Annotated in this window: 49 protein-coding genes (2 of these 49 cut by a window edge); 26 read left to right on the forward strand and 23 right to left on the reverse strand. The window is 37.8% G+C overall.

Annotated features, from left to right (window positions below; translation table 11 throughout):
• Both crtD and QM524_RS22760 read left to right on the forward strand, forming a co-directional pair.
• A protein-coding gene (crtD, locus tag QM524_RS22755) for a 1-hydroxycarotenoid 3,4-desaturase CrtD (RefSeq protein WP_283346377.1) crosses the window boundary here: on the forward strand, positions 1–36 show its final stretch. Its footprint begins 1,437 nt before the window's first position; only the last 36 of its 1,473 coding nucleotides appear in the window; its start codon lies beyond the left edge, outside the window; it ends in the stop codon at positions 34–36.
• A 95-nt stretch (positions 37–131) separates the two neighbouring features.
• The gene (locus tag QM524_RS22760) at positions 132–605 is read left to right on the forward strand and encodes a DUF4293 domain-containing protein (RefSeq protein WP_283346378.1); all 474 of its coding nucleotides are present in this window, start codon (positions 132–134) and stop codon (positions 603–605) included.
• Between the two features lie 299 nt (positions 606–904).
• On the opposite strand, the gene QM524_RS22765 is transcribed toward QM524_RS22760, so the two are convergent.
• Positions 905–1,873 (reverse strand): KpsF/GutQ family sugar-phosphate isomerase, encoded by a 969-nt coding sequence (locus QM524_RS22765; RefSeq protein WP_166549926.1) that lies wholly within the window; start codon positions 1,871–1,873, stop codon positions 905–907.
• 127 nt (positions 1,874–2,000) lie between these two features.
• Here QM524_RS22765 and QM524_RS22770 point away from each other — a divergent pair, with 127 nt between their 5' ends.
• From QM524_RS22770 to QM524_RS22790, 5 genes are all read left to right on the forward strand, one after another.
• Entirely contained in the window at positions 2,001–4,355 is a 2,355-nt protein-coding gene (locus QM524_RS22770) for a RecQ family ATP-dependent DNA helicase (protein WP_095161238.1), read from the forward strand.
• A gap of 294 nt (positions 4,356–4,649) precedes the next feature.
• Positions 4,650–5,933: a phosphoribosylamine--glycine ligase gene (purD, locus tag QM524_RS22775; RefSeq protein ID WP_095161239.1), complete on the forward strand. Its 1,284-nt coding sequence runs from the start codon at positions 4,650–4,652 to the stop codon at positions 5,931–5,933.
• Positions 5,934–6,123: 190 nt separating this feature from the next.
• The gene (locus QM524_RS22780) at positions 6,124–7,692 is read left to right on the forward strand and encodes a PSP1 domain-containing protein (RefSeq protein WP_283346379.1); all 1,569 of its coding nucleotides are present in this window, start codon (positions 6,124–6,126) and stop codon (positions 7,690–7,692) included.
• A 138-nt stretch (positions 7,693–7,830) separates the two neighbouring features.
• Complete coding sequence (locus QM524_RS22785) at positions 7,831–8,310, forward strand: gliding motility lipoprotein GldH (protein ID WP_229362745.1); 480 nt, start codon at positions 7,831–7,833, stop codon at positions 8,308–8,310.
• Positions 8,311–8,699: 389 nt separating this feature from the next.
• On the forward strand, positions 8,700–9,332 hold the full coding sequence (locus tag QM524_RS22790; protein ID WP_283346380.1) for an LON peptidase substrate-binding domain-containing protein: 633 nt from the start codon (positions 8,700–8,702) through the stop codon (positions 9,330–9,332).
• Positions 9,333–9,557: 225 nt separating this feature from the next.
• Here QM524_RS22790 and msrA read toward each other — a convergent pair whose 3' ends face one another.
• Positions 9,558–10,220 carry a peptide-methionine (S)-S-oxide reductase MsrA gene (msrA, locus tag QM524_RS22795; RefSeq protein WP_166577323.1) on the reverse strand — a complete coding sequence of 221 codons (663 nt, stop codon included), beginning with the start codon at positions 10,218–10,220 and terminating at the stop codon, positions 9,558–9,560.
• A gap of 153 nt (positions 10,221–10,373) precedes the next feature.
• Between msrA and QM524_RS22800 the strand changes: the two genes are divergently transcribed.
• The 9 genes from QM524_RS22800 to QM524_RS22840 all read left to right on the forward strand — a co-directional run bounded on the left by QM524_RS22800 (position 10,374) and on the right by QM524_RS22840 (position 21,151).
• Positions 10,374–11,102 carry a phosphatase PAP2-related protein gene (locus QM524_RS22800; protein ID WP_176464358.1) on the forward strand — a complete coding sequence of 243 codons (729 nt, stop codon included), beginning with the start codon at positions 10,374–10,376 and terminating at the stop codon, positions 11,100–11,102.
• 252 nt (positions 11,103–11,354) lie between these two features.
• A complete protein-coding gene (locus QM524_RS22805) occupies positions 11,355–12,590 on the forward strand; it encodes a nucleoside recognition domain-containing protein (RefSeq protein ID WP_283346381.1) in 1,236 nt (411 codons plus the stop codon).
• Between the two features lie 59 nt (positions 12,591–12,649).
• Entirely contained in the window at positions 12,650–13,915 is a 1,266-nt protein-coding gene (locus tag QM524_RS22810; protein ID WP_388046864.1) for a nucleotide sugar dehydrogenase, read from the forward strand.
• Positions 13,916–14,226: 311 nt separating this feature from the next.
• Complete coding sequence (locus QM524_RS22815; protein WP_283346383.1) at positions 14,227–15,510, forward strand: oligosaccharide flippase family protein; 1,284 nt, start codon at positions 14,227–14,229, stop codon at positions 15,508–15,510.
• A 27-nt stretch (positions 15,511–15,537) separates the two neighbouring features.
• A complete protein-coding gene (locus tag QM524_RS22820) occupies positions 15,538–16,710 on the forward strand; it encodes an O-antigen polymerase (RefSeq protein ID WP_283346384.1) in 1,173 nt (390 codons plus the stop codon).
• Between the two features lie 70 nt (positions 16,711–16,780).
• Positions 16,781–17,695, forward strand: a complete 915-nt coding sequence (locus QM524_RS22825) for a glycosyltransferase family 2 protein (RefSeq protein ID WP_283346385.1) — start codon at positions 16,781–16,783, stop codon at positions 17,693–17,695.
• Between the two features lie 41 nt (positions 17,696–17,736).
• Positions 17,737–18,915 (forward strand): glycosyltransferase, encoded by a 1,179-nt coding sequence (locus tag QM524_RS22830; protein ID WP_283346386.1) that lies wholly within the window; start codon positions 17,737–17,739, stop codon positions 18,913–18,915.
• A 307-nt stretch (positions 18,916–19,222) separates the two neighbouring features.
• Positions 19,223–20,620 (forward strand): coiled-coil domain-containing protein, encoded by a 1,398-nt coding sequence (locus QM524_RS22835; protein WP_166577330.1) that lies wholly within the window; start codon positions 19,223–19,225, stop codon positions 20,618–20,620.
• Positions 20,621–20,656: 36 nt separating this feature from the next.
• Positions 20,657–21,151, forward strand: a complete 495-nt coding sequence (locus QM524_RS22840; protein WP_283346387.1) for a T9SS type A sorting domain-containing protein — start codon at positions 20,657–20,659, stop codon at positions 21,149–21,151.
• A gap of 123 nt (positions 21,152–21,274) precedes the next feature.
• On the opposite strand, the gene QM524_RS22845 is transcribed toward QM524_RS22840, so the two are convergent.
• The 3 genes from QM524_RS22845 to QM524_RS22855 form a co-directional block, all read right to left on the reverse strand.
• Positions 21,275–22,657, reverse strand: coding sequence for an efflux RND transporter periplasmic adaptor subunit (locus QM524_RS22845; RefSeq protein ID WP_283346388.1), 1,383 nt, complete (start codon positions 22,655–22,657; stop codon positions 21,275–21,277).
• 94 nt (positions 22,658–22,751) lie between these two features.
• Positions 22,752–24,215 (reverse strand): TolC family protein, encoded by a 1,464-nt coding sequence (locus tag QM524_RS22850; protein ID WP_283346389.1) that lies wholly within the window; start codon positions 24,213–24,215, stop codon positions 22,752–22,754.
• 160 nt (positions 24,216–24,375) lie between these two features.
• The gene (locus tag QM524_RS22855; protein ID WP_283346390.1) at positions 24,376–24,969 is read right to left on the reverse strand and encodes a M15 family metallopeptidase; all 594 of its coding nucleotides are present in this window, start codon (positions 24,967–24,969) and stop codon (positions 24,376–24,378) included.
• 516 nt (positions 24,970–25,485) lie between these two features.
• On the opposite strand from QM524_RS22855, the gene QM524_RS22860 reads away from it, so the two are divergent.
• Positions 25,486–27,249: an ABC transporter ATP-binding protein gene (locus QM524_RS22860; protein ID WP_283346391.1), complete on the forward strand. Its 1,764-nt coding sequence runs from the start codon at positions 25,486–25,488 to the stop codon at positions 27,247–27,249.
• A 50-nt stretch (positions 27,250–27,299) separates the two neighbouring features.
• Positions 27,300–28,235, forward strand: a complete 936-nt coding sequence (locus tag QM524_RS22865; protein ID WP_283346392.1) for a hypothetical protein — start codon at positions 27,300–27,302, stop codon at positions 28,233–28,235.
• 188 nt (positions 28,236–28,423) lie between these two features.
• Here QM524_RS22865 and QM524_RS22870 read toward each other — a convergent pair whose 3' ends face one another.
• The 9 genes from QM524_RS22870 to QM524_RS22910 all read right to left on the reverse strand — a co-directional run bounded on the left by QM524_RS22870 (position 28,424) and on the right by QM524_RS22910 (position 40,857).
• Positions 28,424–29,095, reverse strand: coding sequence for a DUF3267 domain-containing protein (locus QM524_RS22870; RefSeq protein WP_283346393.1), 672 nt, complete (start codon positions 29,093–29,095; stop codon positions 28,424–28,426).
• A gap of 50 nt (positions 29,096–29,145) precedes the next feature.
• Entirely contained in the window at positions 29,146–30,408 is a 1,263-nt protein-coding gene (gene ilvA, locus QM524_RS22875; protein WP_283346394.1) for a threonine ammonia-lyase IlvA, read from the reverse strand.
• A 528-nt stretch (positions 30,409–30,936) separates the two neighbouring features.
• Positions 30,937–31,980: a ketol-acid reductoisomerase gene (ilvC, locus tag QM524_RS22880; RefSeq protein ID WP_095161260.1), complete on the reverse strand. Its 1,044-nt coding sequence runs from the start codon at positions 31,978–31,980 to the stop codon at positions 30,937–30,939.
• A gap of 115 nt (positions 31,981–32,095) precedes the next feature.
• Positions 32,096–32,629 (reverse strand): acetolactate synthase small subunit, encoded by a 534-nt coding sequence (ilvN, locus tag QM524_RS22885; protein WP_095161261.1) that lies wholly within the window; start codon positions 32,627–32,629, stop codon positions 32,096–32,098.
• 41 nt (positions 32,630–32,670) lie between these two features.
• Positions 32,671–33,693, reverse strand: coding sequence for an acyltransferase family protein (locus QM524_RS22890; protein ID WP_283346395.1), 1,023 nt, complete (start codon positions 33,691–33,693; stop codon positions 32,671–32,673).
• Between the two features lie 102 nt (positions 33,694–33,795).
• Positions 33,796–35,541 carry a biosynthetic-type acetolactate synthase large subunit gene (gene ilvB, locus QM524_RS22895; RefSeq protein ID WP_095161263.1) on the reverse strand — a complete coding sequence of 582 codons (1,746 nt, stop codon included), beginning with the start codon at positions 35,539–35,541 and terminating at the stop codon, positions 33,796–33,798.
• 68 nt (positions 35,542–35,609) lie between these two features.
• A complete protein-coding gene (locus QM524_RS22900) occupies positions 35,610–36,905 on the reverse strand; it encodes a hypothetical protein (RefSeq protein WP_283346396.1) in 1,296 nt (431 codons plus the stop codon).
• Between the two features lie 234 nt (positions 36,906–37,139).
• The gene (gene ilvD / locus QM524_RS22905) at positions 37,140–38,816 is read right to left on the reverse strand and encodes a dihydroxy-acid dehydratase (protein ID WP_283346397.1); all 1,677 of its coding nucleotides are present in this window, start codon (positions 38,814–38,816) and stop codon (positions 37,140–37,142) included.
• A gap of 514 nt (positions 38,817–39,330) precedes the next feature.
• The gene (locus QM524_RS22910; protein ID WP_283346398.1) at positions 39,331–40,857 is read right to left on the reverse strand and encodes a serine hydrolase; all 1,527 of its coding nucleotides are present in this window, start codon (positions 40,855–40,857) and stop codon (positions 39,331–39,333) included.
• A gap of 372 nt (positions 40,858–41,229) precedes the next feature.
• On the opposite strand from QM524_RS22910, the gene QM524_RS22915 reads away from it, so the two are divergent.
• From QM524_RS22915 to QM524_RS22935, 5 genes are all read left to right on the forward strand, one after another.
• Positions 41,230–41,760: a gluconate 2-dehydrogenase subunit 3 family protein gene (locus tag QM524_RS22915; RefSeq protein ID WP_283346399.1), complete on the forward strand. Its 531-nt coding sequence runs from the start codon at positions 41,230–41,232 to the stop codon at positions 41,758–41,760.
• Between the two features lie 193 nt (positions 41,761–41,953).
• On the forward strand, positions 41,954–43,675 hold the full coding sequence (locus QM524_RS22920) for a GMC oxidoreductase (protein WP_283346400.1): 1,722 nt from the start codon (positions 41,954–41,956) through the stop codon (positions 43,673–43,675).
• Positions 43,676–44,088: 413 nt separating this feature from the next.
• The gene (locus tag QM524_RS22925) at positions 44,089–44,697 is read left to right on the forward strand and encodes a gluconate 2-dehydrogenase subunit 3 family protein (protein WP_283346401.1); all 609 of its coding nucleotides are present in this window, start codon (positions 44,089–44,091) and stop codon (positions 44,695–44,697) included.
• 176 nt (positions 44,698–44,873) lie between these two features.
• Positions 44,874–46,589 carry a GMC oxidoreductase gene (locus QM524_RS22930; RefSeq protein WP_283346402.1) on the forward strand — a complete coding sequence of 572 codons (1,716 nt, stop codon included), beginning with the start codon at positions 44,874–44,876 and terminating at the stop codon, positions 46,587–46,589.
• 139 nt (positions 46,590–46,728) lie between these two features.
• Positions 46,729–47,088 carry a cupin domain-containing protein gene (locus QM524_RS22935; protein ID WP_095161271.1) on the forward strand — a complete coding sequence of 120 codons (360 nt, stop codon included), beginning with the start codon at positions 46,729–46,731 and terminating at the stop codon, positions 47,086–47,088.
• 163 nt (positions 47,089–47,251) lie between these two features.
• On the opposite strand, the gene QM524_RS22940 is transcribed toward QM524_RS22935, so the two are convergent.
• From QM524_RS22940 to QM524_RS22955, 4 genes are all read right to left on the reverse strand, one after another.
• Positions 47,252–48,151, reverse strand: a complete 900-nt coding sequence (locus QM524_RS22940; RefSeq protein ID WP_095161272.1) for a hydroxypyruvate isomerase family protein — start codon at positions 48,149–48,151, stop codon at positions 47,252–47,254.
• A gap of 188 nt (positions 48,152–48,339) precedes the next feature.
• A complete protein-coding gene (locus tag QM524_RS22945) occupies positions 48,340–48,702 on the reverse strand; it encodes a TM2 domain-containing protein (protein ID WP_283346403.1) in 363 nt (120 codons plus the stop codon).
• Entirely contained in the window at positions 48,699–49,028 is a 330-nt protein-coding gene (locus QM524_RS22950; protein WP_283346404.1) for a DUF2752 domain-containing protein, read from the reverse strand. The genes QM524_RS22945 and QM524_RS22950 overlap by 4 nt, the downstream gene beginning before the upstream one ends.
• A 96-nt stretch (positions 49,029–49,124) precedes the next feature.
• A complete protein-coding gene (locus QM524_RS22955; RefSeq protein ID WP_283346405.1) occupies positions 49,125–50,207 on the reverse strand; it encodes a mechanosensitive ion channel family protein in 1,083 nt (360 codons plus the stop codon).
• A gap of 253 nt (positions 50,208–50,460) precedes the next feature.
• Here QM524_RS22955 and QM524_RS22960 point away from each other — a divergent pair, with 253 nt between their 5' ends.
• The 3 genes from QM524_RS22960 to lptC all read left to right on the forward strand — a co-directional run bounded on the left by QM524_RS22960 (position 50,461) and on the right by lptC (position 53,122).
• Positions 50,461–51,219: a type III pantothenate kinase gene (locus QM524_RS22960; RefSeq protein ID WP_283346406.1), complete on the forward strand. Its 759-nt coding sequence runs from the start codon at positions 50,461–50,463 to the stop codon at positions 51,217–51,219.
• A complete protein-coding gene (locus QM524_RS22965; protein ID WP_095161277.1) occupies positions 51,170–52,504 on the forward strand; it encodes a hypothetical protein in 1,335 nt (444 codons plus the stop codon). The genes QM524_RS22960 and QM524_RS22965 overlap by 50 nt, the downstream gene beginning before the upstream one ends.
• 66 nt (positions 52,505–52,570) lie before the next feature.
• Positions 52,571–53,122 carry an LPS export ABC transporter periplasmic protein LptC gene (gene lptC, locus QM524_RS22970; RefSeq protein WP_095161278.1) on the forward strand — a complete coding sequence of 184 codons (552 nt, stop codon included), beginning with the start codon at positions 52,571–52,573 and terminating at the stop codon, positions 53,120–53,122.
• A gap of 54 nt (positions 53,123–53,176) precedes the next feature.
• Here lptC and QM524_RS22975 read toward each other — a convergent pair whose 3' ends face one another.
• The 5 genes from QM524_RS22975 to recN form a co-directional block, all read right to left on the reverse strand.
• Positions 53,177–54,562, reverse strand: a complete 1,386-nt coding sequence (locus QM524_RS22975) for a DUF4932 domain-containing protein (protein ID WP_283346407.1) — start codon at positions 54,560–54,562, stop codon at positions 53,177–53,179.
• A 192-nt stretch (positions 54,563–54,754) separates the two neighbouring features.
• Positions 54,755–55,168, reverse strand: a complete 414-nt coding sequence (locus QM524_RS22980; RefSeq protein ID WP_166577344.1) for a c-type cytochrome — start codon at positions 55,166–55,168, stop codon at positions 54,755–54,757.
• A 138-nt stretch (positions 55,169–55,306) separates the two neighbouring features.
• Positions 55,307–55,966 (reverse strand): SCO family protein, encoded by a 660-nt coding sequence (locus QM524_RS22985; RefSeq protein WP_283346408.1) that lies wholly within the window; start codon positions 55,964–55,966, stop codon positions 55,307–55,309.
• Positions 55,966–56,364: a viral A-type inclusion protein gene (locus QM524_RS22990; RefSeq protein ID WP_283346409.1), complete on the reverse strand. Its 399-nt coding sequence runs from the start codon at positions 56,362–56,364 to the stop codon at positions 55,966–55,968. Before QM524_RS22990 ends, QM524_RS22985 begins: the two co-directional genes overlap by 1 nt.
• A 111-nt stretch (positions 56,365–56,475) precedes the next feature.
• A protein-coding gene (gene recN / locus QM524_RS22995; RefSeq protein ID WP_283346410.1) for a DNA repair protein RecN crosses the window boundary here: on the reverse strand, positions 56,476–57,671 show its 3' portion. Its footprint extends 472 nt past the window's final position; only the last 1,196 of its 1,668 coding nucleotides appear in the window; its start codon lies beyond the right edge, outside the window; the stop codon is at positions 56,476–56,478.

Below are 57,671 nucleotides of genomic sequence, written 5' to 3' on the forward strand. Positions count from 1 at the left end.
TTATCTTCAGCCAAAATCATGGCAAAGGAACTTTGAAATACCTACTTGCTTACTTAATTAAAGTTTCGGAACTTTGCCGAATCAAAACGAAACCTATGGGTTTTCGAAAAACAAGATTTAGCTATAACAAAATGATTCAACGTACACAAAGTCTTTTATTGGCATTAGTAGTAATTGCCATGGGAGTTGTAATTAGTAGCCCAATTTGGGAAAAAAGTAGTGCTGCACTCAATCAAAAAGTCGTATTGACAGCCAAAGCTTTGGAGCATGCACAAGGTACTACCACTGTAAGCTCAAGCACGATTTATATTGCAATTTTGGCTGGACTAGCAGCTCTTATTGCAGCATTTTCTATTTCTCAATACAAGAAAAGAGTATTGCAAATGTCTTTAGGAGCCTTAAATTCGGCAGTTTTGGCGGGTGTATTAGGCGCTAGTTTTTTCAATGTTTTCAAGGAAGGTATTCCACTTTTCGAACCAGAAAACCAAGGTAACTATGCTTTAGGTTTTTACGCTGGCGTATTTGCTTTATTGGCAAATATGATTGCCAATCGTCTAATCCGTCGCGACGAAATGCTAGTGCGTTCAGCAGATAGAATGAGATAGATTTGAGTGAGGAGTTTAGAGTGTAGAGTGCTGAGTTTTTAAAATATGTACTCAGGAATCCAATAAATCCTGTCTATTGATTGTCAGTAGAGACGCAATACCGTACGTCTTAAACCGAAAAGCATAGCAGTATCAAAAAGGCGGTCGAAAAACAATTTTCGACCGCCTTTTTGATAAATGATTTGACGATAAGTCTAATTTCAAAGTTTGGGATGACTCAGATCTATTTCGAAGAAGATAACAAAAAAAATCTACATCAACTCTTTGCCTTGTGCCTGTTGCCTGATCCCTATCAAAATCTAAACTAGTCCTTCCTTCAACAAATCATGTAAGTGAACAAAACCGATAGGTTTTTGATTTTCTAGTACTACTAAAGAAGTAATATTTTTCTCTTGCATAACTTGAAGAGCTTCTGTAGCGTAAGCATCAGGTTCTATTGTTTTTGGGTTAGCGGTCATAATATCTTTCGCTTCCAAACCTGTCAAAACCTCGTACTTATTCAACATTCTACGAACGTCACCATCAGTAATAATACCCGCCAAAGTACCGTCTGCATTCACAACGGCAGTTGCCCCCAAACGTTTCGAACTGATTTCGACAATAGCATCTTTGATAGATGTATTGTATTGAACAATCGGCAATTCATGATTTGGGTAAATATCACTTACTTTCAAATACAATTTTTTGCCTAAAGCACCACCAGGATGGTATTTAGCAAAATCGGTACTACTAAAGCCACGGCATTCCAATAGACATACCGCCAATGCATCGCCAAGCGCAAGTGCTACCGTTGTACTAGTTGTTGGTGCCAGATTAAGTAAGTCAGCTTCTCTTTCGGCTAATGCATGCAAAATAAAATCAGCGTTTTTCCCTAAATACGATTGAGGATTTGAAACCATCGCAATGAGTTTCACCCCTGTACGCTTAATTAAGGGCACAAGTACCTTAATTTCAGGCGTATCTCCAGATTTAGAAATACACATTACGGTATCTCCATCTTGAATCATACCAAGGTCGCCATGAATAGCGTCGGCAGCGTGCATAAACAAAGCTGGCGTACCTGTCGAATTAAGTGTTGCAACGATTTTTTGAGCAATGATTGCAGATTTTCCAATACCTGTAATCACAAAGCGACCACGACTGTTAAGTAAGTGATTTACACATGATTCAAAATCTGAATCAATTTTATCAATAATTTTTTGTATCGCTTCGGCTTCTTCCTGCAAAACTTTTTTTGCTGTTGATTGAATATTTTTTACTAATTTCAATTTTAGAAACGGTTTTTAATGACTGGTTTTGTATTAATTTTAGTGCAAAGATAAACTATTATATAAGTACAGTCTCACAACCACCAAATATCAATTTTATTCATAACCTCAAATAAGTTTGAAGACAATGAGTGTTAGTCAAGAGACCACCGACTTGTTGAAGGAAAAACTCAAAGAAACCTTCGGTTACAGCCAGTTTCGTGGCGAGCAGGAAGATATCATTAAGAATACTTTAGCAGGAAAAAATACTTTCGTAATCATGCCAACAGGGGCAGGCAAGTCATTGTGTTATCAATTACCAGCCATAGCCACTGAGGGGACTGCTATTGTTATTTCGCCATTGATTGCATTGATGAAAAACCAAGTGGATCAGATGAACGCTTTTGGTATCAATGCGCAGTTTTTGAACTCGTCGCTCAATAAAGCCGAGATGACGAAAGTAAAAAATGATGTAATCAGTGGTCAAGTGAAATTGTTGTACATTGCTCCTGAGTCTTTGACCAAAGAAGATAACCTTGCTTTCTTGAAACAAGCAAAAATTTCTTTTGTGGCCATCGACGAAGCGCACTGTATCTCCGAATGGGGACACGATTTCCGCCCAGAATATCGCCGAATTCGCAGTATTGTCGAAAGCTTAGATAGTACTTTGCCAATTATTGCGCTCACCGCAACTGCAACACCAAAGGTGCAACAGGATATTCAGAAAAACCTGAATATGGATGATGCTACTTTGTTTAAGTCTTCTTTCAACCGCAAAAATTTGTATTACGAAATCCGTGCTAAGCGTGATGATATTGATAAGCAGATTATCAAATTCATCAAGGTGAATCACGGTAAGGCAGGGATTATCTACTGTCTGAGTCGCAAGAAAGTTGAAGAAGTAGCCGAGGTATTGAATGTAAACGGTATCAAAGCGCTTCCTTATCATGCAGGCTTGGATAGCGATATTCGTATGGCCAACCAAGAGGCTTTCTTGAACGAGGAGGCTGAAGTAATGGTTGCTACGATTGCCTTTGGTATGGGTATCGATAAGCCAGATGTTCGTTTTGTAATCCACTACGATGCGCCAAAATCATTAGAAGGATACTACCAAGAAACAGGTCGTGCAGGTCGCGATGGTTTGGAAGGTATTTGTATCATGTTCTATGCAAAAGAGGACATCAACAAACTGGATAAGTTTAACAAAGACAAAACCATCAATGAGCGCGACAATGCCCGCATGTTATTGAACGAGATGGTATCTTACTCTACGCTAGGAGTTTGCCGTCGTCGTCAGTTGCTTCACTATTTTGGAGAGCATGTTGAAAAAGATTGTGGCTATTGTGACAATTGTAAAAAACCAACACCAAAGTTCAAAGTAGAACAGGAGGTAGTTTTGGCATTACAAGCAGCTATTATGACAGGTGAGCGTTTTGACGCCCAGCACTTGGCAGATGTATTGCTTGGTCACAAAAACCAATACGTTACAAGCTACGAGCATCATAAATTAGATATTTTTGGAAAAGGGAAAAGCTACTTCAAACTTCAAGCCGACGACGATGAGGACGAGGAAGATGAGGAAGACGAAGAAGTAGAATACTCAGATGAGGAAGATGAGGATGGAAATCCGATTCCGAAACCTAAAGCTAAAAAAGCGCCAAAAACAACTAAGAAAAAAGCACAGCAACAAGAACCTGTAGAACAATGGTTGTCGGTTATTCGTCAAATCACTGTTTTAGGATACTTAGAAAAAGATATTGAAAACTACGGTATCTTGAAAGTATCTGAAAAAGGTCATGCTTTCTTGAAGGATTCTTTCCCATTAACGCTTTCGAAAGATCACGACTACGAAAACGAACATATTGAGGAAGAAGACGAAAAAGAATCATTGGCTGGTGGCGGCGGTTCGTACGATGCTGCATTGTTCGAATTGTTGAAAAACCTTAGAAAGAAAATTGCGAAAGACAAAAATTTGCCTCCTTACGTAATTTTCCAAGATCCTTCTCTCGAAGAAATGGCCACAACGTATCCTACTACCAAAGAGGATATGGCTCAAATCAACGGTGTGGGTATGGGTAAAGTAGTGAAATTTGGTCGTCCGTTTATTGACTTAATCAAAAAGTACGTAGAGGATAACGAAATAGAAACTGCTACTGAGGTAGTCGTAAAATCGACAGTTAATAAGTCAAAAATCAAAATTCATATTATCCAGCAGGTAGACCGCAAAGTAGATTTGGACATTATTGCCGAACAAAAAGAATTGGCAATGGAAGACCTCATCGAAGAAATCGAGCATATCTGTTATTCGGGAACAAAACTCAACTTGGATTATTATATCAATCAAGTAGTGGAGCCAGACAAGCAAGACGAAATCTATGACTATTTCTTGCATGCCGAAACCGATAATATTGCAGTAGCATTAGATAAATGTGGAATTGATGATATTACAGAGGAGGAATTACGCTTAATGAGAATTAAATTCTTGAGCGAACTTGCCAACTAGATTATCAAAAAAATAAAACAAAGAGGTATTAAGAAAACCTTGTTCAAGCATTTTAAATAAACAAACTATAGGTTTAAGGAATAAAAAGTCGATAATATTTGTTGGCAATTTATGACTTCAAACACATCTTCAAAATCTTCCAATTAATAAGATTCTGATAGTTTTGTTAAAAATGCTGAGCTAGGATTTCATAAATGCCTCTTTGTGCGTTAATTTTGCTATCCCTTTGTACTCAATTCAATTTCAAACAAATAGTCTTATTTAAAGGCTGTTTATTTTAGATTAACCAATTCAATGAACATACTAATTTTAGGCTCGGGCGGACGTGAACACGCATTTGCTTGGAAAATCGCTCAAAGCCCCCTTTGCGAAAAATTATTCGTAGCTCCAGGTAATGCTGGCACAGCTGCTATTGCTACAAACTTGGCTGTTGGCTTCAATGATTTTGAAAAAATCGCAGAGCAAGTATTAGAAAATCAAATCGAACTAGTAATTGTTGGCCCTGAAGAACCACTTGTAAGAGGTGTTCGTGACTATTTCCAAAGTCGCCCAGATTTACAACATGTTTTGATGGTAGGACCAGACTCGAAAGGGGCAATGCTAGAAGGTTCGAAAGATTTTTCGAAAAACTTTATGGTAAAATATGGTATCCCTACTGCAAAATCACAAACTTTTACGAAAGATACACTAGAGGATGGTTTAGCATATTTGGCTACCCAAAAGCTTCCTATCGTATTAAAAGCTGATGGACTAGCAGCAGGTAAAGGAGTTATTATTGCCCAAACATTAGAAGAAGCTCAAACATCACTTTCTGAAATGCTTGTTGACGCCAAATTTGGCGATGCTAGTAGTAAAGTGGTAATTGAAGAGTTTTTGACGGGTATCGAACTTTCGGTATTTGTCCTTACTGATGGAGAATCATACAAAATTCTTCCTGAAGCAAAAGATTACAAACGTATCGGCGAAGCAGATACAGGTTTGAATACAGGTGGTATGGGAGCTGTTTCGCCAGTGCCTTTTGCTACCGAAAAATTTATGCAATCTGTTGAAGAAAATATCGTTAAACCTACACTAACTGGTTTACAGGCAGAAGGTATCAAGTATAATGGTTTTATCTTCATCGGTTTGATGAATCACGAAGGAGAACCTATCGTGATTGAATACAACGCACGTATGGGCGACCCAGAAACAGAGGTTGTTCTACCACGAATCGAGTCAGATTTATTAACTCTTATGATAGCAACCGCTAAAGGCGAATTGGGGCAAGCAGAGTTTTCTGTAAGCAAACAACACGCCGTAACTACCGTAGTTGTGGCAGGAGGCTATCCGGGTGACTATAACAAAGGTGATGTAATTGTAGGTTACGAAAACGTAGAAGATGCCTCAATTTTCCATGCTGGTACCAAACTTGATGGAAACCTTGTAGTGACAAATGGTGGTAGAGTAATGGCTCTGACTGGAATGTCTAATACATTAGAAAGAGCTATCCAAAAATCACAAAAAGCGGCTAGTACTATCTCATTTGAAGGTAAGTATTATCGTCGCGATATTGGTTTGGACGTGCTCAGGTATAGTTAGTCGCTGAACCTCTTTGATGGAGTTAAGGAAGAACATAAGACAGTCTAAGGCTGAAAAACTTGAATTTCACTTAGTCCAAAAGAGATCAGTGTTTCACTGAGTTTTGAGCCATAGTAAAAAAGATTTCAGGAAATATATTCCAAAGTCAAACCTTACTTATCCTCATTATCTCGTTCACTTTTGAAGATATATGGGATGCAAATCATGTTCCACAGGTAGTTGTGGTACTCGTAATAACAATGGTGCTGTAAGTGGCTGTAAAAACAACGGTGCTTGTAGTACAGGTGGGTGTAATAAAATGAACGTATTTGACTGGTTGTCGAATATGGAAGTGCCCGCATTTAGTAAGTTTAATATCATCGAGGTAAAATTTAAGGGTGGTCGTAAAGAATATTTTCGAAATGTCAATCAAATCGAATTATACGCTGGCGACCCTGTAATTGTAGATGTGCCAAACGGGCATCATCTTGGCTTTGTTTCGCTTCAAGGTGAATTAGTTCGCCTTCAAATGTTGAAAAAAAGTATCAAAGATGATGAAAATGTTCGTGTAGTTTATCGCAAAGCCAACGATAAAGACTTGGAAAAACATGAGCAAGCCATCGCTCGTGACTTGCCAACGATGTATCGTACTCGCGAGATTATCAAAGAACTTAAATTAGATATGAAGTTGTCTGATGTTGAGTTCCAATCGGATAATACCAAAGCGATATTCTATTACTCGTCCGACGACCGTGTAGACTTTCGTGAGCTTATCAAAATTTTGGCAAGCGAGTTCAAAGTCAGAGTAGAAATGAAGCAAATCTCTTTGCGTCAAGAAGCTGCTCGTGTGGGAGGAATTGGCGTTTGCGGTCGCGAACTTTGTTGTTCGACGTGGTTAACGGACTTCAAAAACGTAACTACTTCGGCTGCTCGTTATCAAAATCTTTCATTGAATCCTGTGAAATTATCGGGACAATGTGGTCGTCTGAAATGTTGTCTCAACTATGAGCTTGAGACTTACATGGATGCCCTCAAAGATATTCCGACTATCGAGAAGCCTCTACAAACTTTGAAAGGCGAAGCGCTTTTACAAAAAACAGACATCTTCAAACGTGTCATGTGGTTTGGGTATCGTGGCGAAGAAAGTAACTGGATTCCTGTGACTGTCGATAAAGTGAGAGAAGTTGTTGAGCTAAATGAAAAAGGCATTCAACCTCAATCTTTAGACGTAATGGAGAGCACACCAGCTTCTTTAGATTTAGATAAGGCAAGTTCTGGATTGAATGCTGACTTGGACAAAATGGACAAGAAATACAGCAACAATAAGAAAAAGCCTCATAATAAAGCTAAACAAAACGATAAACACCAAGAGGTTAAATCTGAACGCAGAGAACATAAGCATGAGAGAAAAGACCCTCGTGTGGATGTTTCTGACAAAAAAGAGAAAGCTGTAGTTGTGGATAAAAAGCCGCAGCAACAACCTCAACACAATAACCAAAAGGGTAATAATCATAATAAGCATCAAGCTAATCATCATAAAAACCCTCAGGCAAAGGCTCAGCCACAGCAGCCCAACAATGCTAATGCTCCTAAGGTTAACCCAAATCAAGGGAATAACCCTAATAATCCACAACAAGGAGGACAGCAAGCAAAACAGGTTCATAAGCCTCAGCAAAACAATCCTCAAGGAGCTAATAAAAATGGGAAAGGAAATCATAATCGTCCGCCACATCAACACAAAAATGGCAAGAATGATAACAATAAACCTTCTCAAAGCTAGTTGAAAGAGTAATACCCATTTTCACAAAATAGAAGGTGAACTCATTATATAAATAAAAAAGGAGTTTGGGCGAGAAATGAAACATTTCAAATCCAACTCCTTTTTTTAATCCATCGTACTCTTATGTTCCTCAAAAGTTTGAAATCGAAAATTTTTATTGGAAGTATTTTATTGGCAACGGCCATGTCAGCTTGTGATTCAAATACTATTTTGAAAGATAATTACAACATTGCCGACGCCAAATGGTTTATTAAAGATACCCCCGAATTCGAATTCAACGTCGATGACACAACAATGACCTATAATGTGTTTTACAATGTTCGTAACAATCGTTCATATCCCTACTATAACCTTTATTTGACGCATTATTTATCTGATGATAAAGGAAAAGTAATTCATCAAAAATTGGATGAATTAGTACTTTTTGATCCAAGTACAGGTAAAAAGCTAGGAGAAGGCTTAGGCGATGTGTATGATCATAAAATTTTGGCGTTTAAAGGTTTCTCTTTTCCCAAAAAAGGAAAGTATAAAATTCAGGTAAAACAATATATGCGCCAAAATCCCCTTGCTGACATTGTCAGCGTAGGTTTTACCATCGAAAAAGCAGGCATTAAGTAATAAGGCTGAATTATAAGTTGTGAATCAGAACTGTACGAAGGATTCCAAACTATTGCTGATTTGGGATTTTTGATTTCGGAAATAAAGTGAAATACCTTTATTTTTTACAAAATATAGAAGCTTACACTTCCGAAATCCAACATCCGATATCCGAAATAAATGGTTTTATAATCCTTCGTACAGTACTAACTTCATATCCACAATTATCTAATTTAAGTTTGTACAATTACAAAAATAATAAGGCAAAATAAAATTGCATTATTGGGCTTTCGGCAGTTGGCTATGGGCACTCGGTAAAATGTTTCTATGGTTTTCTGAGAATTTAGCCTAATGCCTACTGCTAATCGCCAACCGTACATACCCATTGGTTTTAAGCAGATACTAATCACATGCAAAAGTTTTTACCACTGTTTCCGCTCAATTTAGTGGTTTTTCCTTTGGAAGACCTCAATCTTCATATTTTTGAACCTCGCTATCGTCAGTTGATAAAAGATACTATTCAACAAAACTCAACCTTTGGAATACCTGCCTTTATTGATGGTAAAATGCAAGGTTTTGGGACAGAAGTAAAGATTACATCCGTTTATAAAGCATATGATGATGGTAGGATGGATATCAAAACACAAGGTGTTAGAGTATTCAGAATTTTAGATTTTCAGAATCCTGTAGCAGGGAAGTTGTATGCAGGAGGTGAAGTAGAAGTTCTAAAAGACCCAGAAATTACACCACCTGTTTTACCACAATTATTGGAGCAAATAAATGATCTTTACGCGCTTCTTGGAGAAGACAATAAATTTAATATTCAAAAACCACAGCCCTATTCTTTCCAAATAGCCCACAAAATAGGTTTATCGATAGAGAAAGAATATGAGTTGCTCAAAATGCCAACAGAAGCCGAAAGACAGGCTTATATCTCAAAACATTTGGAAAAGGTCTTGCCAGTCTTACAAGAATTGGAAAGAACCAAAGAGCGTATTCGCATGAATGGGCATTTTAAGAACTTAGACCCACTGAATTTTTAGGAAAATTCACGGGATGAAGCGTGAGTCATCCCGAATTTAGTGATTTAGCGAATGAGTGATTATGTTAAAATTTGTATTCTCGTGGTAGAGACGCAATAATTGCGTCTTATACTGAGTAAAATTCAGTATGGGAGCATCAAAAAGCGGTCGGAAAATATTTCCCGACCGCTTTTTTGATGAAAACTTGGAGGATAACCCCAATCTTAAAATTCAGTATGACTCATATTAATGCTTCAATTTATCTTTGAAAGCCTTTTTAAACTTGTCTAGTTTTGGCTTAATCACAATTTGGCAATAGGGTTCATAGCCATTTTGATTAAAGTAATCTTGGTGATAATTTTCAGCTGGATAAAATGTCGAAAAGGCACTGATTTCCGTTACTATAGGATTTGGAAAAACGTGCTCGGCGTTAAGTTTTTCTTTCCAGTATTCTGCCAACTGCTTTTGTTCGGCGTTATGGTAAAACACTACCGAACGATACTGTGTACCTTCGTCGGCTCCTTGGCGGTTTAGGGTAGTTGGGTCATGAGTTTTCCAGAAAACCTCTAAAAGCTCTTCAAAAGTAATTTTTTGAGGGTCATAGGTAATCTGACAAACTTCGGCGTGTCCAGTAGTACCAGTACAAACGGCACGGTAGGTAGGGTTTGGAACTGAGCCTCCAGAATAGCCAGACACAACTTTTTCGACACCTTCGAGGTTTTGGAACACGGCTTCGACACACCAAAAGCACCCAGCACCGAAAGTTGCTATTTCCGTTTTGCCACTCGGTTTATCTTTTTCTTTGTTCTCCATTTTAGTATTTTTCTGATTTTCAGGTTTTTGAGCACATGAAATATTTACTACTAATGTTAATATTCCAAGAACAATGGCACTAATTTTTCTTTTCATAATTGATAACATTTAAAACTTGATGTAAGTTTGCAATCTTTTTAAAGATGTTTTGTCTTCTTTCCGACAAAACTCAACAACGACTCGATAATCTTCTCATTATTTATGGATAACGATTTGTTAACGCAAAAACCCAAAACAACATCTCAAGAAATGAAAAAACTTACCTACTTTCAAGCGCTTGCGAAAAGCTGGAAAGCAGGTTTTCAAACAGTTGATTTTAGTGTAAAGATAATTTTAACCTTGGGAATTTTAATTATCGGAGCTACACAGTTTCCGAGTTACTTGAACCATATCCAAAAACGACCAGGAGTCGCTCTCGAGGATTTAGTGTTGAATGCCTTGCCTTCAATGGACGTATCTGTACCTATATTTACGGTATTGTACAGTATTTTGATTTTCTCATTAATACAAAGTCTAAAAAAGGCTGAAGTGTTTTTACTTTATGCTATTACTTACGTTTGCGTAACGATTTTTCGTATGGTAACCATCACTTTGGTACCGCTTGATGCACCCGCTGGATTAATCAATCTGGCAGACCCTTTTGCCGAAGCAGCGGTGTACGGTACAGCTTCGCCTGTAACCAAAGATTTATTCTTTTCGGGACATACCGCTACAATGGTGCTCATTTGGATTATCATTGAAGGGCGTATAGCTAAAATCTTGGCTGGTATCACCTGTATTTTAATCGCTTTTTTCCTACTTTTACAACATGTACATTATACGGCCGATGTGATTGCTGCATTTGCATTTACCGTTGCTTCGTATGAATTGGCTAAAGTAATCAAGAAGTGGCATTGGATTCCATTTTCGGCGGTAATGCTGACTTTGTTTGCTTTACTTTTGACAGTATTTCGTCATGCAGCAGTCATGTACCCATAACTTAATTGTGAATGCTGAATGAGAACTGTACAAAAGGTTAACTGTTTATTTCGGATATCGGATGTTGGATTTCGGAAGTTTAGTTTATTTCCGAAATCCCCAATCTACAATTGTTAGAAATTCTTTGTACATGACTAGTAGTGAATTGTGAATGGAGTTTTTAATGACTAGCCGTAAGCTCATAGCCGACTGCCGAAAGCCAAATATTGCATGAATACTTTTCAATAAATATATAAATCCCAATCTGATAGAATGGCTCTTAATTACCTCTGGATTGCATTTTTTTTGATTGCCTTTATTGTGGCTTTGCTCAAGTTGATTTTCTTAGGCGACACCGAAATTTTTAAACTGATTGTCGATGGTATGTTCGACTCAGCCGAAACTTCGGTCATGAACATTGCACTTCCGTTAGCTGGGGTAATGACATTCTTTATGGGTTTGCTAAATATTGGTGAAAAAGCTGGTGCCATCAACTTTTTGGCTCGTATTGTCGGACCATTTTTTAATCGTCTTTTTCCTGAAGTTCCTAAAAACCACCCAGCAAGTGGACAAATGATTATGAACTTCTCTGCCAATATGTTAGGGCTTGACAATGCTGCTACGCCTTTTGGGCTAAAAGCAATGCAAAGTTTACAAGAACTAAATCCTAGCAAAACGGTAGCTTCCAATGCCCAGATTATGTTTATGGTATTGCACAGTGCAGGCCCCGTTTTGATTCCGTTAAGTATTATGGCTCAGCGGGCGATTTATGGTGCCAAAGACGCCTCTGATATTTTTATTCCATGCTTGATTGCTACTTATGTTGCTACGGTGACGGGACTTTTATTTGTCTCTTTCAAGCAAAAAATAAATCTCTTAGACAGAGTTATCATCACATGGCTGGGAGGTATTACGGCTGCTATTGGGTTATTGCTTTGGTATTTATCAAGTATTCCGAAAGAACAAATCGAAATCTTTTCGAAGGTGTCGAGTAATATGATTTTGTTTGGCTTAATCATTTCGTTTTTACTTGGTGCATTGCGTAAAAAAGTTGACATTTTTGACGCTTTTATCGAAGGTGCAAAAGGTGGTTTTGAGACTTCTGTTCGTATTATTCCTTATTTAGTAGCCATGTTGGTAGCGATTGGGGCATTGCGTAACTCAGGAGCTTTGACTTGGATTGTTGATGGGATGAAATACTTATTTGCACTGACCAATATCAATACCGACTTTACAGATGCGCTTCCAACAGCTCTGATGCACCCATTGAGTGGAGGTGGCTCAAGAGCCATGATGATCGATACCATGAAAACCTTTGGTGCAGATTCTTTTGCGGGTAGATTGGCATGTGTATTCCAAGGTTCGGCAGATACGATTTTTTATGTGATCGCTTTGTACTTCGGTTCGGTCAATATCAAGGAAACACGCTATACGCTTTGGGCAGGCTTAACAGCAGATTTAGCTGGTATTATCACAGCGATTCTGGTGAGTTATTTGTTTTTCCACTAAAAAAATAAATTGATTACCTTTGATTTTCGGTTTTTGATTTTCCATAAAATTATCTCAAAATATTGGACTTAAGTACAAGTAAAATAGCAATAATCGGTCTTGGATATGTAGGGCTTCCATTGGCTGTTGAGTTCGGGAAAAAATTTCCAGTGATAGGTTTTGATATTAATCAAAGTCGTATCGATGAACTTTCAAAAGGTTATGACCGCACACAGGAAGTAGAGACCGAAAATTTACAGTCTTCTACACAACTTAGTTTTTCAGCCAATATCAATGATCTGGTTGACTGCAATGTGTTTATCGTAACCGTACCTACGCCGATAGATCGTTTCAAAAAACCTGATTTGATTCCTTTGATCGCGGCCAGCAAAACCGTAGGAAAGGTTCTCCGTAAAGGCGATGTGGTGATTTATGAATCAACAGTATACCCAGGTTGTACAGAAGAGGATTGTGTACCAATTTTGGAAAAAGAAAGTGGTTTAGTTTTCAACCAAGACTTCTTCTGTGGCTATTCTCCAGAACGTATCAACCCTGGTGATAAGGTAAATACTTTGACCAAAATCAAAAAGGTTACTTCTGGCTCAACGCCTGAAGTGGCACAATTTGTGGATAGTTTGTATGGCTCAATTATTACAGCAGGTACGTATTTGGCGACTTCTATCAAAGTAGCAGAGGCATCAAAGGCGATTGAAAATGCTCAGCGTGATGTCAATATCTCGTTTGTGAATGAATTGGCTTTGATTTTTGATAAAATGGGCATTGATACTACCGAAGTATTAGAGGCAGCAGGGACAAAATGGAACTTCCTCAAATTCAAACCGGGTTTGGTAGGTGGTCACTGTATTGGCGTAGACCCTTATTATTTACTTCACAAGTCCGAAAGTTTGGGGTATTATCCTCAGGTGATTCTTTCGGGTCGTCGTGTCAATGATAACATGGGGATTTTTGTAGCCAATAAACTGGTGAAACTGTTGATTAAAAAAGGACATAAAATCGATGGTTGTAAAGTTTTGATTTTAGGTGTTACTTTTAAGGAAAACTGCCCAGATATTCGTAACTCTCGTGTGATTGATGTGTATAACGAATTAAAAGAGTTCGGAATTGATGTGGATGTATATGACCCTTGGGCCGACAAACACGAAGTTGCGGAGGAATACGGCATTCAGTTGCTCGACCAGTTGGGTACTGACTACGAAGGTATTTTGCTATGCGTATCGCATAATGAGTTCGCAAGTTTAGATATTGAAGCACTCAAAGGTGAAGACGCCGTGATTTATGATATTAAATCTTTCTGGGATAAATCATTCTCTGATGCGAGACTGTAGGGTATTGAGTGAATTGGTGAATGGTAATTTAGTGATTGATTTTGATAAAAATCAGTAGAGACGCAATACTTTGCGTCTTCAATAGCTATAAATATGAGTCATTCTTAATTTTTAAATTAGGGCTATTCTCTAAAAAAAGCGGTCGAAAATTGTTTTCTCGACCGCTTTTTTTGATACTTGGTTTTAGACGCAGGGCATTTCGTCTCTACTTCTAGCATACAAATATTAAAATAATCACTCATGCACTCAATCACTCAATCACAAATCACTAAATTATTTTATTCTAGGCTTCTGATATATATTCTCTAACGATGAAGTTGTTTGCTACGATTCGAAATACCTTTCATGAATACCGAGGTGTTATTCACAACTTCGTGGCGTTGGCATTTTTACAAGCTACCAACCTATTAATCCCTCTTTTGTTAATTCCTCTTCTGCTTCAACGCATCGGATTGGCTCAATATGGTATTGTGGCTTTGGCACAAAGTACCATGTTGTATTTTTATGTTTGGGTGGACTATGGCTTTAGTCTTTCAGCAGTAAAAACCTTGAGCGAAAAGCACCGTCAACAGGAAGATTTAAGCCAACTATTTTATGAAGTGAGTTTGTCCAAAATAATCCTTCTTATTTTAGGTTTTGGTATTTTACTCGTGATTATTCCTCTACATCCTGCCTTTACTCACAACACTAAACTGATTCTTGGTAGTTATCTGATGGTCGTAGGTCAGGCGCTATTGCCTATTTGGTTTTTTCAAGGCGTTGAAAAAATGCCTTGGGCTACTTACGCCAATTTTTGCTCAAAAATCCTTAGTGTTTGCTTGATTTATTTTTGGGTAAAAGGCGCTAGCGAAGCCATTTGGGTAAATATGATATTAGGCGGTAGCAACGTTTTGATTGGAGTCATTGCCAATATCTATTTGTCAAAAAAATATCAGTTGGTATTCCAGAAACAATGGCTGAAAGGGATTCCAAGGCAACTCAAAGAAGGTTTTTTCTATTTTACCTCCCATTTTTCAGTAAGTCTGTATATGCACTCTGGAATTATCTTGTTGGGGTGGTTTGTCAACGAACAAATGCTTGGAGTCTATAGCATAGCCGAAAAAATAGCGCTTTTACTTCGTCAAGTATTAGTCATGTTTTCGCAAGCTATTTATACGCAACTTTGCCATATTATCACACAAGGATATGAGGCTATGCAATCATTTTTGCGAAAACTATTTTTTCCTTTCTGTATTTTGATCGGACTAGGATGTTTGGGGTGCTGGCTGGGAGCACCACTGATAAGTACTTTGGTGAAATTAGATTTTTCGCAAAAAAGCTTATTTGTCCAACTACTTAGATATATGGCGTTTATCCCAGTAATTGTATGTGTCAATATCCCTTTTTATCAGCTATTGCTTATCTCAGACCATGGAAAAAGTAGCACGAAGATTTTATCTTGGGGCGCTTTGGTATGTATCTTGTTAAACGTTTTGCTGATTCCTTATTTCTCGGTACTTGGGACTGCCTTAGCGCTATTAGTTACCGAAAGTATGATAAGTGTTTTAGTAATTCTGAAAGCAAAAAAATACTTTTTTAGACGGTACGTTAGCTAACCGACCGACCAACCAAAGTCTCAAATCATGACATTAACGTTACTTTTGATATTATTGATAGGAAACAGTCTACTTTACAGAAGCCTGCTAAATCCTATCGTAATCCAAACAGGATTATGGTTGATGTACTATCTTATTTTTTGGCATAATCAAGCTTATTTTGCTGTCAATCTCGATGATATTGCTCCCTTCATAGGGCTGAGTTGTCTGGGGTTTTCACTGGGAGGATTGATTTGTTGGGGATTATACGAAAAAGTATTACCTGAAATAGCTATTCCTGAGCCCCTTTATGACAATGCCCTTTTCGTAAAAAATCTTTCTCTATTTTATCCCATTGTATTACTTTCTTTAGGGTTCACCCTTCCGATGGTGGTGAAGGAAGTAGGGCAGTTTTCGTGGGGAGATATACAAGAATTGCGGAATACCTTGGTCGAAAATGATGGTAAACGTTTTGGACTTTATGGATTAATTCAAACCTTGAGTTCCGTTTATTTGGTTTTGTTACTGACTAATACCTCTTTTTCTTGGCGCAATGGTATCCTATTAGCAGTGTTTTTGATTTATACATACCTACTAGGCTCACGAGGGCAATTGATTTTTTTTGTGATTCCGCTGGCTTATGATTTACTATGGAAAAATAAAATTTTGGTAGGACAAGCCATAGTGGGGGGGCTTATGCTTATGGGCTTCATTGTTCTTATTACGATAGGAAGAGCCTCTGATTTTTCGTGGGAATCTATCGTTCCTATGTTGTTGACCTATTCTGTGGCATCGCTGCCTGCCTTGAGTTTGGCAAGTATCGACCCAGTTCCGCTGTTGGGTTATAATACTTTTCGAGTAGTATGGCTCTGGATAGGGCGTTTGGGCTTCAATATTCCTGTGGCACCAGTTATTTCAGAATGGATTAGCACGCCTTTACCCACTAATACCTATTCGTATCTCAAACCCTATTATATGGATTTTGGTATGGTTGGGGTATTTGTTATTCCTTTGTTACTGGGTTTTGTCTATAATCTGCTTTATTTTCGAGCAAAAAGGTTTCATATAACTTCCTGCTATCTCCTAGGCTTTTTGATGTATGCTTTATTAATGCAACCAATCGAGGAGCAATATTTCAGATGGCTAACCAATTGGTTTTACATTGTCTTGGTAATGTTTTTTTTGAAAAAAGTAGAGATAAAATGGTTTGATACCAAGTGATTTTTTGATTTAGAAAACAATAAATTTCTCTGGCTAAATAAATTCAATTCACAATTCAATATTCCTATTTATGACTGGTCAAATTGCGGCAGTAATTGTCACTTACCACCCATTGATTACCAACATCCAACAGTTACTGGAAAGGCTTGGCCCGCAGGTAGACAGTATTGTTGTGGTAGATAATGGAAGTCATAATGTCGAAGAAATTGAAAAATTATTGGTCAATTACCCACAAACTACCCTTATTTCGCTAGCAGATAACCATGGAATAGGCTTTGCCCAAAATAAAGGAATAGTATTTGCTTTAGAAAAACCAGAAATAGGTGGGGTTATCTTATTCGACCACGATAGTTTGCCTGAAGCGCAAATGGTTCAGCAATTACTAGAGGCATGGCAAATGCTGACAATCGATGGTCATAATCTTGGTGCAGTTGGGCCTATTTATCGCGACCCACGCACTTTACGCAATTACCCCATTTCAGTTTTTCAGGGATTTCGACTCATTCATAATTATCCCCAAAACAAGGATGCCAAACCTATTTCTGCTTCTTTTCTCATTTCCTCTGGTTGCTTGATTGATCGTAAGACTTTTGAGACAATAGGATTCATGAACGAAGATTTCTTTATTGACTATATCGATATTGAGTGGAGTTTTCGGGCTTGTAATAAAGGATTCGAACTGTTTGCTATTCCTACAGCTATTATGTGGCATCAGGTAGGCGACGACCGTCTGAAGGTTTTAGGGAGAGAAATTTCGATACATAGCCCTTTAAGAAGATATTATTTGGCTCGCAATTCGATATTAATGCTTAAACAACCACATATTCATTGGCAATATAAAGTCCGAGAACTCTTCTATACCGTATCTAGAGTGGTTGTTTATATAGCCTTAGTTCCACAAAAAAGAAAATATCTCAAGTACATTCTTTGTGGCTGGTACGATGGTATCGTCAATCGAGTGGGTAAGTCTAGGTTGTCTTCCTAGTTTTTGAGCCATCATTTTGCCTAGTAAAGTTTATGAAATTTATGTTTATTATTTCCGATGAAGGGAGTTTTAATATTTTTCTATCGGAATTATCCTTATCCATATTCGAACATTTTCCAGACATCGAGCTACATATTATTTGCTCGGCTGAAAAAACCATAGATATACCCAATCTTTATTCTTTCCATCACCTCAATATCCATTTTCATTATTTAGGTATTCCACGAAGTCTTCGTCTCAAACACGAATTACAGGTAGCTTGGCAGATACGGCGCTTGGTGGCAGACATCAAGCCTGATTTGGTACACGCACATTTTACTACGGGTATATTTCCTACGATTCTTTTTCGAAAAATGGGTATTCCTTATTGGGGTACATTTCATGGATTGGGGCTTAATAGTAGCTCTGGTTGGAAAAAAGGGCTTTTTTATTTTTTGGAAAATCATTGTTTTCAAAAACTTGATAAAATCTTTTTGCTCAACCAACCCGATGTGGATATTGTCCAAAAGGTTTATAAAAACAAAGTTTATAAGCATCAAAGTCTTGGGTTGGGCTGTAACTTAGAAAAGTTTAATCCAACTAATTTTTCAGAAAATACTCGAGCAACTTTACGTCAAGCATTGGGGATTCAAGAACAAAAAGTCATTGCTTTTACAGGACGATTTGTCGCATTCAAAGGCTTTCATATTGTCGTAAAGACTTTTCTACAACTGGCACAAAGTTATCCACAGCAATTTAAGCTATTGTTGATAGGTGGTCTCGATCCAGTACATTCGAGTGGGCTTAGTGCTTCACAGTGGACATTTATCGAACAGCATCCAGATATTACGATAACAGGGTTTACTTCCAAGGTGGAAGAATATTTGTCTATTTCTAACTATTTTGTTTTTCCGAGTAAAAAAGAAGGCATTCCTGTATGTGTGCTAGAAGCTTTGGCGATGGGCGTACCTGTAATTGCTTCGGATAGTCGAGGAAACAATGAAGTCATCGAGCATTTGCATAATGGCGTACTTGTGCCTCCATCTCAAGATAACGATCAGGAAATAACGCATATCATTCAATCGATTGAGTTATTAGAAAAGAATACCCAACTTTACCAAGCCTTAAAATCTCAAGCTTTGTCAAACAGAAGTAGTTATTCTAGAGAAAACTTTATTAATGATTCTATCGCTGTTTATAAAACTAGTTTTTGTGAGTCATCAAAATTTCAGTTTCATTAAAGAATATGCTAATTTCATTATATTCAATCGGTAACTCATTCATCACAAGACACTTGTTTCATTTTTGGCAAGAAGATTGTTAAAAAGAATATTAACTAACTGCTAATACCTTGCTGGGTAAGTCATTTATTTCATGCCCTTGTATCTTAAAATACCCTTCAATATACTAACCACCCTTTAATTTGATGAATCAAACTGCCCGATTACTCTTTAGTACAGGATTTGTTTGACATAGTCTATTGAACAGTTTTAACTTGGAGAATAGTCTTTAATAAAGGTTATCCTCTTTTATTTGTCCTAAGTAAAAATGAAACGCTACTACTCTCTATTATTGGTGATACTTGGTATCACTTTCAGCACATTTTCGCAGACCATAACCGCTCCTTATGGTCAAAGCTTGACTATTAATAACCCCCTAGATATTGCAGGTGGGAGCATTAATATCATGTCGGATAGTGCCTACAAAATCGGAGGGAAGCCTATCCTGAGTATTGCAGGTATCGCCAATGTTTTGTTAGGCGATGGCGCAGGCTTTAATAACCAAGGGTCAAATAATATCTTCATCGGAAAAACGGCTGGGTTTCTGAATGCATCTGGTTTCGCCAATACTTTTATCGGCGAATCGGCGGGGTATTCGAATACGACAGGCAATAACAATATGTTTCTGGGAACTGCCGCGGGACTGTCCAATGCTGTGGGATACTCTAATACCTTCATTGGTGTCAACGCTGGGCGTCGTTCTTTGGCAAACGGCAATGCTTATATCGGTACGGCAAGTGGTATCAATACCATCACTGGCAATAATAATACGGGCTTGGGTACTTTGACGGGACAAGATAATGTGTCTGGTTCGCAAAATACCTTTGTTGGGTTTAACTCTGGAAGCAAACTTATGTCGGGCGACTTTAATACATTTATTGGCGCATTGACAGGCGTAGCTTCGAGCGCAAGTAATATTACTAACGCCACCGCTATTGGTGCAAATACTGAATTGGCTATTTCAAACTCGATTGTATTAGGCAATAACGCTAGCGTTGGTATCGGTACAAATGACCCCGTTACTAATGGCGCAAAACTGGTGGTTGTTGGCGCAGGTAATAATGCCAATGTTTTGCAATTGAGAAATATTCCGACCCGTAATACAGTCAACGGTCTGCGACAACTTTTTGCTGATGACGCAGGGAACCTTGTTACATTTCAAATGACAACCACTGCCAATAGCGCTTCAGAGGTCAAATTGAATACCAATAGCGTTACAAATACCCTTTGGACCAGTAACGAATCGGGATTTTTGAAAAATAACAATAATAGAGGAGTGGTGATTGGAGAAGGAATTAATTCTTTGCCTGAAGGCTATAATTTGTATGTGTCAGAGGGGATTTTGACTGAACAAGTAAAGGTAGCTTTGAAAAATACCGAAGATTGGGCTGACCATGTTTTTTCGAAAAAACATCAATTAATGCCATTACAAAAAGTAGAAGATTATATCAAAAAACACCAACATCTACCGAATATCCCTTCAGCAGCAGAAATGGTCATTTCTGGCAATGATTTGCATCAAACAGATACCAAACTTTTAGAGAAAATAGAAGAATTGACCTTGTATATGATTGAGTTGAAAAAAGAAAATCAACAAATGAAGCAAGAAATAGAGTCCTTGAAAAAGAGACAAAAGCGGACGTCATCACAGTCTAAAAAACGCTAAAACACTTTGTTGTAAGGTTTTCTTAAACGTAAAATCATGAATAAATTTTACTATCTTTTCTTTTTTTCGACTGCTATCTCTTTGAGTGGAATCGCACAAAATACTTCAACGCAAGAAGTACAATCGGATTATATAAAGTCTAGTAAAGCAACTACTGTTCCGACGCATTATCGGGCCTCAAAGGCTGTAGTTTTGCAATCAGGATTTAAGGCAAAAGGGAAGAATGGCTTTAGTGCCAAAATTCAGCATTTTCCTTTAAAAGAATCCATTACAAGTGTGTCTTTGACTGTTTCGCCCAATCCTGTACAAGACGAAGCTATTGTTCAGGTCAAATTACCACAATCCACATTGGTATCGCTTTCAGTGAGTAATGTTTCGGGCGAGTCAATTACTCAACTCCTCCAACAAGAATATAAAGAAGCAGGTGAATATCGATTAATGTTAAATACTCAAGATTGGACATCAGGAATGTATTTGCTACATCTTCGGACGTCGCAAGGCATAACAACTTTTAAAGTAATAAAGCCATAAAAAAAAGCCATCTCCGACAATCTGAGATGGCTTTTCCATAAACCCTAAACCAAACTAAATTTATCTAATAATAATCTTAGTTCATTTTTAAAAATCATTTCTTGAGATTTGCGCCTCTATCTTTTACTTCTTCTCTTTGTTGTCCTTATTAGCTTCTTTTTTCTTCACTAATTCGCCATCTTTCAATTTCTTAGAAACTGTCACATAAGGACCTGAAATGATTTGTTCTCCTTCAGTTAATCCACTTAAAATTTCGATATTATCAAAATCGGAGATACCAGTGGTAACTTCTTTCAATTTAGCATGATTGTCTTTGGTCAAAACAAACACTACTTCTTTGAGTTTTTCTTTTTTAATAACCTTTGGTTCTTCTGAATTATTGCTTTCTTCTTCTGATTTTTTCTCTTTATCAGCAGCTTTAGGGTCACGTGTTGTAACTGCAGCCAAAGGCACTGATAATACGCCATTTTTACGGTCGGTAATAATCTCTACCGAAGCAGTCATCCCTGGTTTTAAAGGATAAGAGCGTTTGCCTTTGATAAGATCAGCATAAGAACTACGAAGCACTCTAATTTTTACTTCAAATTCAGTGACAGCGTCGTTAGATACTGAAGCTGCTGCTGAAGAAGTTGCCAAACCATTAGCAGAGCTAGCCACTTCGTAAACAATACCTTTAAATTTACGCCCTGAAGCACTGTAAGAATCCACGTCGATGATTACCGTATCATTAAGACTAACACGGGTAATATCATTTTCGTTCACATTCACGCGAACTTCCATTTTATTCAAGTTGGCAATACGAAGCAACTCAGTACCAGCCATTTGTGATGTTCCTACAACTCTTTCGCCAAGCTCTACGTTCAATTTTGAGATAGTACCACTCTGTGGTGCATAAATTGTTGTTTTAGTCAAGTTGGTACGAGCTTCTTTCAAAGCTGCTTCCGAACTTCTTACGTTAAATGATGCAGCTTGAACGTTTGCTTTTGCTGATTCCAAATCTTGTTTTGCTACAGCGTATTGAGAACTAAATTGTTCGTAATCTGAATCAGATATTACTTTATCGTCATGTAACTTTTTGTTACGATCAAAATCAGTTTTTGCTTTCAACAAACGAGCCTCCGATTGAGATTGAATAGCTTTTGACTGCTCTAATGAAGCTTTTGCTGAATTTACCTGTGCTTCGGCACGAGCCAATAATGATTCGTAGTTATCAGGACGGATTTTTAACAATAATTGACCTGCAACAACCGAGTCGCCTTCACTTACATAAAGACCTACAACTTCACCAGAAACATCTGGAGAGAGTTTTACCTCGATTTCGGGTTGTACTTTACCTGAAGCAGAAACACGCTCTATAATGTCTGCACGTTTAGCTTTTGAAAGTTCTACTTCTGTTGCTTCTTCTTTTCCGATCCAACCATTCTTTTTCGCTAAAATCAACCCACCTACCACTACGACTGCGACAACGGCTAAAATGACCCAGATTCTATTGGATTTGTTTTTCATTGTATATAAAGTTTTGAAAGATTGATGTTAAGGTTTTTGAAAAACGATGAAACATCATAGTTTTTCAAGGTTTTACATTCAATCGAGTGTTTGGTTAAAATGTGAGCGGTTTATTTTGGTAATAGTCTAATATTTTCGTTCTGAAAATAAAGTCATATTTGGCTTGAATTTGGTTTGCTTTTGCTTTATCCAAATTGGTTTTTTGTAAGTTGTAGCTTACAAAATCAATCGCTCCTGCATTGAAACGACTTTCTGCAGCACGGAACGACTCTTCCAAAGCAGTTACTTGTACCGTCAATGCTTCATATCTTTTCGCCGAATTTGACATATTGGTGTAAGCTTGCTCGATATTCTGACGCAAAGTCAAGCGTGTTTTTTGTGCCTCCAGTTCAGCATTTACTTTTTGCAATTTGGCTTGGCTCACACGAGTTTTGTTAGCAAAACGGCTAAAGATTGGAATATTAGCACTCGCTCCGAAGGCATAGTTAAAAGTATTTTCTAGTTGCTTGAAATAACCAACCGTTCCTGCCTCAACAGTACGTGGTGTATTTACAACCAACGGAATATCTTGTCCATTAAAACTAACCGTTCCTAAATTTTGCTGACTGGTACCGTCTACTTTATAGATTTTTTGAGCATTTGACTGGTTGGCACCTGTCGAAGCTGAAAGGTTAATCGTTGGTAGAAAGCTAGCTCTTGCAATTTCAATTCCTTTATCAGCACTTTTTACTCTCAAATCCGAAGCCTTTACTGTTGGTTGAGTTCCTTCGGCCGTTTGATAGATTTGGTCTACAGGCGCTTCGTAAGCTGTTGTAGATGGTGTTGGTACCGAAATTCTATCTAGATTGACATTATTTGAGAACTCCTTATCATTAAGTAGCTGTACTAAATTAAGTTTTGCCAAATCTAAGGTGCTTTGATTGTTGACAACAGTAGTTTCTTCGTTGGCAACCTGAGCTTTTAGATCCAGTAAATTGGTCTGAGGTAAAGAACCCGCACGAACTAATTTTTCAGTACGCTCAATTTGTAGTTTGGTAATAGCGGTCTGGCTTTGAGCAATAGTTAATTGGTCTTCGGCATTGAGGATATTCAAATAGGCTAAAACCACCTGCATCGAAATATTCTCTTTCATGGCCTGCATATCCAACTGGTTGGCTTTTACCAGCAAATCGTTTTGTGCAATTGTATTCTTAAGGAGATTTCCATTAAAAACCGTCACCCCAGCATTTACGCCCAAACTATTGTAGTTGATATTTCGAGCTACATAAGTGTTGGTAAATGGGTCAAGGCTTCGACCAAAGTTGAAGAATTCACTTACGGTACCATTGGCACCAGGAAGCTGGTTATTTTTAGCTTGTTGATAATTCAACACGGCGTTCTGAAGCTGTATTTCTGACTGCTTTACAGAGATATTGTTGCGAAGTGCAATATCTACCGCCTGTTGTAGAGTGATTTTTGGGCCTTTTGAACTAGGAGCCTCTACTGCGGTTTGCGCCTGAGCTTGTGTCCCAGCGATAAGTGCAGCTCCCACTAAAAGTCTGTAAACGCCTGATTTCATATTTCGTTTGATAGTTTTGAGTATTCGCTCTCGATATAGTCCCTAGAGTTTTTTGAATAACCAATACTACGAATGAAATATCAAGTCGTGAAGTGATTTTGGATAAGTGGTTAGTGCGTAAGGATTAGTGGTTTGTTTTCGTATAGACCCAATCTTATTTTTATTCAATTATCTGATAAACCTGTTTGGCTTCACTTCGTGCAAGGGCATTAAAATGCCACCATTCGTACTTAATAGGCATAAATCCAGCTTGTTGCATTACGCTTCTCAAAAGACGTCGATTAGCCACCTGATGAGCAGTAAGTTGCTTGTTTTTCAGAAAATATTCTTCGTGACTTGGATAGGCTAATTTGCCAAAAAAATCAAAAGGCGTTCCCATATCTAAGGGTACTCCTTTGCTAGTAGTAATCGTCAAATCGACAGCACAACCATAATTATGGATTGATTTTTGACTTGGGCTTGCCACGTAGGTTTCTCGCTGGTGTGGCGGGTATTGAGAAAGACTATTCCATAAAATTTTTTGAATCGCAAAAGGTCGTCCGCCGTCATATACCAATAAACGATAGTTTGGATGTTTTTTTTTCAAAATGGCGTTGGCTCTTGCTAGCATTTGGGCAGGCTTTTTTTGTAAATAGCAGGCCGTCATGCAGCCATATACATCCTTTTTAACAAAATTGTCAGTCGTGGAATACTTGAGTAAAACAGCAATGCTAGGATCGAGACTTTTGACATTGACCAAGCCTTGTTGTTTCATTTTTTGCTCATAATCACATGGAGAAAACTTTTTTTCCTGACTGAGTGCAATACCAATAGTAAGCAGAAATAATATATAACATGTAAGGAGATTCTTCATAATCAATTGAAAAGGAAGAGTAAAAGCGGATGAGGGAGCTCATACTACTTTCACCGATTCACCAAAAGTAAGGTTGATAAAGGCTTTTGTAAAAGCCTTTACTAAATTACAATGTTACTAAAATTTATTTTAATAGCTTTCAATATCTTAATTGCTATCATTTTTTAAGTCTAGATATTTTTACAGAACTATTTTAAAAACCTTATGGTTAACTCTTAGTCAAAGTCTACTACTGACCTAGACCAATGTACACCTTAGTTATGTGTTTAGGCAATAGGCACAAGGCAAAGAGTTTAATGCCTGTAGACATGCTTTTATCCAAAGCTCACCGCCCAAAGCCGATACCTGAAAACCGAAACTCAATAGTGCAATTTAATTTTATATTATTCTCCAATTCACAATCGCTCATATCAAACCATGAAAATACTATTACCCTATCTTAAACGATACCAAACAACGGTGTGGCTAGCGCTATTGCTGGCAATTATTAATCAAGTTTTTTCACTGTTAGACCCGCTGATTTTTAGACATATTATCGACAATGTGGCTACTAAGTTTACGGACAAAAACAGTACATTTCAGGATTTTGTAGGAGCTATTTTACCATTGCTCGGTGCCTCTGTTGGGGTAGCCTTTGTCTCGAGAGTAGCCAAAAACTTCCAAGATTATTTTATCAATACGATTACTCAAAAAATCGGTGCCGAAATGTACGCCGATGGGATTCGTCATTCACTCGAATTGCCGTATGAAACCTTTGAAGACCAACGCTCTGGTGAAACACTTGGCAAACTTCAAAAAGTAAGAGTCGATGTAGAAAAGCTTATTTCGTCGGGTATTAATATCTTTTTCCAGAGTTTAGTTGCCTTGGTATTTGTAACGATATATGCCGTTTCGGTGCACTGGTCAATTGTTCCATTGTTCTTAACAATTGGCCCTCTTATTGGATGGATTAGTTCGTTATTAAGTAAAAAAGTAAAAGTAATTCAAAAGTCAATCGTTCAGGAATCTACAGCTTTGGCGGGCTCTACTACCGAATCATTACGCAATATCGAGTTAGTAAAATCTTTGGGCTTGGCGCAACAAGAAATCAATCACCTCAATAGCACGACGCAAAAGATTTTAGGACTTGAACTCAAAAAAGTGCGTTATGTGCGTAGTATGATGTTTATTCAGGGTACAAGTGTTAATTTACTTCGAGTAATTTTGACCTTTATCATGATGTATTTGATTTATCGTGGAGATATCACCCTTGGTCAGTTTTTCTCTTTAAATATTTACTCATTCTTTATTTTTGGTCCATTACAGGAAATGGGTAATGTGATCAATACCTATCGTGAAGCACAAGTTTCTTTACAAAACTACGAGTCTTTATTCGATATTCCTGTTGAAGTAAAACCAGCATCTCCACAGCCTATTCCTAGTATCAAATCACTGGCTTTCGATAACGTTTCGTTCAAACATCAGTCAGCATCTAAAAATGCACTTCGTGAGGTAAGCTTTCAAACAGCAGCAGGGCAAACTATCGCTTTTGTAGGTCCTTCGGGCTCAGGAAAAAGTACTTTGGTAAAATTGCTTGTGGGTCTGTATAAACCTCAAAATGGTCAAATATTGTACAATGGTCATGATGGGCGCACGATAGATTTTGATCAATTAAGAGAAAAAATAGGCTTTGTGACTCAGGATACGCAATTATTTTCGGGTACAATTCGTGAAAATTTACTTTTTGTAAATCCTAATGCCACCGATGAAGAATGTTTGGCAGTATTGAAAAAGGCAGCTTGCGAGCCACTTTTAGCCCGTGCCGACAAAGGTCTCGACACAGTCATTGGAGAGGGAGGAGTAAAAGTATCGGGTGGTGAAAAACAACGTTTAAGTATTGCCAGAGCTTTATTACGTAATCCACATTTATTGATTTTTGACGAAGCTACTTCTGCACTTGACTCTTTAACAGAAGAAGAAATCTCAGAAACGATTCGTCAGGTATCTGTTCACGGCGAGCATCTCACTATTTTGATTGCGCACCGATTGAGCACTATTATGCACGCAGATAATATCTTTGTACTCGAAAAAGGAAAAATTGTTGAATACGGCTCGCATCAAATACTATTAGAGAAAAAAGGACTCTACTATGCGATGTGGCGTCAGCAAGTAGGCGAAAAAGAAAGTATAGAAATTGAATAAAACCTTGGGGGTGTCGAAATCGGCACCCTAATTTATTATATCCCAAATTCATGTCCAATCACATTACCCGTTATGAAGGTTTGATTGCCTCCCAAACCTTTGATAAAGTTACCAGTAAGTTACAAAAGCAATTTGTCCAAAACCTCAAACGTCTGGAGGCGCTAAAAGTAGAAGTTGCCGAAGCCAAAGCCTTTGAGCGTGCTGTAGAAGTTCAAGTTGCCAAAGATATTGCTCCTCTGCACCGAAAATATAACCAACGATTGGGAGATATGCTCTTGATTTTGGATGCCCATTATGGACAATTATCGGAAGAAGAAAACTACAAATTAGGCTTTTATATTGCCACCATGGTCAGTCAGCTATTGGCTTCGGGATTACAACATTTACAACCTTTGTACGAGAAATACCAAGAATATCTGGTATCAGACTCTCAGGAAATAGATATGCCTGTTGAGGAAGAAGAAGATGGAGAGGATATTCCAGAAGAATGGAACGAACAAGATAACCGCATTTTTGAGCAAGTTGAAGAAACTTTACCACCCATTACCAACAAAACCGCTCGTTCGATTTATATGGAATTGGTAAAGGAGTTTCACCCAGATTTGGAATCAGACGAGGAGGAAAAGCTTCGTAAAACTAAATTGATGCACTTAATTACAGAGGCTTATTCCAAAAACGACCTTTATGAATTATTGAAGCTTCGAATGACGCTGATTACGGAACAAGAAAAGCCTCAGACTTTTGTCGAACCACAACTCAAGCGTTATAACAAGATTTTGATTAAGCAGATTTTGTTTTTGGAAAAAGAATTGAAAGATATTCAAACAGGGGCGTATTGGCAGTTTGGAAAAGGCAATTACAAAACGATGGATATTAGTATTATTACTGAAATGAATTCCATTAAAAAAGCAACCAAACAATTAGAGTTTCATAAGCAAGTGCTCAAATCAAGGGAATATGTCGTGCAGTTTTTGAGTAATTATTAATATGCGCTAGGCTATAAGCCGTAGGCATTAGGCAAGCACAATTTGGCTTTCGACTTTCAGCAATGGGCTTTCGGTCTTTAGCAATGGGATTTCGGCAAAAATATTCCTCATGAATTCAAAGAAGTTTTTTTACTTTAAGCCTACGGATTATGGCCCGAAGCCCCATGCTGAAAGCCGATAGCCCAATGCTAATATTTGTATTTTTCCGCTACTTTTTCATAAAAATACGACTCGCCTTTTTCCTCAATATCATCGTAGGTGTATATTTCGCGATGTTTGTTTCGTAGCGCATATTTTATCAACATAAAATCGCCTATGCAGCCCATGGTGTGAAGCGCCAATAAGAGGATAGTCGTAAATTGCCAAGCGGGAAAAAGAAAAATAGAAGCTATCAATAAAGGAGTAATAATGGCAAAAGGCATAATGGCTAACCAAATAAGCTCCTTGAGATTTATTGCAAATTTCTGAGCATACGCATACGCCATCATGCCTTTCCAACTCCAACCAAAACCTATCTTTGGTGCGCCTAATATTTTAAATACAGCTCCATGAATAAGCTCATGTATGGGCAACAATAATATAAAAAATAGCAAAACTCCGCCAAACAGTGAACCTAATCCATGCCATTCACCTCTAAATGCTGCTGGAATGATGCTCACTAAGCCGTATCCTACCAAAGCTCCTAAAAGCATCAATAACACCAAAGGAAGATATCTTGAAAGAGGTCTATCGGTGCTGGTATCTGTTCCTGCACTCATCTCTCTTGCCAAGAATGTCCCCATTTCATCAATATGAAAAGCATCTATCAATTCAAACTCCTTGTTGTTTTGTAATTCTTCGGGTGTTGGACGTTGAGCCATAAGGATTATACAAGTTATGAGTTTATAATTGGACAAGATAATAAGTACGATTAGACCAAAAATGTAAATAAATCTGGTTTTTCGTTGAGTAATTGGTATTGGATTTTATTTTCCTCCATACGCATAAGAAGAGGGTCAAAATCTTCTTTGTATTTTAACTCAATGCCCAGCAAAACAGGTCCAGACTCACGGTTGGTTTTCTTTTGGTATTCAAAATGGGTAATATCATCGTTTTCACCTAAAACATTATTAAGGAAATTTCTCAATGCTCCAGCACGTTGCGGAAAACGAATAATAAAGTAATGTTTCAATCCTTCGTAAAGTAAAGAACGCTCTTTTATTTCTTCGGTACGAGTAATATCATTGTTGCCTCCCGACACCAAGCATACTACATTTTTACCTTTTATTTCTTCTTGTAAAAAATCCAAAGCAGCAATTGTCAAAGCACCCGCTGGCTCTGCTACAATCGCCGATTCGTTATATAATTCTAAAATAGTGGTGCATACCTTTCCTTCAGGTACTACAATGATATCATCGAGGGTTTGCTTACAGATTTCGAAGGTTTTATCGCCTACACGCTTTACAGCTGCTCCGTCCACAAATTTGTCGATCGTTTCCAATTCTACCACATGCCCAGCATTGATACTTGCTTTCATAGATGGTGCCCCTTGTGGCTCAATCCCAATGATTTTGGTATGTGGAGAAAGTTGTTTAAATACCGTAGATGTGCCAGCCGCAACACCACCGCCACCGATAGCCAAAAGAATATAATCTATTTTGACATCTGCATCCTTAAAAATCTCTAAACCAACCGTGCCTTGTCCTGCAATAACGTCCATATCATCGAATGGATGCACGTAAGTAGCATTTTGTTCCTCACAGTAGATTTTGGCCGCATTGGAAGCATCGTCATAGGTATCGCCAACCAACTGAATATCGATATGTTCACGACCAAACATTTTTACAGATTTAATCTTTTGGTTTGGTGTTGTGGTTGGCATAAATACGGTGCCTTTCACTTTCATTTTATGGCAAGCATAGGCCATACCTTGAGCATGATTACCTGCACTGGCACATACAACACCTTTATTGAGAGCCTCTTTCGACAACTTTACCATTTTGTTGTAGGCTCCACGAATTTTGTAAGAACGCACAATTTGTAGGTCTTCGCGTTTCAAGAAAATATTAGCCTGATAACGTTCTGACAAAATAAGATTTTCCATCAATGGCGTGTGCGATGCCACGCCACGGAGGCATTCTGCCGCATCATAGATGCTCTCGAGCGAAGGAAATTGTGCTGTTTGTGTATTCATAAAAATTGTTGTAGGTAAAAGATTATCAGTTAACAGTGTATCGGTTAGACTTCAACAGTATCAATTTAATAAATTCTTTTACTTGATAGATTAAATATGGGGGATAATGAGAGAACAATTGTGAATTATGAATGATGAATTGTGAATGTAAGTCGTTGATTATTAGATTTATATTCACAATTCATCATTCACAACTCATCATTAAGTGACTGAATGGTGAATCATGAATTAGCAGTGAACGAAGTACCTATTTCGGATATCGGATATCGGATGTTGGATTTCGGAATTGTAAGGTGCTAAATTTTGTAAAAAATAAAGGCCTTTTACTTTATTTCCGAAATCAGAAATCCCCAATCCGCAATAGTTAGAATTCCTTCTGATTGTATTCCTACTACTAACAATAACTTTCGTGCTTTTCTAAAACACAAATGAGTGAATAATAGATAGCAATCCATTACTCACTCATTGTTATAGCCAGTTTGAACAATAATGAAGATTTTAAGCCTTCAAATTCCTCAAATTAAAGAACTAGTTTCTTTCTGGACGAAGGCTACGTACAGCTGCACCAGCTCTCCACATTTCAGACTCACGAAGCTCTTCTAATTCAGCTTCCAACTTCACGCGGTAGTCAGGTTGAGAGTTCAAAGTGATAGAACGCTCAGCTTCAGCTTGAGTTTTTACAGAGTTGTACAATTGAGCGAATACAGGCTTAGTAGCTTCTTTGAAAGGTCTCCACCAGTCCAAAGCACCACGTTGAGCTGTTGTAGAGCAGTTAGCGTACATCCAGTCCATACCGTTTTCAGCTACTAATGGCATCAAAGATTGAGTTAACTCTTCAACTGTTTCGTTGAATGCTTCAGATGGAGAGTGACCGTTTTCGCGCAATACTTCGTATTGAGCAGCAAAGATACCTTGGATAGCACCCATCAAAGTACCACGCTCACCAGTTAAGTCAGAAGTTACTTCTTTGTAGAAGTCAGTTTCGAACAAATAACCTGAACCTACACCGATAGCCATAGCAATACATTTCTCACGAGCTTTACCAGTAGCATCTTGGTAAACAGCGAAAGAAGAGTTCAAACCTTTACCTTCTACGAACAAACGACGAAGAGAAGTACCTGAACCTTTAGGAGCTGCCAAGAATACGTCAACATCTGCAGGAGGAACGATACCAGTTTTCTCTTTGTAAGTGATACCGAATCCGTGAGAGAAATACAACGATTTTCCAGCAGTCAAATATTTCTTAACAGTTGGCCACAATTCGATTTGAGCAGCATCTGAAAGCAAGTAGCAAATGATAGTACCTTTTTCTAAAGCTTCTTCGATTTCGAACAAAGTTTCACCTGGAACCCAACCGTCAGCTACAGCTTTGTCATAAGTTTTACCTTTACGTTGACCAACGATTACGTTCAAGCCGTTATCTTTCATGTTCAAAGCTTGACCAGGACCTTGTACACCGTATCCAATTACAGCGATAGTTTCATTAGCCAATACTTCTCTTGCTTTTTCTAATGGGAACTCCTCACGAGTCACGATATCCTCTACCACTCCGCCAAAATTAATTTGTGCCATGATTTGATTTGTTTTTTGGAATTATGTTTTACTGAAAATTATTTACAAATGATAAATATTGGATGATTGAAGTTGGAAGATAGATACTCAACACTCACAACTCAACACTCCTAACTTACACCACTTCCCAGTTGCCTTCTGGAAGGTATTCTACCAAGCCTTTTTCTGTTTTACCAACAGCCACACGACCTGATTTTAAGTATTCAAGAATTTCCCAGTTTTTGATATATTCATAAAATTCTGAGATTTCTTGTTCTGTACCATTTTTCTCGATTACTACATAATCAAGACCCCAGTGTACAACTTTTGCATTCCAGTCGAGGTTGATTTCTTTGATGTTCAAAGGAGTACCCCCTAGTGGTGTTGCGATTTTGAAAAGGGCGATTTCGTTGAAAACGATTTCGTGGTCAAGGTATCCAAATACCGCTAATACATCGACTACCTTACGGATTTGGCGAACGAGTTTTTCAACAGCCTCGCGCGAATCGTGACGGATAACGATAGTAAAACGAGATACACCTACGCGCTCGGTTTCACATACGGTCAACGATTCGATGTTCAAGCGTCTACGAGTAAAGATAATCGTAATACGGTTGAGCAAACCGATGGTATTGGAAGTAAATATGGATAACGTGTATGTTGTTTTCATGAGTTATTGCTAGTCAAATGTTTTAGCTAAGTAAGTCTATTTTAAACTTTACGAGAAAGACTCATAGCTGGCTTTTCTATAATTCGATAGTAGATATAAGCTATACCTATTGTACTAATTAAAACGCCTATTCTGTATACTAGGATTAAACTTGGTCTATGGATATATGGCTCTAAAATCGGCAATAATGCAACTGTAACTGGTACATGTATTAGATATAAAGAGAAAGAGATTTTTCCTAAAAAGTCTAAGACACTTATTTGCTTTTTTATAAAAAAAATAAAACTGATGGCAAAGATTGTTGCTAATGTAATTGGAATAGCCGTATCTAAATGTAAGATTTGGCTGAGCCAGTAATAATTTAGGATTAATACAAAAGCACTACTAATTAACAATTCGGGCAATTCTATAACCTTGATTACATATTGAAAAGCAAAAATGCCAACCATAAATATGAGGATATGAGAGTGAAAAAATAAGCTCCCAACCCACCAATAATTAAGTCCAAATAGTAGCAAATATGCAACGTGCCTAATCCAAAAGTTTTTGTTCGTTATTAATCCGAGAAACAATCCTATGTATAAGTAAAATTGTAATTCAACAAACAGTGTCCAATATGCATGGTTAATGAACTCTTTACCCCAAAACACATTTAGGTATCCTATATTGAGCAAGACAGTTGACCAATCGATATCAAGTCGTTGGGATGCCTCATATACGAAATGTGTTATAAGTTTTAAAAGTACTAACAATGCAATCGAAGCCACATAAGGTAATTCAATTCGAACGAGTCGTCTTTTGAAAAGATTACCAAAGTTTTGAATATCATACTTGTTTCTATACATAGATAGTGGTATGATAAACCCTGAAATCACAAAAAAAACTTGAACGCCTAAGTATCCATATTCTGATGCTTTTACTAATAATTTGCTTGCTGAAAGTAATTTTTGTTCTGAAAAAAAATGAACAAAGTACACTGCTAAACACGCTATTCCTCTCAGCATTTGCACAGAATGTATCTGACTTTTATTAGAAACTTGTTCTCTTAGACTTTCAAATTTCATTTATACAGTTGTTAAATGGACTTACTATTTAATTTTCAAATATACAAATAGCCTGTACTTTAATGAAATATGATATTAGTAAAAGAAGTGGTAACACTTCTTTTACTCTAAAATTACATTAGTAACACATGTACCAGCTGGTACCATTGGGAACACGTTTTCTTCTTTTTCACAGATAATTTCAAGCAAATAAGGCTTGTCTGAGTTGAGCAAAGTGTCTAGTGATTCTGAAAGTTGAGCACGATCAGAAACGGTGTGTCCTGCAATACCAAATCCTTTTGCAATCGTGATAAAATCAGGGTTTTGTAATTCTACAAATGAATAGCGTCTGTCGAAGAATAACTGTTGCCACTGGCGTACCATTCCAAGGAAGTTATTGTTCAGAATGATGATTTTAACGGGTAAGCCACTTTGAGCAATTGTTCCCAATTCTTGAAGAGTCATCTGGAAACCACCATCACCGATAATTGCTACTACTTCACGGTCTGGAGCACCAACTTTAGCACCAAATGCCGCTGGAAGTGCAAAACCCATGGTTCCAGCACCACCTGAAGTTACACTTGAGAATGGCTTTTTGAAACGATAATAACGATTTGAAATCATTTGGTGCTGACCAACGTCAGTAACTGTAACAGCTTCACCTTTTGTTTTCTCAGAAAGCATTACTACTGCTTCACCCATTTTGATTTGGTCGCCGTCGTGGAAAATATCTTTCTTCGTGATTTTTTCGTATTCGATAGCATCGTATTTAGCAAACTCAGCACGCCATTCAGGGAAAGAGTTTTGGTTTACCAAAGGAATCAACGCTTTCAAAGCTTCTTTCGCATCGCCCACAACTGGTGCATCGGCAAATACGTTTTTATTGATTTCTGCAGGGTCAATTTCGATATGGATTACTTTAGCTTGCTTCGCATAAGTATTCAAATCACCTGTAATACGGTCGTCAAAACGCATCCCAATAGCGATAAGTACATCACATTCATTCGTTAATACGTTTGCTCCGTAATTACCGTGCATACCCGGCCAGCCTACATACAAAGGGTGGTCGGCATCAACAGCTGACATACCTAGTAACGTTGTCGCTACAGGAATTCCAGTTTTTTCAATAAACGCTTTTAACTCATCTTGAGCATCGGCCAACAGTACTCCATGACCAGCCAAGATATAAGGCTTTTGAGCTGCATTAATTAATTTGGCTGCTGCCTCAACATGCTCTTGCTTAGGTACAGTACGAGGACGATAGCTAATAATATCCACTGATTTTGGATAGTGGAAAGGCTTCGTCATTTTATCAGTTTGTGCTGTACGAGTAATATCAATTAATACAGGACCTGGACGACCAGCTTCTGCAATATGAAATGCTTTTGCAATAATTTCTGGAATTTCGTTGGCATCTACCACTTGGTAGTTCCATTTAGTAATAGGCATTGAAATACCAATGATATCACATTCTTGGAAAGCATCAGTACCTAACAAATTGCCTTTTACTTGACCCACAATACAAACCATTGGGGTAGAGTCTAGCATGGCATCAGCAATAGGAGTCATGAGGTTAGTTGCTCCCGGACCAGAAGTCACCATTGCGACACCTGCACGGTTTGTCATACGAGCATAACCTTGTGCTGCGTGACCTGCACCTTGCTCATGGCGCACCAGAATGTGCTTGAGTCTATCTTGATAATCATAAAGCGCATCATAAGTAGGCATGATGGCGCCACCCGGATAGCCGAAGATTGTATCAACACCTTGCTCGACTAAAGATTGCATTATGGCCTGCGCGCCCGTAAGAAACTGTTCTGTTTCTTTTGCTTTGGGTTCTGCGGTCATGGTTTGTGTCTGTGCTGCCATGCGATTTTTGTAATTAAAATGTTGAACTCCGAAGAGTTGAATGCTAATTCTCGTTTTTGTGGTTTTGTTTAGTTCTTATTTTCAGGAAAATCCCATTTTCCTGCTTTCCAGACTTCATACCATTCCTTCTCAAAAAGAATAGGAGGATGTTCTTGGCCAGTAACTTTGCGTTTAAATGCGTCAATATTATTTTGGTAAACGGCTCGATTAGCTTTTACTACTGGAGTCATTTTATAATAAGTCATCAAACAAAATAGACTGAAGGCGAAGGCAAAACCTACACCAATCAAGAAACTAAATCGTGGGTTCATCTGAATATTTGCGATCATTAGGGTAATCAAGCAAACGAAAACGGCTGAACCAATTTTATATCTTGGCGTTGAAATGGCTGATATGATATCTCTATTGAGCCCTACCATACAACTCGTCGCTACAAGAGCAATAAAAAATGCTAACAAAAACACTTGTACTTGCTTTGAACGTACATGAAGTGGGATTTGCTTAACGAATACTAGATTGAGATTTAACAAAACCCCTACAAACAACATGAGAACACCGAGTAGAATAGGTATTTGAGCACTGATAGTGGTACCCACAAAGCCTCCTAGATATCCCATTGAACCTTCAAATAATTGAACAAAATTGTTGATGCTATTTTGATGAGGTAAATTGTGTAAATACAATCCTGTAATAATCAAACCGTACAATACCCAAGGAATAATCATCTTTTTTGCTTCCAAAAACCATAAAATAAAGATTCCTGCTGGAAACACTACCAATCCATTCCCTGAAGTAAATGTGGCAAAAAAGCCCCATACAAAAGCCCAAAGTAATTGCTTAGGTTGTTTTGCAACTTGTGTTAGTTGCCAAAAACTCAAACCTAACCAAAAATAGATTCCTAGGTTTTGGACAGCAGCCATCCCGAAAAATGTATTTTCGAAATACTGCATCTGAAATAACATACAACTAATGGCAAATGCATAAACCCAAGATTGTTGCATATGACCAATTACTCGATAAAAAATACTAGCAAGACCTACTAAAGTAAGATTACCAATCAATAAAACTTTGTATATATCAACAGCTCCATTGTCTGTTGTACCCACTAACCAAAAGATTAGCCTTGTAAATACGATTCTATGTTCATTGTGCGGAGTAAACCAGATTTCTAATTCCTCCTTTAGGGTTATAGCTTTGTTAATATCAACTATTGTGGTCAATACAGCGAAATCGTCTAGTTGTGGACAGTCGATTCCCCAAAAGCAAACCCATGTGTAATAGAGCAAGATTGGGAGCAAAATCAGCAATACACTCCACCACTTTAGGTTTGATGTTTGCCATTGCCCCTTATTACCAAGGTTCATAAATTTTAATTGTATCGTGTTAGTGATGTGGATGAAGGTAAAGGCTGTAAACTCTACATTGAATATGTCATCTGTATACCTTCATTTACAGATCTTTCATACTCGTCGAGTAAAATAGCTTACAGTCTTTTAGTTTTCAAGGTGTTATCGTATTTAAGCTTAATAAAAGCCTACGACTAGCTTTTATTGGAAAAGTAAGCCATTGGATATAGCTGAGTCCAATGGCTTAACTATTTATAAATCTGTTACACAACCTTCACTTGCTGAGGCTACGTTTTTCACATATTTGCGTAAAACACCTTGTTTGAATGGTGATTCAGATGGAGCCCAGCTTTTACGACGTTCTGCCAATTCTTCGTCAGATACGTGTAAATGAAGAACATTATTAACTGCATCAATCGTAATCAAATCGCCATCTTTTACCAATGCGATATTGCCACCTACCTGTGCTTCTGGTGTTACGTGACCTACAACGAATCCGTGTGTTCCACCTGAGAAACGACCGTCTGTGATCATAGCCACTTTGTTGCCCAAACCTGCACCCATGATAGCCGAAGTTGGTTTCAACATTTCTGGCATACCCGGGCCACCTTTAGGACCTTCGTTGCGGATTACTACTACCTGACCCTCTTTAATTTCTCCTTTTGATAAGTATTCGATTACTTCTTCTTCACGCTCACAAACCTTAGCAATACCTTCAAAACGTTCACCTTCTTTACCCGTAATTTTTGCTACAGCACCACCTGTTGCTAGGTTACCATACAATACTTGTAAGTGACCTGTTGGCTTGATAGGGCTTGTTAATGGCAAAATGATTTTTTGTGAATCAAAATCCAATTCAGGAACATCAGCTAAGTTTTCAGCAATTGTTTTGCCTGTTACAGTCATACAATCGCCATGTAAATATCCTTCTTTCAACAAGTATTTCATCAATGCTGGTACTCCACCGATTGAAAGCATATCTTCCATATAATACTTACCAGAAGGTTTCAAATCTGCAATTAGCGGAGTGCGGTCAGAAATAGCTTGAATATCTTTTAACGTAAATTCAACTTCAGCAGCGCGAGCGATTGCCAAATAGTGCAATACAGCGTTTGTTGAGCCTCCCATTGCCATTACCATGGTAAGCGCGTTTTCGAAGGCTTTACGAGTCATGATATCTCTTGGGCAAATATTTTGCTCCAATAAGTTTTTCATCGCTGCACCAATAGCCAAACATTCAGCTTTTTTGCCTTCGTGGGTAGCTGGGTATGAAGAAGAGTTAGGCAATGTCAAACCCATCGCTTCCATCGACGATGCCATCGTGTTAGCAGTGTACATACCACCACAAGCACCAGCGCCTGGGATAGCGTTACGAATAACACCTTCATAATCCTCGTCAGAGATATTGCCTGCGAATTTTTTACCCAAAGCTTCGAATGCCGAAACGATATCTAATTTTTGACCTTTATATTCTCCAGTACGAATTGTACCACCATATACCAACATACCTGGGCGGTTCAAACGAGCCAATGCCATCATGGCTCCTGGCATGTTTTTGTCACAACCTACTACTGCAATCACGCCATCATACCATTGAGCACCTACTACGTTTTCGATCGAATCTGCAATCAAATCACGTGATGGCAATGAGTATGACATCCCGTTGTTACCGTTGGTCATACCATCTGATACGCCAATTGTATGGAAAATCAAACCTACCATTCCGTTCTCTTGAACACCTTTTTTCACATGTACCGACAATCCGTTTAGGTGCATATTACATGTGTTTCCTTCATAACCTGTACTAGCAATACCGATTTGTGCTTTTTGCATATCTTCGCTAGTAAGACCAATTCCATAAAGCATGGCTTTGGCTGCAGGGTTGGTTACTTCTTGAGTCAGTGTTTTTGAGAATTTGTTCAGTTCCATAACTTGAAAAGATGCTTTAGACTCTGCCCGACAGGATAGAAAACACGAGTCAGAGGGTTTGTATTATTCTTCTATTTTTTGACTTATTTTAAGTTCGATATTTCTGGACAGCAAAAGACCTTTCTCAGTGTGTGAGAAAGGTCTTTTCAATTATATACATAAAAGCCCGTCTCACACTTCACAGCAGAGAATCACGAGAACGAGAATGATATTTACAAATCCAGAAACTTTCATAAAAAATTAGCGAAATTTCGCTAGTGTTTTTGTTAGTACTTTACAAATATACAGAGGTATATTTTTTAAATGCAAGAAAATGCCAAATAAAATTTTAGTAATAAATACTTATGCCAATTTTAATTTTGGGAATTTTGATTCATTTTTAGTGATTTAAAACAGTTTTTTTTCAATTTATAGTATAAAATTCTGTTTCGATTCCCTCTTTTGAAATAATATTTTTATCGAAAAAATTACACAAAATGTATTTAGCGAAATTTCGCTATTGTTTTTGGGTAATTTATTGCTTCTTCAAAAACTGGATAATTCCTGCATTAGGGAAGTCAATTTGTACTTGATCAATGGCACCTTTGAAGTTGGTCATAAATTGAATTGGCATATTGTCGAGCATATCTTTTCCTAAAAAGTAATCATAATGAAAGTGAACTAATTCTATTGTTTGGTTATGATATTTGGCCATAAGCCCTTTATCAGATTTGTAAATTTGCAAGATTCCATAAGCTGGATGTTCATAAATTCCAGTGTAATTATCAATGTTGTGTGACATCGATGCAAACAATATTCTATTGGCATTTTGCTCTTTCATTTTCTTTTCTTCTGCAAAAACTGCGTCAGCTTTTTCCTGCTTCATACGACTATCCCAGTCTATTTCAGGAAGGTTAAAAAGCATATCTGTAAGGCTGTTTGTCACAACATTGACGAAGTAGTAATCGGCGGCACTGCTGTTGGTAGTAATAAATATGCCTATATTATTGTTGGGAAAAAGCGTCATTTGCGAACGAAACCCTTCAATCGAACCATTATGTTGGAGCCTCTGAGCTCCACGATAAACATTTTGGTTCCATCCCATTCCATAAGTCGTAAACCCTAATTCGGGATATTTGGCTTCGGTTGGATATACCACGGTTAAAGGGATATGATTTTCTTTTAGGCTTTTACTAGAAATAATCTGTTGGCTCTCATATTTGCCCTGTTGTAATTGCATCAAAAGCCAATGACTCATATCCTCGGCATTAGATTTTACAGCACCTGCTGGTCCGATGGCATCTACATTGCTTCCAAAACCAGCCTCTACTAATTGCTCTTCTTGTTTGCGATATGACTTGGCATAGTCGGTAGATTTGAATAATTCAGGGTAGGTTAATACCGTTTGATTCATTTTGAGTGGTTTGAGGAGGCGCTCTTCTACAAATTTTTCCCAAGTCATGCCACTGACTCTTTCTATCAAAACTCCCGCTACCATATACATCAAATTGTTGTATTGATACTGTTCGTAAGGCTTTTTACTAAGTGTAAGATATTTTAAACTTTTAAAAATTGCTTTTCTATCAAGCGAGCTGTACAGCCATACAAAATCATGACGAGGCAAGCCTGTTCTGTGCGAAAGCAAATCTTTTACCATAACAGTGTGCTCAGCTTCTGTATCATTTAATTCAAAGTCTGGCAAATAGTATTTGACGGGTTTGTTCCAGTCTACTTTTCCTTCATCTACCAAAATAGCCATAGCTGCTGCCGTAAAAGATTTACTACATGAGGCTATAGGAAATAGGGTTTGAGGGGTAACAGTTTGTTTGGTTGTAGTATTTTTTTGTCCTAGGCCTACAGACCATAACACCTGACCGTCTTTTACGATACTGATTGCACATCCTGGTACTTTCCATTCTGTCATCCAACCATAAATTTTTCCCTGCATATTGTGCAAGGCCAATTCGGTTTCGCTTAGCTTTGAAACTTTTTGGGCGTAGGAAACTTGCCCTATAAATGAGAGTATAATTCCAAGTACGATGGAGTAAAGAAGTTTTTTCATGCTTGATTATCAATTAATTTACTTGTAAAGAGTATATTAAATTTACGAGTCCCTCTTTAATTGGGCTAATAATTTCATATATATGTCGAATATTTGACATGATTGGTAGTAAAAAGTATCGAAATGATACTTTGACCACACAAGAAAGGTGCTATTTCTGAAAGAAATTCAATAACTTTGATTAATCGACAAAATTGTCTGTTTTAATGAAAAAATAGATGTATTCGAAGACTTTCAGGAGGGTGATTTAGGTAACATCCTAAAGTTTAGAATTTTTCAAAACGCACTTACCAATGACCAGAAGCTGCTAGGTCAAGGCAGTTCTCAAATACAAATCAAACTCAACTATTCAATTTATTAATTTGTAAAACTATGAACCGTAGAGATGCACTTCAGCATGTGGCCATCCTTTTAGGAGGTGCTATATCTGCTCCAGTGATGGCTGGTGTAATGGGCGAAAAAACCTATACAGGTGAGAGCCTTAGAGTGACTTTGGACCAAGAATCCCTGTTGGCCGAAGTAGCAGACATTATTATTCCTACAACCAATACGCCGGGAGCAAAAGCTGCAGGAGTAGAGAAATTTATCCTACGTGTAGTAAGAGATTGCTATACTAAAGAAGAGCAAAAGTCATTTTACGAAGGTTTGTCTAAACTAGATGCCGATAGTAAAACCAAATTTGGCAAAGGTTTCAGTGATTTAGATACCTCACAGAAAAACGAAATTGTGAAGCAAACCACTGTAGACAACAAGCCGTTTTTCTTGAAAATGAAAGAGTTGACTGTAACAGGATACTTTACTTCAGAAATTGGCGCTACTAAAGCTTTAGAATATCTTCCAATTCCTGGGCGCTTTGAGGGTTGTGTTCCTCTAAAACCTGGTCAAAAAGCTTGGGCTTTGTAAAAAATTACTACTCAAAATAAAATTTAAGATGTTGCTTTGAGCTTTCGGCTTTCAGCTTTGGGCATTCGGTAAAGACATTAAAAAACAATTAAATACTCTTTGCCTAGTGCCTGTTGCCTAGTGCCTAAACTCAAAACTTAAATCTAATTTTGCCCAATTACTTATCGTTTCCTATTTTAACTTAATCAGAACAATGTCTTACTTAAATATAGATGCCGTAAAAGGCAATACCTACGACGCTATTGTAGTTGGGTCGGGTATTACAGGTGGCTGGGCTGCCAAAGAACTTACCGAAAAAGGCTTGCGCGTATTGATGCTCGAAAAAGGTAAAAACCTAGAGCACGTTACGGGTTATGAAAATGCCATGAAAGACCCTTGGGAATCCAAATACAATGGTCGCCTTACGGTAGAGCAAAAGGAAACACACCCAAAGTTGATACGTGATTATCCGTACAATGAAATGACGGAGAAATACTGGTTCAACGATGCGGACTCATTATATAAAGAAGAAAAACGTTTTGACTGGTATCGCCCTAATATCGTAGGAGGTAAATCTATCATGTGGGGACGTCAATCATATCGTTTGAGTGATCTCGACTTTGAAGCAAACCTAAAAGACGGTATTGCTGTAGACTGGCCTATTCGCTACAAAGATGTAGCTCCTTGGTATTCTTATGTGGAAAAATTTGTAGGTATTTCGGGTGAAAAACTTGGATTGCCACAATTGCCAGATAGCGAGTTCTTGCCTCCAATGGATATGTATTGTGTGGAAAAGGAGGTAAGAAAGCGTATCGAAAAAAATTACCCAGGACGTGTGATGACTATCGGACGTGTTGCCAACTTATCTAAGGCCGCTCAGGCGCAGTTGGGTGTTGGTCGTACGGGTTGTCAGTATCGCAACAAATGTTCGTTGGGCTGTCCTTATGGAGCTTATTTTAGTACACAATCTTCGACCTTGCCAGCTTGTATGAAAACAGGTCGTTTGACACTTCGCCCAGATTCGATTGTAAGTGAAGTTTTGTATGACGAAAATAAAAAGAAAGCAACGGGCGTAAGAGTAATTGACTCTGTGACTATGCAAACAACCGAATACTTCGCCAAAGTTGTATTCTTGTGCGCGTCAGCTTTAGGAACTACAGCTTTGATGTTGAACTCTACGTCTAACCGTTTTCCAAATGGCTTAGGCAACGATTCAGGGGAATTAGGTCATAACTTGATGGATCACCACTTCCGTGTGGGTGCATCGGGTACATGGGAAGGCGACGAAGACACCTATTACTATGGTCGTCGTGCCAATGGTATCTATGTACCTCGTTACCGCAACATCGGTAGCGACAAGCGTGACTACTTGCGTGGCTTTGGCTATCAAGGCGGTGGCGGTCGCGGTCGTGGCGCATGGGCTAGCAATGTATCAGAATTGAGTTTTGGAGCAGATTTCAAAGAACAAGCAAGTGGTATCGGACCATGGACGATGGGCTTGAGTGGTTTTGGCGAAACACTTCCGTATCATGAAAACCGCATGTATCTTGATAAAACTACGAAAGATAAATGGGGTATTCCTGTAGTGGTATTCGATGCAGAGTTGAAAGAAAATGAGAAGAAAATGCGTATCGATATGATGAACGATGCGAAAGAAATGCTAGAAACTGCTGGGGTTAAAAATGTAAAAACGTATGATAGAGGTTCATATTTAGGTATGGCTATCCACGAAATGGGAACAGCTCGTATGGGACGTGACCCTAAAACTTCGGTAGTAAATGGCAACAACCAATTGCATGCCATCAAAAACGTATTTGTAACTGATGGTGCTTGTATGACTTCGGCGTCTTGCGTAAACCCATCGTTGACTTATATGGCTTTGACTGCTCGTGCTGCTAATTTTGCTGTAAACGAATTGAAGAAGCAAAATTTGTAGAATAAAGCATTAGATTTTGTTTTTCGTAAAATCCGTATGTTATTTATCCTAGTCCCCAATATCGTTCAAGGTATTGGGGATTTTTGTTGGGGTATTGTGAATGACTTTTTTCTCTGAACATTTGAGAAAAGATTTTTCCTAAAGACAAAATACCCCTATTTTACCTCATCATTGAGGGTAAAATGCGATATTTCCATGGCAATTCCTTGCAAAGTATTGCCGAATATTGGTTATCTTTAAACTCGCAAAAAATAAAACTTTTCAAATAAAGTTTTGTCTTTGGCGTTGAATGATAAATATAATATCTTTATTTTCTCAATAAGATACAATGAGTTTTAAAACAATATAACTCATCGGTATGTTGGAAGAACAAAAACTAATTTATAAATACTATATCAAAATCCCGATTTAAAATGAACAGAAGAGACGCACTCTCAAAAGTTGCCTTATTGATAGGAGGGACGCTTTCGGCACCAACCCTTTTGGCAATGAGCAGAGCAGGTGAAGCTAAAAACACTTCTATGGCGCTTGGGTCGTTTAGCCTCAATGATACTCAGCGTAAAATAGTAGCAGAAGTAGCCGAGCATATCATTCCAAGAACAAGCACTCCGGGTGCAAAAGATGCAGGAGTTCCAGCATTCATTGAAATGATGTTGAATGATTGTTACAAAGCACCAGAGCATAAAAGCTTCTTGGCGGGTGTATCTGATTTAGAAAAGAAAAACTTCTTAGCTCAATCAAAAGATCAACAAATTGCAACATTGAAACAGCTTGAATCAGATACCAAAGAGTTGATGAAACAATACAATGTGAAGCAAGTAAAAGTTGGTGATAACGTAGATAAGGAAACTATGGATGATGCAAGTACAGGTGTTCCTTTCTGGCGTTTAATGAAGGAGCTTACCTTGACTGGATATTATACTTCCGAGCAAGGCTTGAAAGCTTCATTTGTGTATGAGCCAATCCCGGGTAAATTTGAAAGTATCAAATTGAAGCCAGGACAAAAAGCTTTTGCTTACTAAGAACAATGCAAGATGGCATATTAGGCTTTCGGAAAGAAGTCGTAAGTATCAAAAATGGAGTAAAATCTTGTTAAATATTTACGTTTACTGCCTAAAGCATACAGCCTAATGCGGGTAAAATAGATTTCATTTTACTCACTTATTTAATTTCTTTCAATACTTATAGAAGACATACAATGAATCTTAATATAGATGCAGTTAAAAACCAAACCTTCGACGCAATTGTTGTTGGTTCTGGTATTTCGGGCGGCTGGGCTGCCAAAGAATTAACAGAAAAAGGTTTGAGAGTAGCAGTACTTGAGCGTGGTCGCGAAATCAAACATATAGAAGGTTACGAAACAGCTTTGAAAGACCCTTGGGATTTTGCTCACCGTGGTCGTCCAACAAACATGGCTGCTGAAGAGTATTGGGCTGGTATGCGTACTGGCTATACTGCCAACGAAGAGCACCGCTATTTGTTCGAAAACGATAAGCAAAACCCTTATATCGAGAAAAAAGGTGGTTTTGACTGGATTCGTGCCTATCACACTGGAGGTAAGTCTTTGTTGTGGGGACGTCAGTCTTATCGTTGGAACAAAGCTGATTTTGAAGCTAACTTAAAAGAAGGGGTAGGTATTGATTGGCCAATTCGTTATGAAGACCTTGCTCCTTGGTATACTTATGTAGAGAAATTTGCTGGTATTTCTGGTCAAGCAGAAGGTTTGGATGTATTACCAGATAGTCATTTCTTACCAGCTATGCAAATGACAGCTCCTGAGACACATTTCAAAAATGCTGTGAAAAATAAATTAGGTCGTCCTGTTACTATTGGTCGTGTAGCGCACTTGACTAAACCTGGAGCACAACATACAGCAATAGGTCGTGGTTCTTGCCAATACCGTAACAAGTGTATGCGTGGTTGCCCTTATGGTGCTTATTTTAGCTCATTATCAGCTACCTTGCCAGCCGCAGCTCGTACAAAACGCTTAGTAATGGTTCACAATGCTATTGTATCTGAAGTAATTTTTGACGATAAAACACAAAAAGCAAAAGGTGTTCGTGTAATCGACCAAAATACATTGGCTGTTACTGAATACTATGCAAAAATCATCTTCTTGAATGCTGGTGCTATTCCATCTGCTTCAATTTTGATGAACTCAAAATCAAATCGTTTCCCTAATGGTTTGGGTAATGATAGCGACCAATTAGGCCGTAACATCATGGACCACCACCTAGGAGTAGGTGCTAATGCAACAGTAGAAGGATTTAAAGATGATTATTTCTTCGGTAATCGTCCAAGTGGTTTATACATTCCACGATTCCGTAACTGGGGTAAAGACAAGCGTGATTACCTTCGTGGTTTTGGATACCAAGGTGGTGCAGGTCGTGCAGGTTGGGGTCGTGGTGTTGGTATGGATGGTTTCGGTGCTTCTTTCAAAGAAGATTTAACTCAACCAGGTACTTGGACAATTGGTTTTGGTGGTTTTGGCGAAATTCTTCCAAATGAAAACAACCGCTTTACCTTGAGTGACCAAAAAGACAAGTGGGGCTTGCCAGTACTTTCATTCGAATCTGAATTTGGACAAAACGAATTGAGAATGCGTGAAGATATGATGAACGACGCTGCTGAAATGTTGGAAGCAGCAGGATTCAAAGATATCAGTACTTACAATAGCCAATCAACTCACATCGGTTTGGGTATTCACGAAATGGGTACTGCTCGTATGGGGCGTGATCCTAAAACTTCGGTATTGAACAAACACAACCAAGTTCACGCTGTGAAAAACGTATTTGTTACAGACGGTGCTGCCATGGTTTCGGCTTCTTGCGTAAACCCATCGTTAACTTATATGGCATTGACTGCTCGTGCAGCAGATTTCGCTGTAAGTGAATTGAAAAAGAAAAACTTGTAATACCCACAAGTGTATTCATATCTTTGCAAAAACGCCTCGAAAGAGGCGTTTTTGTTTTATAGCCCCACAGTGCTAAAGCTTAAATTTGTACTTTTGCTCAAATCTTAGGGTTTCGATTCTATTTCTAAAAAATAACAATATGAGTTACATTCATCAAACTAAACCTTTTGTAGTGCCTACTACAGACGGTAAACTCATCGAAGAACATTTCGGAAGAGTTGCTACTCAACAAGAAAATATCAGTATTGCACGCATGATTGCTCCATCTGGTTGGAGTGAGCCACATCAAAATCCAGCTTTCGACGAGTGGACTTTGGTAAGTAAAGGGAAAAAACTGATTGAAGTTGATGGCGAAGTAATAGAGATTTCGGCAGGACAAAGTATCTTGATAACAAAGGGAAGTAGAGTTAGATATAGTAACCCTTTTGAGGAGGCTTGTGAATACTGGAGCGTATGTCTGCCAGCCTTTTCAATTGATACCGTAAACAGAGAAGAATAATTATTCGATTTTTGGATTTGTGATTGTCGATTTCGGAAAGGTTAGAGAATAGCCTTGTATGGAAGTTAGCAATCTATTTAATTGAGTGATTTGTGATTGAGTGGATGAGTGATTATTTTAAATGTAGATTAAAAATCACTCAACCACTAATTCACTCAATAGCTTAGATGTCGCAAATCAAGATACCTTCACGCAATGAAGCAATTTTATCGGTACGAGTTGGGATAAACTCTTGTCCAATAAAGCCTTTGTAGCCAGTATCCACGATAGCTTTCATAATAGCAGGGTAGTTCAACTCCTGAGAGTCGTTGATTTCATGACGTCCTGGCACACCTCCCGTATGATAGTGAGAGATATACTCATAATATTTTTTGATTGTTGCAATTACGTCACCTTCCATGATTTGCATGTGGTAGATGTCATACAACAATTTGAATTTTTCAGAACCAACCATTTCACAAAGTTCCACGCCCCATTCGGTATGATCACACTGATAATCTCTGTGGTTTACTTTTGAGTTCAACAATTCCATCGAAAGTGTCACATCATGTTTTTCAGCTGTTTTGATGATTCGTTGAATCACTTTTTTAGAGTTCAACAACCCCTGTGTTTCACTGATTCCATTACGATTTCCTGAAAAACATATCAAGTTTTTGATGCCTGCCTTTGCTGCTTCTGGAATTAAATAGTCGTTATAATAATTGACCAAAATGTCATGGTTTTTAGGGTCATTAAAAAAGCTTGTCAACCCAGTACCTTTTGGCCAACTTCCCCAACCCATACCTGCTGTAAGATCATATTTTTTCATGATAGACCATTCTTCAGGTCCTGTCAATTCAATCGACTTCATGCCGATTTCTTTTGCAGATTTACACAAATCCTCAAAAGGAACTGACTCATAACACCAACGGCAAGCCGAGTGATTGATACGTCCTTTGAGAGCCGAACCAATATGGTTATCGGCAGCTTCGATGCGGTTGTTGAGGGAGGATGTCAGCATGGTAGCAGTAGTCGCCGCTAGGGTTTTTTGTAATACCGAACGACGAGATATTGGGTTTTCCATAAGTACGATAATGAGAATGTTACATGGAGTAAATGCGAATATGTGGGTAATATACTCATTCCATGTTTTCCTATGAAATTTACAATATCTTTTTGATAAAATGATACCTGTTGACTACCAGTCTGGCACTAAATGATAAGCTTGGAAAGAGCGCTAGATTATCAAGCATATTTTTGCTTGACAAGAGTTTAACGATTACTCCAAAGTTTAAGAGTTGTCAAGATTTCCGCTGCTACCTGACGATTATATTCTAAAGTCAAGCTTTTGTAATTGACCAAATCGACAATGGTACCGATTAGACACAAACCGCCTGTGAAGAAGTAAAGGATACCCATACCGATTCTATCGGTCAAAAAGCGTTGAATACCAGCAAAACCGAAGAATCCCATGATGGTTGTAATGAGAATCAAGGTGGTATCACGGCGTTTGTTTTGGTACATTGCCAAAAACTGTTGCTGTTGTGGTTCGTCCAAATCTTTGATTAAACTTTGGATAAAAATGGCTTCCTCAGGTTCTAAGTTGGCCATCATAATTGCGAAGTTGGGATTCATTTTCTTAAAAGTTTAGATGGATAAAAGTCTTCTGTTTTGTTTGAGCAAACGTTTGAGCAAAATACGTTTTTCCCCAGTTCAAAAATGCGTTTTAAAATGATTACCAAAGCAAAGATTCCTAATGGATGGCTTTGCCAAGAAAGTTGCCATTCTCCTCTCAACAAATAAGAAATAGAATGACCTAATCCGCAACCTGGACAGTGTTCAAAACCTACTAAAGCTAAAGGACAAACAGTGAAGTGGGTATCTTCGGGATGGGAAAAAGCCAGCCATAAAAGTCCACTCACCCAGATAATTAGCTCTATTGGTATATTGCGTTTGTTCATGGATTAAAGTTGTGTTTTTCTTTTTAATCCACGCACATTTTCTACACCAGACACACGAAATCAGGGTAAATGGATGTTTTTAAGGATGACCAAAAATTAGTTAATAATTCTGAAAGTAGGATAGGCTAATTGCGCTTGATGTTTTTGGACAATGGATAAAATCTGATAATTGATTTCTTCTTTTACTTCATTCAACACAACAATACTATTGGTAGCGACATGGTAAGAAACTAAGATATCAAGAGAGTTATCGCCAATAGTATCAAATCGAGTTTTGCCAGGGTCGGTATGATATATTTTCTCATGTGATTCTACCAATGCCTGAATATCGTTGATAATTGCCTTGATGGCATCGGCAGGGGTATCTAGGCGCAAGCGTAATATATAGCGAGCACGACGGTAGTTTCTTTGACTTAGATTCTCTAATGCTTGTGCGGTAATCAGGCGATTAGGTACTGTAACCAAGCTACCATCGCCTGTACGGATACGAGTACTTCTGAATCCAATTTTTTCGACATCTCCTGTAACTTTATCTAATAGAATTGTATCACCTACTAAAAAAGGTAAATCTAGAAAAATAGTAAAAGAAGCAAATAAATTCTCCAATGTTTCACGAGCAGCCAAAGCTATTGCCAAACCCCCAATCCCCAAACCCGTAATAAGTGCTATTACGTCGATTTTGAAGACGATTCCTAACATTGAAAAAAACGTCATTAAGACCAATGCAACAATTACTAAGTCTTTGGTAAATGGCACAAACTGGTCATCAAGTTTACTTTCTGTGAGTGCTGCTTTTTCTTGAAAAACAATTGCCAGAAATTTTGTGATACGAATCAGTATCCACGAAAAGGACATGATTAGCATAATTTGGAAGGTTTTCCAGATAACCATTAAAATACCAAAATGCTCTACTGGCGTCAGATGCCAAGCTTTCGGTACTTTGATATGGTACGAAGCAAGCCAAATAGCCGTGAGAATAACAAATACTTCTAAGGGTTTACGAAGCAATTCGATACAGGTATAGATAGGAACCTTATCATGACGAAGCACGCGATAAAGAACTTTACTTAATACAATGGAGAAATATCTTTTTATCAATACTCCGAATACACAAATACCTGTAAACCAAAGTAGGTCTATGATCGTGTTTTCGAGTATAGATTGAGATAAAAAATTCATAGATAGTTTGTTTTGATAAAGATGTTTTTGATCGCTTAGCGAGAATAGGCTCTTGATGGCTTTTTCTCAACTTCGGAGGCAAATATAAAGACCAACCAATATTCTTGTTTTAAGATTCTTGAAAATATTAGTTATGAAATAAATCATTAACCCAAATGCCTTTGATTGGACACAAAGCAATCAGAATGCTGATCTTGACCTTGTGGCTATTTATCAAAACCCTACCTTTGTCTTATTTTAGTAAATAAATCTCATGAATTTAGCGATAGACTTAGGCAATACTTTTGCCAAAACGGGAGTATTTGTCGATGGGAAACTTCAAGACCTACGAAAAGGATTGGATTATCCTACATTGTTGGAGTACATCGACAGCATCAAACCAAAGCATATTGTCGTCTCTACAGTCAGTTATTCAGAAGAACAACTCAAAGCTGATTTGGGAAAGTATGATCCAGACTTGATTTTGTTACAGCCCAATACTTTAGTGCCATTGGTCAAGTTGTATGATACTCCCCACACGTTAGGGGCCGATCGGGTAGCTGCTGCTGTTGGTGCTACAGTATTGTTTCCACAACAAAATTGTGTTGTGATAGATTTGGGAACGTGTAATACTTATGATTTGGTGGATGCCGAAGCTAATTTTCATGGTGGCATTATTTCCCCTGGAATGAAGATGAGATTTAAAGCAATGCACACTTTTACCCAAAGATTGCCGTTAATAGAACCCGAGGGATATCCAGATTTGATTGGTAAAAGCACAGCCAAAGCTATGCAAAGTGGTGTAATCAATGGACTTCTGGCAGAAATAAATGGTTTTATAGAACAATACGAAACACTTTTAACAAAAATTAACGTCATTTTATGCGGGGGAGACGCTACATTTTTTGCAAACCGCATAAAATCACCGAACTTTGTAGAACCAGCTTTAGTGTTGATTGGTCTTAACAGAATATTAGAACATAATGTCGAAATTAAAAACGCTAGCTCACCAGACAAGCTTACACAATCGTAAAGGCCTGCCTGTAACGGCTAAATTAAAAATTGTATCTCTATTGGTACTGGGGCTAGTACTCCACTCTCAGTGGTCTAGTGCTCAGCAATCCAACTCTCCTTATTCTTATTTGGGTATTGGCGAGGCTGTTACAGAAGCCGGTTCTGTAAACTATATGATGGGTGGACTTGGCGTTGCCAATGCCTCTGGTTTATATATCAATAATTTAAACCCTGCCTTGTTGGCTCGCAACCGTTACACGCTTTTCGAAATGGGCGTTAACACGGAGGTAAAAGGTTTACAAAACAACTCGAAACGCTCTAATACTACTCGTGGTACTATTGGTCCTATCTCTTTGGCATTGCCTGTGAGCTCTCGCTGGACAATGTTGTTGGGTTTGCGCCCGTCTACCAATGTGGATTATTCTACGTTTTCAGTAAATAAACTTGATCTTTTGGGCAAAGACAGTACAACAATCGCTTACAACGGTAGTGGTGGTTTGAACAAAGCTGTTTGGTCAAATGGTGTTAGACTTAACAAGAATGTGTATGTAGGTCTTGAAACAAGCTATACTTTTGGGGTAATCAACAATGATATTACAACTCAAAACTATAGTGATGGTCAAAATTATCAAATCAAATTGGCTGACCGTACCAACTATTCTGGTTTACTTTTCAAATTGGGTGGTGCTTGGCGTCCAAAAATTAGCAAAGAGTATTTCTTGAATATTGCAGCTACTGCTGATTTTTCTCAAACACTCAAAGCTAAGTCGCTTCGTCAGTTCCGTACATTGGATGCTTCAGGTATTACCGCAATTAATGCCGATACATTGACACAATCTACAGGTCATATCACCTTGCCATCAACTTATCGTTTTGGTATCAGTTTAGAAAAACCTGGTCAGTTGAGCGTCTCTCTCGACTACTCAATGACTAAGTGGACGGCTTTCAGAAATGTTGATGGTAATTCAGAAAAATTAGTAGATGCCTCAACTATCGCATTTGGAGCAGAATACATTCCTGATTTTGAAGCAATCTCTGGATATTTCAACCACGTAGTCTATCGCGTAGGTGCTAGTTATACACAATCTCCTTACACTGTAACAGGAACAGCAGGAGCTAAAGACTATAATTTCTCAGTTGGAGCTTCTTTCCCAATGCGTACAATTTCATACCTAAACGTGGCTTTTGTACATGGTAAAAGGGGAACATTGGCAACCAATGGTATTGAGGAAGTTTATTCAAAAATTGTAGTTGGATTCTCATTAGGTGACTTCTCTTGGTTCCGTAAACCAAAAATCGACTAATCTTATTAAGTGAGATAGTTTTCTAGGAGTTCAGAAAATTGTCGAAATACTAATTGCGATTTTGGTATGAAAACAGACAAATATATAGCGGTAATAAGTGTTATTTTATGCTGGACATTGACGCTGATAAGTTGTAAAAAAGAGGAGAAAATTGTTCAAAAGGGGATTTACAATGGACCACTGTCGGAGCTGCATGGCATCAATATGGCATATACCGATTCGGCAAGAATTATGGTAAGAATGTCGACTGAGACACAACTCACACTCCAAAATGATGACAAGGTTTATCCCAAAGAGGTAAGAATTTTCTTTTTTGATAAATTGGGAAATAATACCACAACGCTCCGAGGCGATTCGGCAAGATTTATTCGTTCGAAAAACCTCTATCATATTATGGGGCGAGTGTTGGTTAATAACCAAATCAAAAATGAGACCTTACAAACCGATGAAATGTTTTGGAGTCCTGATACCAAGAAAGTTTACACAGATAAACCTGTTGATATCAAAACCCCAGAGCAAGTATTACACGGCGTAGGAATGGATTCTAATCAAGATTTTACAGATTATACGCTTCGTCGAGTAACGGGCGTCCTGAGCGTGAAAAACTTGCCCCAATAACTAAAAAAGGTCAACCCTCATGTGGGTTGACCTTTTTTGTTTATTAGAGTTTTTCTACTTCAATTCCGCAATAATATCGCTTACTTTTTGGTCGTAGGTTTTGTCTAAAAACTCATTGTTATACCAATATTCGAGCTTTTCTACAATTTGAGGAAGATAGATAAATGATTTATTTTTGACATTCTCTTGTAAAATCTTTTCTGCTTTGTTGTTATCTCCAATCAATCGAGCAATAATTACCTCATTGGCTCTATTGAAGTGCTCATAAAGGCATATCTTCCATTGGCTGTATCCTTGTTCTGACATCTTCTCTCTGATAGGTTCATATAAAGACTCTTTGTCTTTCAAGACACTTTCATCTACTTTGTCGATTGCTGGGTTAACAAATGAATGTCCAAACTCATGCACACAAATATCTCTTAACGAGGTAGGATTGCCATACCCTAATTGTAGGTTTGATACTTGGTTTACTTCTTTCGGCTTGTTGAAAGAGGCAAAAATATTACCAATAGTATTGGCATTGCCTGCTGCAAAACCTTGTCCAAAAGGAATCGTAAGGCTAGGGTATAGTCGATAGTTTTGTACATTCTTGCTGTAAAGATGCTCCATCTCAACAATGAAACTTTCTTTTGGAATATTTTGCTCCACTTCCTGAATCATTTTTTGGTAATATGGACTATATCTTTTCAGAAAGTCTTGAAAATTAATTTCAAGGGCAAATGCATTAAATGCATTGACTAGCTTTTCCGCTTCTGCTTTTGATGAATAATGGCTTAAAAAGGGATTGTCTTCGCTCACTGTTGCATTGGGAAAATTGTCCAGCTGCAATAAGAAATTAGAGTTATGAAGATAAAAGTCTTTATCAAAGAAAGTTTTGATAGTTGCTAAGTTTTTTGAGGCTAAAAAGGGTTTAAACTCGTTACCAATCTTGGTAGTAATAGCATACAAATCTTTGATTTTTACTTTCTCCCCATGCATCTCAAATGTTTGATCGTCGGGAATATCATTAAAATCGCTTAGGTTTAAAAGGGTGTAGCATAAACCTAACAGCTCAATATTTTGATGATAGTTTACTTGTATCTTCTTTTCGGTTAATGTAGGATATGATAAGGCAAAGGAACCATGGGCTTTCTCTCCCGAAATTTTTAATACTTGAGATTGCGACAAATTAATTTTCTGATGATTGACTTTATTGGCTGTTGACAGGGTCGTATTTTTTAATGAAAGTAAAACCTTCCCTTGCGACGTACTTACCGTTGAGCTTAGATATACAAGTGCGTTGGCTTGTTTAGGGAATTTGAGTTTTTCTGTACCTGTAAATTCATCAAAACTAGCTTTAAGAAAGTTGTCGCTAGGATGATCGCTTTTCCAGTTTTTTGTTACTGAGCATGAACTAACAATGATTGAAGTAAGAATCAATAAGGATAATTTTTTAGTCATTTGAGAGAGATGTTTTGGGCGTAATACAATTTTTAATTTGCGATAATACCTGAGTTTTGGGTAAAAGGTATGATTTATTTGATAGAAGTAGACAGAAGTTGTTGAATGGAAAATTACATGGTTGAAAGAAAAAATAAAAACCTCGAAAGTTTCAACTTATGAACTTTCGAGGTTTTTATTTTTTCTGAGCTACTATTTTTCGCAGGTATCCAAGATTTTTTTGACAGCCTTGACATCGGTGATTGTCTTTTCGCCACCCCACTCGTTATAAATGTAGGTGGTGATTTCGGCTACGTCTATTCCTTGTAACTGTTTGTTGGCGGGCATAGGTTGATGATACGTTTTGCCATTTACAACAATAGTATCGTTCAAGCCATTGCGGATACCACAAATAATACGATTTTTATTTTTTTTCAAGAAATCCGAACCATTTATCGGAGGATATAGTCCTGCTAATCCTTTTCCATCTATTTGATGACAGTTTTCGCAATGTGTTTTGTACAAAGCCTGTCCGTCGATATAATATTGTTTGAGCTTGAGTTCTTCTTGGCTCTGGCAAGCCATCATTAAAGAAGTGACAAATAAGCCGAATAAAAATTTTTTCATAAGAATATACCTCTATTAATAAGCTTTAGGCAATATGCTGTAAGCATTAGGCAAGCATAACTTTTAGCTTACGGCATATTGCTTAATGCCTATTGCGGGGAAAATTGGTTTCATTTTGCCCATTAACTTATTTCAAAACTATTTTTGTGGATATTGTTCAGCTAAAAGCACTTCGATATCCTTTATTAAATTATCAACTTTTTCGGGAACAGTCCCATCGTAAATCCCTCGGATATGGCGGTCTTTGTCTACCAAAATGAAGGCTCCACTATGAACAATGCCTCCAGGTTGGGTAGGGTCGTCGGTAGCGGTAACCATATAGCTTTTTTGACCAAGCTCATAGATTTTCATTTTGTCGCCTGTTACCATTTGCCATTTTTTAGAATCAAGCCCCAAATTTTGACCAAACTCCTTCAAGACACTTGGCGTATCGTGACGAGGGTCGATGGTATGTGATAAAATCATGAAATGTGGATTGTCTTTGTATTTTTCAAAAACTCTCAACATTTGTGTTTTCATTTTTGGGCAAATCGTAGGACAAGTAGTAAAGAAAAAGTCGGCTACATAGATTTTGCCTTCAACATCTTTCTGGGTAAAAACCACAGAATCTTGATTGATAAAACTAAAATCAGGAATAGTATGATAAACCGAATCGGTGATACTTTTACCGTTTTCTACTCTGGTTTCTACACTTTTTTGACCAAGATAGGGGAGTTTTTTTGAGCCATCAGAGCATGACCAAGCCAATAATGCTATGCCTACCATTAAAGCTTTGTGTGTTAATGAAGATAGTTGCATTATTTACTTAAAAATTGTTTGGCGTTGCTAATACTTGTATTGGTAATATCTTTTACTTCATTGATTCTTTTCTTCTCGTTTTCGAGATATTTCATCACCTCTTCGTTGCCTTTACCTTTCACTGATTCTGGGTTATATTCGGCCATCCAGTTAGACATTTTGATATCTGCCGAATCAAGCTGAATAAACAAATCACGTGCTTTTGCTGAGTCTTTCGAAACTTTAGCTACACTATCGAGCTGGCTTTTGAGAGTCATGATTTCATCCATTTTGGGCATTACTTCATCATGCACTGCAATCACTTCATCGATGAGTTTTTTTTGTTGATCTTCTTGTTGCGCTTTCTGACAAGAACTTGCTCCAAGCAGGAACAACACAGGAATAATAATCTTTTTCATAAGCATTTAAAATATATCGTTCTGTGAACTAGCAAAGGGTGTTTGGTGATTAGATAGAATCAAACAACAAAAAAAGGTGATGTTTGCTCCTTATAAAATGACGATGGTCAGTTATTGTTCTTGAAGGTGTTTTTCAAGAATTTCACGGGCATTGTCTAAAATAGCCACAGAAGGGTTTTGTCCACCAATCATTTGAGCTATTTCCATGATACGTTCGTCTTTAGATAACTCTTTAATTCTAGAAACGGTTCTTTCAGATGAGTGGTCTTTGTATACAAAATAATGAACTGACCCTTGAGCCGCAATCTGGTGTAAGTGCGTAATGGCAATAATTTGATGACTCTTGCTCATTTCACGCATCATATTTCCTACTTTGATAGATACTTCACCCGAAATACCTGTATCTATTTCATCGAAAACAATGGTTGGTAAAGCGCGTTTGTTGGCCAAAATATATTTGATTGCCAGCATCAAACGACTAAATTCACCTCCCGATGCCACATTTTTGAGCGGTTGTGGCTTGATGCCTTTATTAGCGGAGAATAACAGGTTTACCACGTTGATTCCCGTAGGAGATGGCTTGATAAATTCATTTTCAACTTTCAGGGCTGCGTTTGGCATGCCTAAGTCTATCAGAAGACTTGTAATCTGCGCTTCAATCGTACTCAAGACATTCAGTCGAGACTTTGAAAGGGCTTCGGCACTTTTTTGTAAGGCTTTTTCTGCCTTTTCAACTTTGGCTTTTGCCTCGGCTAGATTTTCATCAAGATTCAAAACTCTTCCTACCTTTACCTCTAAATCTGATTGAATTTTTAATAAGTCGAAATCCTTTTTAACCTGATGTTTTTGTAGAAGATGATAAATAGTATCTACCCTTACTTGAAGTGCTTCTATTTTTTCATTATCTATTTCTACTTGTTCCGATTCACCTTCTATCTCGTTAGAAATATCTTTGATTTCAATCAAACAAGAATTGAGTCTTTCACGCAATTGTTTGAAATGCTCTCCGTATTGACTAATAGCGTTGAGGTTGGCTAAAGTGGTTCCAAACAAAGAAATAATAGACTGCTCAGAGCCACTCAGGATCTCGGCAGATTGCTGAAGTTTGGACTTGACATCTTCAGCATTTTCGAGCTTATTGAGTTCTGCTTCGAGCCCCTCCAACTCGTTTCCTTTTAGTTTTGCTTTTTGAAGTTCATCTAGCAAAAAGGAATTATAGTCAAATTCTTTTTTACTGTTTTTAGCGTCGATAACTAATTCATCATAAGCTTTGTAAGCTTTTTGGTAGTTGCTAAAATCAAGTTTGT

It is taken from the genome of Flectobacillus roseus, from assembly GCF_030056595.1.
In the GTDB taxonomy this organism is placed as follows: domain Bacteria; phylum Bacteroidota; class Bacteroidia; order Cytophagales; family Spirosomataceae; genus Flectobacillus; species Flectobacillus roseus.

What these genes read in the sequence shown, in the direction of transcription:
- QM524_RS22950 (WP_283346404.1), bottom strand. Translation starts at nt 49,028, where the DNA reads ATGAACAAACGCAATATACCAATAGAGCTAATTATCTGGGTGAGTGGA.
- ilvB (WP_095161263.1), bottom strand. Translation starts at nt 35,541, where the DNA reads ATGGCAGCACAGACACAAACCATGACCGCAGAACCCAAAGCAAAAGAA.
- QM524_RS22870 (WP_283346393.1), bottom strand. Translation starts at nt 29,095, where the DNA reads ATGGCTCAACGTCCAACACCCGAAGAATTACAAAACAACAAGGAGTTT.
- QM524_RS22790 (WP_283346380.1), top strand. Translation starts at nt 8,700, where the DNA reads ATGCAAAAGTTTTTACCACTGTTTCCGCTCAATTTAGTGGTTTTTCCT.
- QM524_RS22835 (WP_166577330.1), top strand. Translation starts at nt 19,223, where the DNA reads ATGAAACGCTACTACTCTCTATTATTGGTGATACTTGGTATCACTTTC.
- ilvC (WP_095161260.1), bottom strand. Translation starts at nt 31,980, where the DNA reads ATGGCACAAATTAATTTTGGCGGAGTGGTAGAGGATATCGTGACTCGT.
- QM524_RS22840 (WP_283346387.1), top strand. Translation starts at nt 20,657, where the DNA reads ATGAATAAATTTTACTATCTTTTCTTTTTTTCGACTGCTATCTCTTTG.
- QM524_RS22975 (WP_283346407.1), bottom strand. Translation starts at nt 54,562, where the DNA reads ATGACTAAAAAATTATCCTTATTGATTCTTACTTCAATCATTGTTAGT.
- QM524_RS22850 (WP_283346389.1), bottom strand. Translation starts at nt 24,215, where the DNA reads ATGAAATCAGGCGTTTACAGACTTTTAGTGGGAGCTGCACTTATCGCT.
- QM524_RS22980 (WP_166577344.1), bottom strand. Translation starts at nt 55,168, where the DNA reads ATGAAAAAATTTTTATTCGGCTTATTTGTCACTTCTTTAATGATGGCT.
- QM524_RS22845 (WP_283346388.1), bottom strand. Translation starts at nt 22,657, where the DNA reads ATGAAAAACAAATCCAATAGAATCTGGGTCATTTTAGCCGTTGTCGCA.
- QM524_RS22915 (WP_283346399.1), top strand. Translation starts at nt 41,230, where the DNA reads ATGAACCGTAGAGATGCACTTCAGCATGTGGCCATCCTTTTAGGAGGT.
- QM524_RS22815 (WP_283346383.1), top strand. Translation starts at nt 14,227, where the DNA reads ATGAAGTTGTTTGCTACGATTCGAAATACCTTTCATGAATACCGAGGT.
- QM524_RS22935 (WP_095161271.1), top strand. Translation starts at nt 46,729, where the DNA reads ATGAGTTACATTCATCAAACTAAACCTTTTGTAGTGCCTACTACAGAC.
- QM524_RS22990 (WP_283346409.1), bottom strand. Translation starts at nt 56,364, where the DNA reads ATGAAAAAGATTATTATTCCTGTGTTGTTCCTGCTTGGAGCAAGTTCT.
- QM524_RS22800 (WP_176464358.1), top strand. Translation starts at nt 10,374, where the DNA reads ATGAAAAAACTTACCTACTTTCAAGCGCTTGCGAAAAGCTGGAAAGCA.
- QM524_RS22930 (WP_283346402.1), top strand. Translation starts at nt 44,874, where the DNA reads ATGAATCTTAATATAGATGCAGTTAAAAACCAAACCTTCGACGCAATT.
- QM524_RS22965 (WP_095161277.1), top strand. Translation starts at nt 51,170, where the DNA reads ATGTCGAAATTAAAAACGCTAGCTCACCAGACAAGCTTACACAATCGT.
- QM524_RS22820 (WP_283346384.1), top strand. Translation starts at nt 15,538, where the DNA reads ATGACATTAACGTTACTTTTGATATTATTGATAGGAAACAGTCTACTT.
- QM524_RS22985 (WP_283346408.1), bottom strand. Translation starts at nt 55,966, where the DNA reads ATGCAACTATCTTCATTAACACACAAAGCTTTAATGGTAGGCATAGCA.
- QM524_RS22925 (WP_283346401.1), top strand. Translation starts at nt 44,089, where the DNA reads ATGAACAGAAGAGACGCACTCTCAAAAGTTGCCTTATTGATAGGAGGG.
- purD (WP_095161239.1), top strand. Translation starts at nt 4,650, where the DNA reads ATGAACATACTAATTTTAGGCTCGGGCGGACGTGAACACGCATTTGCT.
- ilvD (WP_283346397.1), bottom strand. Translation starts at nt 38,816, where the DNA reads ATGGAACTGAACAAATTCTCAAAAACACTGACTCAAGAAGTAACCAAC.
- QM524_RS22900 (WP_283346396.1), bottom strand. Translation starts at nt 36,905, where the DNA reads ATGAACCTTGGTAATAAGGGGCAATGGCAAACATCAAACCTAAAGTGG.
- ilvN (WP_095161261.1), bottom strand. Translation starts at nt 32,629, where the DNA reads ATGAAAACAACATACACGTTATCCATATTTACTTCCAATACCATCGGT.
- QM524_RS22960 (WP_283346406.1), top strand. Translation starts at nt 50,461, where the DNA reads ATGAATTTAGCGATAGACTTAGGCAATACTTTTGCCAAAACGGGAGTA.
- ilvA (WP_283346394.1), bottom strand. Translation starts at nt 30,408, where the DNA reads ATGAATACACAAACAGCACAATTTCCTTCGCTCGAGAGCATCTATGAT.
- QM524_RS22825 (WP_283346385.1), top strand. Translation starts at nt 16,781, where the DNA reads ATGACTGGTCAAATTGCGGCAGTAATTGTCACTTACCACCCATTGATT.
- QM524_RS22770 (WP_095161238.1), top strand. Translation starts at nt 2,001, where the DNA reads ATGAGTGTTAGTCAAGAGACCACCGACTTGTTGAAGGAAAAACTCAAA.
- QM524_RS22910 (WP_283346398.1), bottom strand. Translation starts at nt 40,857, where the DNA reads ATGAAAAAACTTCTTTACTCCATCGTACTTGGAATTATACTCTCATTT.
- QM524_RS22955 (WP_283346405.1), bottom strand. Translation starts at nt 50,207, where the DNA reads ATGAATTTTTTATCTCAATCTATACTCGAAAACACGATCATAGACCTA.
- QM524_RS22805 (WP_283346381.1), top strand. Translation starts at nt 11,355, where the DNA reads ATGGCTCTTAATTACCTCTGGATTGCATTTTTTTTGATTGCCTTTATT.
- QM524_RS22760 (WP_283346378.1), top strand. Translation starts at nt 132, where the DNA reads ATGATTCAACGTACACAAAGTCTTTTATTGGCATTAGTAGTAATTGCC.
- QM524_RS22945 (WP_283346403.1), bottom strand. Translation starts at nt 48,702, where the DNA reads ATGAATCCCAACTTCGCAATTATGATGGCCAACTTAGAACCTGAGGAA.
- QM524_RS22940 (WP_095161272.1), bottom strand. Translation starts at nt 48,151, where the DNA reads ATGGAAAACCCAATATCTCGTCGTTCGGTATTACAAAAAACCCTAGCG.
- QM524_RS22890 (WP_283346395.1), bottom strand. Translation starts at nt 33,693, where the DNA reads ATGAAATTTGAAAGTCTAAGAGAACAAGTTTCTAATAAAAGTCAGATA.
- QM524_RS22830 (WP_283346386.1), top strand. Translation starts at nt 17,737, where the DNA reads ATGTTTATTATTTCCGATGAAGGGAGTTTTAATATTTTTCTATCGGAA.
- QM524_RS22920 (WP_283346400.1), top strand. Translation starts at nt 41,954, where the DNA reads ATGTCTTACTTAAATATAGATGCCGTAAAAGGCAATACCTACGACGCT.
- msrA (WP_166577323.1), bottom strand. Translation starts at nt 10,220, where the DNA reads ATGAAAAGAAAAATTAGTGCCATTGTTCTTGGAATATTAACATTAGTA.
- QM524_RS22780 (WP_283346379.1), top strand. Translation starts at nt 6,124, where the DNA reads ATGGGATGCAAATCATGTTCCACAGGTAGTTGTGGTACTCGTAATAAC.
- QM524_RS22865 (WP_283346392.1), top strand. Translation starts at nt 27,300, where the DNA reads ATGTCCAATCACATTACCCGTTATGAAGGTTTGATTGCCTCCCAAACC.
- QM524_RS22860 (WP_283346391.1), top strand. Translation starts at nt 25,486, where the DNA reads ATGAAAATACTATTACCCTATCTTAAACGATACCAAACAACGGTGTGG.
- lptC (WP_095161278.1), top strand. Translation starts at nt 52,571, where the DNA reads ATGAAAACAGACAAATATATAGCGGTAATAAGTGTTATTTTATGCTGG.
- QM524_RS22855 (WP_283346390.1), bottom strand. Translation starts at nt 24,969, where the DNA reads ATGAAACAACAAGGCTTGGTCAATGTCAAAAGTCTCGATCCTAGCATT.